Annotated in this window: 44 protein-coding genes and 1 tRNA gene (2 of these 45 cut by a window edge); 24 read left to right on the top strand and 21 right to left on the bottom strand. The window is 53.6% G+C overall.

Annotation, left to right across the window (positions count from 1 at the left end):
• The 3 genes in view from fruA to fruB are tightly spaced (at most 16 nt apart) and all read right to left on the bottom strand, a layout consistent with a single transcriptional unit that may run on beyond the window.
• On the bottom strand, positions 1-1,176 hold the 5' portion of the coding sequence (fruA, locus tag ACFX4U_RS12990) for a PTS fructose transporter subunit IIBC (protein WP_305735502.1). The gene continues 516 nt to the left of window position 1, outside the view; 1,176 of the gene's 1,692 nt are visible here — the first part of the coding sequence; its start codon is at positions 1,174-1,176; the stop codon falls past the left edge of the window.
• 16 nt (positions 1,177-1,192) lie between these two features.
• Positions 1,193-2,131 (bottom strand): 1-phosphofructokinase, encoded by a 939-nt coding sequence (gene fruK / locus ACFX4U_RS12985; protein WP_017458530.1) that lies wholly within the window; start codon positions 2,129-2,131, stop codon positions 1,193-1,195.
• On the bottom strand, positions 2,132-3,262 hold the full coding sequence (fruB, locus tag ACFX4U_RS12980; RefSeq protein WP_313506653.1) for a fused PTS fructose transporter subunit IIA/HPr protein: 1,131 nt from the start codon (positions 3,260-3,262) through the stop codon (positions 2,132-2,134).
• Positions 3,263-3,625: 363 nt separating this feature from the next.
• Here fruB and setB point away from each other — a divergent pair, with 363 nt between their 5' ends.
• On the top strand, positions 3,626-4,807 hold the full coding sequence (gene setB / locus ACFX4U_RS12975) for a sugar efflux transporter SetB (protein ID WP_313506652.1): 1,182 nt from the start codon (positions 3,626-3,628) through the stop codon (positions 4,805-4,807).
• On the opposite strand, the gene ACFX4U_RS12970 is transcribed toward setB, so the two are convergent.
• The gene (locus tag ACFX4U_RS12970) at positions 4,804-5,058 is read right to left on the bottom strand and encodes a YkgJ family cysteine cluster protein (protein ID WP_017458533.1); all 255 of its coding nucleotides are present in this window, start codon (positions 5,056-5,058) and stop codon (positions 4,804-4,806) included. The genes setB and ACFX4U_RS12970 overlap by 4 nt on opposite strands.
• Positions 5,059-5,221: 163 nt before the next feature.
• Here ACFX4U_RS12970 and yeiP point away from each other — a divergent pair, with 163 nt between their 5' ends.
• Positions 5,222-5,794, top strand: coding sequence for an elongation factor P-like protein YeiP (gene yeiP, locus ACFX4U_RS12965; RefSeq protein WP_313506651.1), 573 nt, complete (start codon positions 5,222-5,224; stop codon positions 5,792-5,794).
• A gap of 66 nt (positions 5,795-5,860) precedes the next feature.
• On the opposite strand, the gene uxuA is transcribed toward yeiP, so the two are convergent.
• Complete coding sequence (gene uxuA / locus ACFX4U_RS12960) at positions 5,861-7,051, bottom strand: mannonate dehydratase (RefSeq protein WP_313506650.1); 1,191 nt, start codon at positions 7,049-7,051, stop codon at positions 5,861-5,863.
• A gap of 206 nt (positions 7,052-7,257) precedes the next feature.
• Here uxuA and ACFX4U_RS12955 point away from each other — a divergent pair, with 206 nt between their 5' ends.
• The 9 genes from ACFX4U_RS12955 (at position 7,258) to yejF (ending at position 18,898) form a co-directional block, all read left to right on the top strand.
• Positions 7,258-8,724, top strand: a complete 1,467-nt coding sequence (locus tag ACFX4U_RS12955) for a fructuronate reductase (protein WP_313506649.1) — start codon at positions 7,258-7,260, stop codon at positions 8,722-8,724.
• A gap of 120 nt (positions 8,725-8,844) precedes the next feature.
• Positions 8,845-9,825, top strand: coding sequence for a GTP-binding protein (locus ACFX4U_RS12950; RefSeq protein ID WP_313506648.1), 981 nt, complete (start codon positions 8,845-8,847; stop codon positions 9,823-9,825).
• Positions 9,826-9,865: 40 nt separating this feature from the next.
• Positions 9,866-10,567: a phosphatase PAP2 family protein gene (locus tag ACFX4U_RS12945; RefSeq protein ID WP_313506647.1), complete on the top strand. Its 702-nt coding sequence runs from the start codon at positions 9,866-9,868 to the stop codon at positions 10,565-10,567.
• Positions 10,568-10,990: 423 nt separating this feature from the next.
• Entirely contained in the window at positions 10,991-11,554 is a 564-nt protein-coding gene (gene mepS / locus ACFX4U_RS12940; RefSeq protein ID WP_017458539.1) for a bifunctional murein DD-endopeptidase/murein LD-carboxypeptidase, read from the top strand.
• Between the two features lie 158 nt (positions 11,555-11,712).
• A complete protein-coding gene (locus tag ACFX4U_RS12935) occupies positions 11,713-13,269 on the top strand; it encodes a cyclic di-GMP phosphodiesterase (protein ID WP_313506646.1) in 1,557 nt (518 codons plus the stop codon).
• A gap of 94 nt (positions 13,270-13,363) precedes the next feature.
• Positions 13,364-15,172 carry an extracellular solute-binding protein gene (locus tag ACFX4U_RS12930; RefSeq protein WP_313506645.1) on the top strand — a complete coding sequence of 603 codons (1,809 nt, stop codon included), beginning with the start codon at positions 13,364-13,366 and terminating at the stop codon, positions 15,170-15,172.
• A 9-nt stretch (positions 15,173-15,181) separates the two neighbouring features.
• On the top strand, positions 15,182-16,282 hold the full coding sequence (locus tag ACFX4U_RS12925; protein ID WP_017458542.1) for a microcin C ABC transporter permease YejB: 1,101 nt from the start codon (positions 15,182-15,184) through the stop codon (positions 16,280-16,282).
• The gene (locus ACFX4U_RS12920; RefSeq protein ID WP_200550384.1) at positions 16,282-17,307 is read left to right on the top strand and encodes a microcin C ABC transporter permease; all 1,026 of its coding nucleotides are present in this window, start codon (positions 16,282-16,284) and stop codon (positions 17,305-17,307) included. The genes ACFX4U_RS12925 and ACFX4U_RS12920 overlap by 1 nt, the downstream gene beginning before the upstream one ends.
• A 1-nt stretch (position 17,308) precedes the next feature.
• Positions 17,309-18,898 (top strand): microcin C ABC transporter ATP-binding protein YejF, encoded by a 1,590-nt coding sequence (gene yejF, locus ACFX4U_RS12915; protein WP_313506643.1) that lies wholly within the window; start codon positions 17,309-17,311, stop codon positions 18,896-18,898.
• Position 18,899: 1 nt separating this feature from the next.
• On the opposite strand, the gene ACFX4U_RS12910 is transcribed toward yejF, so the two are convergent.
• The 3 genes from ACFX4U_RS12910 to rsuA form a co-directional block, all read right to left on the bottom strand.
• A complete protein-coding gene (locus ACFX4U_RS12910) occupies positions 18,900-19,244 on the bottom strand; it encodes a YejG family protein (RefSeq protein WP_017458545.1) in 345 nt (114 codons plus the stop codon).
• Positions 19,245-19,579: 335 nt separating this feature from the next.
• Positions 19,580-20,773: a Bcr/CflA family multidrug efflux MFS transporter gene (locus ACFX4U_RS12905; RefSeq protein WP_305735492.1), complete on the bottom strand. Its 1,194-nt coding sequence runs from the start codon at positions 20,771-20,773 to the stop codon at positions 19,580-19,582.
• A 14-nt stretch (positions 20,774-20,787) separates the two neighbouring features.
• Complete coding sequence (gene rsuA, locus ACFX4U_RS12900; RefSeq protein WP_313506642.1) at positions 20,788-21,495, bottom strand: 16S rRNA pseudouridine(516) synthase RsuA; 708 nt, start codon at positions 21,493-21,495, stop codon at positions 20,788-20,790.
• A 149-nt stretch (positions 21,496-21,644) separates the two neighbouring features.
• Here rsuA and ACFX4U_RS12895 point away from each other — a divergent pair, with 149 nt between their 5' ends.
• Both ACFX4U_RS12895 and rplY read left to right on the top strand, forming a co-directional pair.
• Positions 21,645-23,405, top strand: a complete 1,761-nt coding sequence (locus ACFX4U_RS12895) for a DEAD/DEAH box helicase (protein WP_313506641.1) — start codon at positions 21,645-21,647, stop codon at positions 23,403-23,405.
• Positions 23,406-23,528: 123 nt separating this feature from the next.
• Positions 23,529-23,813 (top strand): 50S ribosomal protein L25, encoded by a 285-nt coding sequence (gene rplY / locus ACFX4U_RS12890; RefSeq protein WP_305735489.1) that lies wholly within the window; start codon positions 23,529-23,531, stop codon positions 23,811-23,813.
• Positions 23,814-24,039: 226 nt separating this feature from the next.
• On the opposite strand, the gene yejK is transcribed toward rplY, so the two are convergent.
• The gene (gene yejK / locus ACFX4U_RS12885; protein ID WP_313506640.1) at positions 24,040-25,047 is read right to left on the bottom strand and encodes a nucleoid-associated protein YejK; all 1,008 of its coding nucleotides are present in this window, start codon (positions 25,045-25,047) and stop codon (positions 24,040-24,042) included.
• A 133-nt stretch (positions 25,048-25,180) separates the two neighbouring features.
• Between yejK and ACFX4U_RS12880 the strand changes: the two genes are divergently transcribed.
• The 3 genes from ACFX4U_RS12880 to ACFX4U_RS12870 all read left to right on the top strand — a co-directional run bounded on the left by ACFX4U_RS12880 (position 25,181) and on the right by ACFX4U_RS12870 (position 27,340).
• Positions 25,181-25,408, top strand: coding sequence for a YejL family protein (locus ACFX4U_RS12880; protein ID WP_017458551.1), 228 nt, complete (start codon positions 25,181-25,183; stop codon positions 25,406-25,408).
• 18 nt (positions 25,409-25,426) lie between these two features.
• Positions 25,427-27,187, top strand: a complete 1,761-nt coding sequence (gene yejM / locus ACFX4U_RS12875) for an LPS biosynthesis-modulating metalloenzyme YejM (protein WP_313506638.1) — start codon at positions 25,427-25,429, stop codon at positions 27,185-27,187.
• A 76-nt stretch (positions 27,188-27,263) separates the two neighbouring features.
• Positions 27,264-27,340, top strand: a tRNA-Pro gene (locus ACFX4U_RS12870).
• A 117-nt stretch (positions 27,341-27,457) separates the two neighbouring features.
• Here ACFX4U_RS12870 and ACFX4U_RS12865 read toward each other — a convergent pair.
• Positions 27,458-28,414, bottom strand: coding sequence for a hypothetical protein (locus ACFX4U_RS12865; RefSeq protein ID WP_313506637.1), 957 nt, complete (start codon positions 28,412-28,414; stop codon positions 27,458-27,460).
• A 288-nt stretch (positions 28,415-28,702) separates the two neighbouring features.
• On the bottom strand, positions 28,703-30,358 hold the full coding sequence (gene mqo, locus ACFX4U_RS12860) for a malate dehydrogenase (quinone) (protein ID WP_313506636.1): 1,656 nt from the start codon (positions 30,356-30,358) through the stop codon (positions 28,703-28,705).
• 276 nt (positions 30,359-30,634) lie between these two features.
• Here mqo and ACFX4U_RS12855 point away from each other — a divergent pair, with 276 nt between their 5' ends.
• Positions 30,635-31,870: a SulP family inorganic anion transporter gene (locus ACFX4U_RS12855; protein ID WP_313506634.1), complete on the top strand. Its 1,236-nt coding sequence runs from the start codon at positions 30,635-30,637 to the stop codon at positions 31,868-31,870.
• On the opposite strand, the gene mgtE is transcribed toward ACFX4U_RS12855, so the two are convergent.
• The 6 genes from mgtE to ACFX4U_RS12825 form a co-directional block, all read right to left on the bottom strand.
• Positions 31,833-33,269 carry a magnesium transporter gene (mgtE, locus tag ACFX4U_RS12850; protein WP_200550372.1) on the bottom strand — a complete coding sequence of 479 codons (1,437 nt, stop codon included), beginning with the start codon at positions 33,267-33,269 and terminating at the stop codon, positions 31,833-31,835. The genes ACFX4U_RS12855 and mgtE overlap by 38 nt on opposite strands.
• A 147-nt stretch (positions 33,270-33,416) precedes the next feature.
• Entirely contained in the window at positions 33,417-35,060 is a 1,644-nt protein-coding gene (locus ACFX4U_RS12845; protein WP_313506633.1) for a multidrug ABC transporter permease/ATP-binding protein, read from the bottom strand.
• Between the two features lie 73 nt (positions 35,061-35,133).
• Positions 35,134-35,784 carry a DNA oxidative demethylase AlkB gene (gene alkB / locus ACFX4U_RS12840; protein ID WP_313506632.1) on the bottom strand — a complete coding sequence of 217 codons (651 nt, stop codon included), beginning with the start codon at positions 35,782-35,784 and terminating at the stop codon, positions 35,134-35,136.
• Positions 35,784-36,845 (bottom strand): bifunctional DNA-binding transcriptional regulator/O6-methylguanine-DNA methyltransferase Ada, encoded by a 1,062-nt coding sequence (gene ada / locus ACFX4U_RS12835; RefSeq protein ID WP_313506631.1) that lies wholly within the window; start codon positions 36,843-36,845, stop codon positions 35,784-35,786. The genes alkB and ada overlap by 1 nt, the downstream gene beginning before the upstream one ends.
• A gap of 72 nt (positions 36,846-36,917) precedes the next feature.
• The gene (apbE, locus tag ACFX4U_RS12830) at positions 36,918-37,949 is read right to left on the bottom strand and encodes an FAD:protein FMN transferase ApbE (RefSeq protein ID WP_313506630.1); all 1,032 of its coding nucleotides are present in this window, start codon (positions 37,947-37,949) and stop codon (positions 36,918-36,920) included.
• Positions 37,950-38,064: 115 nt separating this feature from the next.
• On the bottom strand, positions 38,065-39,204 hold the full coding sequence (locus tag ACFX4U_RS12825; protein WP_313506629.1) for a porin OmpC: 1,140 nt from the start codon (positions 39,202-39,204) through the stop codon (positions 38,065-38,067).
• 837 nt (positions 39,205-40,041) lie between these two features.
• On the opposite strand from ACFX4U_RS12825, the gene rcsD reads away from it, so the two are divergent.
• Together rcsD and rcsB are read left to right on the top strand one after the other, a co-directional pair.
• Positions 40,042-42,711, top strand: coding sequence for a phosphotransferase RcsD (rcsD, locus tag ACFX4U_RS12820; RefSeq protein WP_200550367.1), 2,670 nt, complete (start codon positions 40,042-40,044; stop codon positions 42,709-42,711).
• A gap of 16 nt (positions 42,712-42,727) precedes the next feature.
• A complete protein-coding gene (gene rcsB, locus ACFX4U_RS12815) occupies positions 42,728-43,378 on the top strand; it encodes a response regulator transcription factor RcsB (RefSeq protein ID WP_017458563.1) in 651 nt (216 codons plus the stop codon).
• Positions 43,379-43,411: 33 nt separating this feature from the next.
• On the opposite strand, the gene rcsC is transcribed toward rcsB, so the two are convergent.
• Both rcsC and gyrA read right to left on the bottom strand, forming a co-directional pair.
• The gene (gene rcsC / locus ACFX4U_RS12810) at positions 43,412-46,258 is read right to left on the bottom strand and encodes a two-component system sensor histidine kinase RcsC (protein ID WP_305735480.1); all 2,847 of its coding nucleotides are present in this window, start codon (positions 46,256-46,258) and stop codon (positions 43,412-43,414) included.
• Positions 46,259-46,371: 113 nt separating this feature from the next.
• Entirely contained in the window at positions 46,372-49,014 is a 2,643-nt protein-coding gene (gene gyrA, locus ACFX4U_RS12805) for a DNA topoisomerase (ATP-hydrolyzing) subunit A (RefSeq protein WP_349350515.1), read from the bottom strand.
• Positions 49,015-49,172: 158 nt separating this feature from the next.
• Here gyrA and ubiG point away from each other — a divergent pair, with 158 nt between their 5' ends.
• From ubiG to yfaE, 4 genes are all read left to right on the top strand, one after another.
• Positions 49,173-49,901, top strand: coding sequence for a bifunctional 2-polyprenyl-6-hydroxyphenol methylase/3-demethylubiquinol 3-O-methyltransferase UbiG (gene ubiG, locus ACFX4U_RS12800; protein WP_200550364.1), 729 nt, complete (start codon positions 49,173-49,175; stop codon positions 49,899-49,901).
• A 345-nt stretch (positions 49,902-50,246) separates the two neighbouring features.
• Entirely contained in the window at positions 50,247-52,532 is a 2,286-nt protein-coding gene (gene nrdA, locus ACFX4U_RS12795) for a class 1a ribonucleoside-diphosphate reductase subunit alpha (RefSeq protein WP_313506627.1), read from the top strand.
• A 53-nt stretch (positions 52,533-52,585) separates the two neighbouring features.
• Positions 52,586-53,716 (top strand): class Ia ribonucleoside-diphosphate reductase subunit beta, encoded by a 1,131-nt coding sequence (nrdB, locus tag ACFX4U_RS12790; RefSeq protein ID WP_200550362.1) that lies wholly within the window; start codon positions 52,586-52,588, stop codon positions 53,714-53,716.
• The gene (gene yfaE, locus ACFX4U_RS12785; RefSeq protein WP_017458569.1) at positions 53,716-53,970 is read left to right on the top strand and encodes a class I ribonucleotide reductase maintenance protein YfaE; all 255 of its coding nucleotides are present in this window, start codon (positions 53,716-53,718) and stop codon (positions 53,968-53,970) included. The genes nrdB and yfaE overlap by 1 nt, the downstream gene beginning before the upstream one ends.
• 27 nt (positions 53,971-53,997) lie before the next feature.
• Here the strand turns inward: yfaE and glpQ are convergent, their stop codons facing one another.
• Positions 53,998-55,062: a glycerophosphodiester phosphodiesterase gene (gene glpQ, locus ACFX4U_RS12780; RefSeq protein ID WP_313506626.1), complete on the bottom strand. Its 1,065-nt coding sequence runs from the start codon at positions 55,060-55,062 to the stop codon at positions 53,998-54,000.
• Positions 55,063-55,074: 12 nt separating this feature from the next.
• Positions 55,075-56,427: a glycerol-3-phosphate transporter gene (gene glpT, locus ACFX4U_RS12775; protein WP_305735476.1), complete on the bottom strand. Its 1,353-nt coding sequence runs from the start codon at positions 56,425-56,427 to the stop codon at positions 55,075-55,077.
• A gap of 273 nt (positions 56,428-56,700) precedes the next feature.
• Between glpT and glpA the strand changes: the two genes are divergently transcribed.
• Positions 56,701-57,671, top strand: the 5' portion of a protein-coding gene (glpA, locus tag ACFX4U_RS12770; RefSeq protein WP_313506625.1) for an anaerobic glycerol-3-phosphate dehydrogenase subunit A. The gene runs 652 nt beyond the window's last position; the window shows 971 of its 1,623 coding nt (coding positions 1-971); its start codon is at positions 56,701-56,703; its stop codon lies off the right edge, out of view.

The raw sequence follows: 57,671 nt of genomic DNA, 5'->3' as shown, positions 1-57,671 counted from the left end.
GACGGCGTTAGCCGTGCCCATGGTTTGCAGCCAGGAAGTCAGGCTCGCCAGGATTTTCGCCACCGGCGTACCGATCAGGTAAATCATCGCCAGACCGACAATCAGGCTGGAAACCAGCGGAATGATCAGAATCGGTTTCAGCGCTTCCATACTCGGCGGCAGCTTCAGGCCTTTACTGATGCCTTTCGCCAGGTAGCCCGCGAGGAAACCGGCAATGATACCGCCGATAAAACCCGAACCGGTACTTACCGCCAGCATACCGCCGATAAGACCCGGAGTCAGACCCGGACGGTCGGCGATGGAGAACGCGATAAAGCCCGCCAGCACTGGCACCATCAGGGCAAAAGCTGAACCACCACCGATTTTCATCAGCGCGGCCGCCAGCGTACCTTCTTCTTTAAACGCGGTAATACCGAATGCGAAGGAGAGCGCAATTAACAGACCACCCGCCACCACCATCGGCAGCATGTAGGAAACGCCCGTCAGCAGGTGACGGTATGCGCCCGCGCTCTCTGTCTTACCTTCAGCAGCATCAGCAGAGGGTTTACCCGACGGCTGATAAGGCTTCGCTTCCGCGACGGCTTTATCCAGTTCCTGTGCCGTTTTCTTCAGCGCCAGGCCTGTTGTCGTGCGGTACATCGGCTTACCGGCAAATTTCGCCAGGTCGACTTCGATGTCAGCGGCCACCACCACCAGATCCGCCTGCGCAACCTCTTCCGCAGTGATGGCATTGCCGGCACCCACGGAGCCACGGGTTTCCACTTTCACCCACCAGCCGCGTTTTTTCGCTTCGGTTTCGATAGCTTCCGCCGCCATAAAGGTGTGCGCTACACCTGTCGGGCAGGCAGTGACCGCAACAATGCGTTTCGGGCCATTGCTGGTCACGGCTGTCGCCGTTGCAGCAGGCGCGACATACACCGATGCATGGTTTTTCGCTTCACTCAGGAACAGTTCCGGGTGGGCGACTGCGCGATTGATATCGCCCAGCCAGACCTTTTTCCCGTCCAGCGCACTGTCGCCTGGCAGCTTGCTACCCAGCACGATAGCCAGTTCCGCTTCGCCTGGGTTATCAATAAATTGCAGATTTGCTTTCTGCGCCGCCGCGCCCAGCAAGGTCTTCGCCATATAGGCGCGGGCCTGCCCGAGTTCGGAGTCGATTATCAGCAGCGTTTTCATTATGCCTCTCCTGCTGTTAGTTGAAGGGTTTTAAGTCAACTCGCGCCATCATCGCGGCTAACTGGGTACGATCGGTAATACCTACGTTACTCTGACTTACCGCCAGTGCAGCAACAGCGGTGGCCAGGCGTAATGTATGTTCACTGGATTCACGCATCAGCAGACCATAAATCAGCCCACCGACCATTGAATCCCCTGCGCCAACGGTGCTTACCACTTCCATTGACGGCGGTTTGGCGATCCATTCGCCCGAAGCGTTAACCCACAGCGCGCCTTCTGCGCCCAGTGAAATCACCACATGGGCGATCCCCTGTTCGCGAAGCGCATGAGCGGCTTCAATAACGTCCTTCAAGTCTGGTAATTTACGGCCCGCCCAGATTTCCAGCTCACGGCGGTTCGGTTTCACCAGCCACGGCGCGGCTTTCAGACCGGCTACCAGCGCGTCGCGGCTGCTGTCGAAGATAATGCACGGGCACTGGCTACGCAGGCGCGTCATCCAGTCCGTAAAGGCTTCCGGGCTGACGCCAGACGGCAGGCTACCGCTCACGCAAACCATGTCGAACTGACCAAGCCAGGTCAGCGAATCGTTAACAAAGCGTTCCCAGTCAGCCGGGGTGACTTCAAAACCGGAGAAGTTAAAGTCCGTTACTTCGCCATCTTTTTCCGTCAGCTTCACGTTGATGCGGGTACGCCCCTGCACCACCTGAAAACGGTTGGCAATGCCCAGCTCGCTGAATAGTTGCTGAAAGCCGTCCTGGTTATCTTTACCGAGGAAGCCACCCACGGTGACGTCAATACCAAGGTCTTTCAGCACTTTTGCGACGTTGATCCCTTTACCCGCAGCATGCAGGCCGGTAGTGCGCACGAGGTTAACTTCGCCGCGTTCAATTTCCGGGGTGAACCCCACCAGATCATAGGCCGGATTAAGGGTAATCGTAGCGACACGTCTGCTCATTTATGCGCCCTCCCCCAGACCCGCAGCGATGGCTTCGCCAATCGCTTTCAGCGCCTGTTCAGCATCATCACCCTGCGCGGTGAAACGCAGGCGGTGTCCTTTCTTCACGCCAAGTGCAACAACTTTCATCAGACTACGTCCATTCGCGGGTTTGCCAGTACCATCAAGGTTGGTGACGGTAATTTCACTGTTAAATTGCTTGATGGTGTTGACCAGCATGGTGCCCGGACGCGCGTGCAAACCGTGTTCGTTACGCACGACAAACTCCTCGCTCAGCAGGTCTTCCGCCACCGCATCGTCACTGCTCAGCAACGCCAGCAGCGTGGCGGCGTCGGCATTCAGCAGCAGGTTGGCTTTATTGTTAAGCAGTAGATCGCTAAGACGCTTGAGTACCGCGACGGGCTGTTCATCGGTCATGGCAACGCTGACCAGCAGCGCCGCACGCTCACCTTCCACCTCAAACGGGGTGGCTGCACGGCTCACCGCAACAGCACTCAGCACGTTGCCTTCAGCACTGTCGTTCAGCCAAATGCCCTGACCCAGATTCAGCGGTTTCTCGTTAATGGCGCGGGTAACATACGCAGCGTCAACGGCACCCACTTCTTTCAGGCGCGCGGCGTTCAGCGCTTGCAGCGTCGTCAGATCGCTGGCGGCAACATCAAGCGTTAAGGTTTCATTATCCAGCTTGAGCGATGCGCTCTGTTTTTCGCCCATCAGCAATGCACGCAACTCTTCAGCAGAGGTGACGGACTGCAATTGTGCGGCTACGGAATCATCGCTCAGCACATGCGTCAGCTGACGCAGCAGGCCGAGATGTTCATCGGAGCTGGCGGCGATACCAATGGCAACATACGCCACTTGTCCTTCGCTCCAGAGGATGCCCTGCGGGAAGTGGAAGACTTTCACACCGGTTTTTAGCACCTGATCGCGCGTGTCGGTGGTGCCGTGCGGAATGGCAATACCATTGCCAAGATACGTGGACGTTTGCCCTTCGCGCGCCAGCATACCGTCGACGTAACCGTCGGCGACGTTGCCTGCTGCTGCCAGTGCCGCCGCAATCTGGCGGATAGCGTCTTCTTTATTGCTGGCCTGCTGGCCTGGATGGATGTCCTGAACGGATAACTGGAACATGTGACCCTCTCTCGCTGACTTGAATCGTTTCAGCTAGGTTGAGAAATAGTGCGTCACCGCCGTTGTTCAGACATAACGCGATGACGCTGAAACGTTTCAAGAAGCATTCACTTTTTTTGCCCCGTAAGCAAGAATTCTCTTATTTGACGTTGCAGAATTTTGAGGTTCAGCACATTTCGGCCGCGCGGGAGGCAAATTTGCTGAAGGAGACTTTCTGTTCAGCAATCCACTTTCAGCTTTCGTCAGCCCTAATAAAAACCCCGGAAAGAGATTTGGATTTTTTGTCGCAAATTTTACTTAGCAGGCTGTGTTTTTTCATGCAACGGCGTACACTCCGCGTCTCGCTATTGGATCTCATTTAACATGCAAAATTCTCCCACCGCTGCTCGCCCCGGCGCTTTTGATTTCACCTCAACGGCATTCCTGATTGTCGCCTTTTTAACGGGAATTGCCGGTGCGCTACAAACACCGACGCTGAGCCTGTTTTTAACCAATGAAGTACACGTTCGCCCGGCGATGGTGGGCTTCTTTTTTACCGGCAGCGCGGTGATAGGCATTCTGGTGAGCCAGTTTCTTGCCGGACGCTCTGACCGCAAAGGCGATCGCAAAACGCTGATTGTGTTCTGTTGCCTGCTCGGCGTACTGGCTTGTGTGCTGTTCGCGTGGAACCGTAACTACTTTGTTTTGCTGTTTGTCGGGGTTTTCCTCAGCAGTTTCGGCTCAACAGCGAACCCGCAAATGTTTGCCCTTGCGCGCGAGCATGCGGATCGCACCGGGCGTGAAGCCGTGATGTTCAGTTCGATACTGCGCGCGCAAGTCTCCCTGGCGTGGGTGATTGGCCCGCCGCTGGCCTACGCGCTGGCGATGGGTTTTGGTTTTTCCACCATGTATTTGTGCGCGGCGGCAGCCTTTATTGTCTGCGGCGCAATGGTGTGGCTGTTCCTGCCAACCATGCGTAAAGAGCCAAAGCTGAAATCGGCGGTATTAGAAGCACCGCGTACTCACCGCCGCGATGCGCTGCTGTTGTTCGTGATTTGTACGCTGATGTGGGGCACCAACAGCCTTTATATTATTAATATGCCGCTGTTCATTATTGATGAACTGCATCTGCCGGAGAAACTGGCCGGCGTGATGATGGGTACTGCGGCCGGGCTGGAAATTCCCACTATGCTAATTGCCGGGTATTACGCAAAGCGTTTCGGCAAACGCTTTCTGATGCGCGTTAGCGCCGTGGCGGGCATCTTCTTTTATGCGGGTATGCTGACGGTGCACACGCCCGTGGTATTGCTTGCTTTGCAGCTGCTGAACGCGGTTTATATCGGTATTCTCGCCGGGATTGGCATGCTCTATTTTCAGGATTTGATGCCTGGCCAGGCGGGTTCAGCCACCACCCTTTATACTAATACCACGCGCGTCGGCTGGATCATCGCCGGTTCGCTGGCTGGCGTGGTGGCAGAGATCTGGAGTTATCACGCAGTGTTCTGGATTGCGCTGGCGATGACGCTGGTTACGCAGGTTTGCCTGAGCCGGATAAAAGATATTTAAGGCGCGGTTTGCTGCTCAAGATCGAGCAGATAAACCATCGCCTGCTCGCGGTTTGCGCCACACATGTCACGGCTCGGTTGCAGCCCGGCGCACACTTTTGGGCGCAGCGGCGAGCCGAAGATTTTGCAGCGCTTTTGCGCGTCGAGCTGAACGCAGGGCGTATTAGCGGGCTTCCCGTCAGGCATGCCGGGTATCGGGCTACTGATGGACGGGGCGGTACAGCAGGCTCCGCAGTCCGGGCGGCATTCCATAAACGTTCTCTATTCTCAGGCGCGCGGGGCTGCGCGTGCAGGGCGCAAGCTATCATCTTTTGCCCTGTGAACGCAAAACTCTCCGATTCCACTTGCCTGAAAAGTCCCTCGCGAGTAGTTTGTCGCGATATTTTTGTTATTTTCAATTTACAGGACCCTTGCAATGCCAAGAGCGAACGAAATTAAAAAAGGTATGGTGCTGAATTACAACGGCAAGCTGCTGATTGTGAAAGATATTGATATTCAGTCACCGAGCGCCCGTGGCGCGGCAACGCTATACAAAATGCGTTTTTCCGATGTCCGTACCGGGCTGAAAGTGGAAGAGCGTTTTAAAGGCGACGATATCCTTGATACCGTGACCCTGAACCGTCGTTTTGTCGACTTCTCTTATGTTGACGGCAACGAATACGTGTTTATGGATAAAGAAGATTACACGCCGTATACCTTCAATAAAGAGCAGATTGAAGAAGAGCTGCTGTTTATTCCGGAAGGCGGTATGCCGGATATGCAGGTTCTGCTGTGGGACGGCCAGTTGCTGGCCCTCGAACTGCCGCAGACGGTGGATCTGGAAATTGTGGAAACCGCACCGGGTATCAAAGGCGCTTCCGCCAGCTCGCGCACCAAACCGGCAACCCTGGCCACCGGTCTGGTTGTTCAGGTGCCGGAATACCTGACCACCGGCGAGAAAATCCGTATTCATATCGAAGAGCGCCGCTATATGGGCCGCGCCGACTGATAAGCGTGATGCATGAAAAAAGCCACTTCATTGAAGTGGCTTTTTATTTTCCGACGATAAATCTAATTACAACAGATCGCGGAACAAGGTTTTCTTCAGCGCCAGCTCAACGCCGCGCACTTCCGCCATTCCTTTCAGGCGACCAATCGCCGAATAGCCTGGGTTGGTTTTCTTACGCAGATCGTCAAGCATCTGGTGGCCGTGATCCGGGCGGAACGGGATCGGGCGCAAATCACCGGCTTTCTTGCGGCGCTGCTCTTCGGTCAGAATGGCGGCAACCACCGACACCATATCCACATCACCCTGCAAATGCGCGGCTTCATGGAACGTTTTCGGGTTATCTTCGCGGCAGGTGGAACGCAGGTGCGTAAAGTGAATGCGATCGCCAAACGTCTCGATCATCCGCACTAAGTCGTTATCTGCACGCACACCGTATGAACCTGTGCACATGGTGAAACCGTTATTGATGCTGTCTACCGCTTCTTTCAGCCACTGCATATCTTCAAGAGTAGAAACGATACGCGGCAGACCGAGGATAGGACGCGGCGGATCGTCCGGGTGAACCGCCATACGCACACCCACTTCCTGCGCAACCGGCACGATAGCGCGCAGGAAATAGGCCATGTTTTCACGCAGTTGCGCTTTGTCGATACCGTCATATTCAGCAAGGCGCGCATGGAACTGTTCCAGGGTATACCCCTCTTCAGCGCCCGGCAGACCAGCAATGATATTGCGCGTCAGCTTTTCGACTTCCGCTTCCGTCATGGCGTTGAAGTAAGCCTGCGCCTGGCGCTGCTCTTCTTCGCTGTAATCAGCTTCTGCGCCTTTGCGCTTCAGGATATGCAGCTCGAACGCGGCAAAAGCAATCTGGTCAAAACGCAGCGCTTTGGAACCATCCGGCAGTTCATATTCCAGGTCGGTACGCGTCCAGTCGAGGATCGGCATAAAGTTGTAGCACACGGTATCAATGCCGCAGGCTGCCAGATTGCGGATGCTCTGCTGATAGTTGGCAATCCAGGTGTCGTACTGCCCGGTGTGAGTTTTAATATCTTCATGCACCGGAATACTTTCGACCACCGACCAGACCAGCCCTTTTTCCGCCAGCAGCGCCTGACGTGCTTTGATCTCGTCTACCGGCCAGACCTGGCCGTTCGGGATATGGTGCAGTGCGGTCACGACGCCCGTCGCGCCTGCCTGACGCACATCATCAAGCGATACCAGATCGTTCGGTCCATACCAACGCCAGGTTTGTTCCATTGCCTTACCCTCTACAAAGTTGTTATACCAATATACACAAACATATGACGACTACCATACATGCTTAATTGCAGCGGTCAAATCTTCCCACAGCAATGATTGATCCAGCTCACATTCCCCGGATAATTACGGCATACCAATTTTTTTTGCTGTCATATAACTTTACACTGCTCATTGTTAATTATTGGTTAATCAGGTGTATATAGATGAAGACAATCGCCTCCGTAACGCTGCCCGCCAGCGTACAGCAACCCCAGTATGACCGCACACAACTGCGCTCGCGAATTGTGCATTTTGGTTTTGGCGCATTTCATCGCGCGCATCAGGCGCTGCTGACCAACCGGGTGCTGAACGCGCAGGGTGGCGACTGGGGGATCTGTGAAATCAGCTTGTTCAGCGGCGATGTGCTCATGTCCCAGTTGCGTGAGCAGGAGCATTTATACACCGTGCTGGAAAAAGGGGCGGACGGAAACCAGCCGATAATTATTGGCGCGGTGAAAGAATGTCTGAACGCGAAACTTGATTCGCTGCCCGCCATTATTGAAAAGTTTTGCGAACCGCAGGTGGCGATTGTTTCTCTGACCATTACCGAAAAAGGCTATTGCATCGATCCTGCCAGCGGCAAACTGGATCTGCAGCAGCCGCGCATTGCACACGATCTCCAGTATCCGGGCGAACCGCACTCAGCGCCGGGGATTCTGGTTGAATCGCTCTCCCGCCGACGTGAACGCGGGCTGCCGCCCTTTACCGTGCTCTCCTGCGATAATATTCCCAACAATGGCCATATTGTAAAAAATGCCGTACTCGGAATGGCGCAAACCCGCTCACCGGAACTGGCGCAGTGGATAGAGGAGAATGTGAGCTTTCCGGCCACCATGGTAGACCGCATTGTTCCGGCGGCAACAGATGAATCACTGGCGGAAATTGGCGAAGCGCTGGGCGTATTTGATCCGTGCGCCATCAGTTGTGAGCCGTTCATTCAGTGGGTAATCGAGGATAATTTCGTCGCCGGACGTCCCGAATGGGAAGTGGCCGGCGTACAACTGGTGCAGGATGTGCAGCCGTGGGAGCAGATGAAGTTACGCATGCTCAATGGCAGCCACTCTTTTCTGGCGTATCTCGGCTACCTGGCAGGCTTCGCGCATATTAGTGATTGCATGCAGGATGCCGTCTTCCGCACGGCGGTGCGCCGCCTGATGCTCCAGGAACAAGCTCCGACGCTGCGCATTACCGGCGTTGATCTCATCGCCTATGCCGATAGTTTGATCGATCGTTTTTCTAACCCGGCGCTGAAGCACCGCACCTGGCAAATCGCCATGGATGGCAGCCAGAAGCTGCCGCAGCGTATGCTGGACGGCGTTCGGGTACATTTGCAACGCGAAACGCCGTGGCCGCTGTTAGCGCTGGGTATTGCGGGCTGGATGCGCTATGTCAGCGGTGTGGATGACGCCGGTAACAGCATTGATATTCGCGATCCGCTGGCGGATAAAATTCACGCGATTGTGGAAACAAGCAGTGTCGATGAACGCGTAACGGCACTATTGGCGCTAAAAGAGATTTTCGGTAGCGATCTGCCGCAAGACCCGACATTCGTTAATGCCATTAATCACGCCTGGGAGACGCTCAGCACCGAAGGTGCGCATGCGGCGGTGAAGCGCGCACTCGATAATTAACGATTTCTGCTACTTAAGCGGACGGTTAGTGCTTTTACGCCGTCCGCGCCCTTCTCTTTTCGCACTTTTTTCGCCAGGATCGTCAGTCACCCTTAGATTTCGTTGACGCCTGGAGAACTTGTGACCAAAACCAACCTTATCACCGGCTTTCTCGGAAGCGGCAAAACCACATCGATTTTGCATTTGCTGGCCAATAAAGACCCGCAGGAAAAATGGGCCGTGCTGGTGAATGAATTTGGTGAAGTCGGCATTGATGGCGCGCTGCTGGCTGACAGCGGTGCGCTGCTTAAAGAGATCCCGGGCGGCTGTATGTGCTGCGTGAATGGCCTGCCGATGCAGGTGGGTCTCAATACGCTGCTGCGCCAGGGGAAACCTGACCGCTTGCTGATTGAACCGACCGGGTTGGGTCATCCAAAACAGATCCTCGATATGCTCACCGCGCCGGTGTATGAGCCGTGGATAGACCTGCGCGCAACGCTCTGCTTGCTCGATCCCCGCCAGTTACTGGATGAAAAAGCACTTACCAACGAAAACTTTCGTGACCAGTTAGCGGCGGCGGATATCGTTGTCGCTAATAAACAGGATCGCGCCACGCCGCAGAGCCAGCAAGCACTGGAGACGTGGTGGGCCGAGTTTGGTGGCGATCGCTTACAGGTTAGCGCGACCCAGGGCGTAATTGACGGTGCACTGCTTGATCTTCCTCGCCGTAACCTGCGTGAGCTGCCTTCAAGTGCCGCGCATAACCATGCTCATGACGAGAAGAAAGGTCTCGCGGCATTAAGCTTGCCGGCACACCAGCGCTGGCGCCGCAACCTTAACAGCGGTCAGGGCCATCATGCCTGCGGCTGGATTTTTGATGAAGAGACGGTGTTTGACACTATCGGTTTGCTGGAGTGGGCGCGGCTTGCGCCGGTTGAACGGGTTAAAGGGGTGATGCGCATTCCGGAAGGATTGTTGCGCGTTAACCGCCAGGGGCAGGATCTGCATATCGAAACGCAAAACGTCGCGCCGCCGGACAGCCGCATTGAGCTTATCACCGCCTCGGAGGCAGACTGGAACACACTTCAGTCCGCTTTGTTGAAGCTTCGTTTAAGTCAGTAACACTAACGTTGCCGCCGTGTTAATTGAAAATAGACTCGTAATGAAAACTCGTTTACCGCTCATTTTACAGTTGAACGCCGCAGGACTGGCGCTATTTATTTCCTGGTACTTACCCGCTAACCACGGTTTTTGGTTTCCGCTGGACGCCGCAATGTTCCATTTTTTCAACCAGGGTCTGGTGGAAAACCGCGCTTATTTGTGGCTGGTGGCGCTAACCAATAACCGCGCCTTTGACGCCTGCTCGCTGGTGGCGATGGGCTGTTTAATGCTCTCTTTCTGGTTAAAAGAGGATGCGACCGGCCGACGCCGTATTCTGATGACTGGCCTGACAATGCTGCTGATAGCCGTGGTGATTAATCAACTGGCGCAGCATCTGATGCCCGTCAAACGCGCCAGCCCGTCGCTGTTTTTTAGCGATATTCACCGGGTTAGCGATTTGCTCGACTTCCCCACCAAAGACGCCTCGAAAGACAGCTTCCCTGGCGATCACGGCATGATGCTGCTTATTTTTGCTGGTGTAATGTGGCGATATTTTGGCCGAAAAGCGTTTGGGGTTGCCCTTATTATTTTTGTGGTTTTCGCCTTCCCGCGCGTGATGATTGGCGCACACTGGTTTACTGATATTGCTATCGGTTCTCTTTCAGCTGTTTTGATCGGCCTGCCGTGGTGTTTGCTAACACCACTTAGCGACAAAATTATTTCTGCCTTTGATCATTTCCTGCCCGGAAATAACAAAATTTAAACAACTTTCGATTATCAATAACACGCATTCATCAGGAATCGTTTTCGATTCCTGATGCGTAATCCCGGCTTTTCCCTAATTTTGTCATTTTCTCGTCACGCCAATCTGCCTATAAAAGAGCAATTTGCACGCTATTTAAGCTAAATTGATTATTTTTTATTCAATCCTGAAAATTCACTTTCTGTATCATAATTTCTTATAAAAAATTAAAGAAAACCGCTCGCCATGCCGAAGATGTTCAGGTAACCTCGGTTCGTCTTGTCGCAAAGAGTGCTCTTTTTCTCATTGCGCGTAAATTTGTGCGTTCTTCCACAAAATTACGTCAGAGCATTTGTCTCGATGCATTCAGATAATTAATCTCGCTGCGTTGGCATTTTTTATAACGATATTTATCGTTAAGGACTTCAAGGGAAAATAAGCAACATGGTCAAATCTCAGCCGATTTTGAGATATATCGTGCGGGCGATACCCGCGATTGCAGTAGCGGTTCTGCTTTCAGCTTGTTCTACAAATACCGCAAAGAACGTGCATTCTGAGACGCTTGCTGTGGGCGAAGACAACTCTTCACTGCAAGCCTCTCAGGATGAATTTGAAAATATGGTTCGTAATCTGGACGTAAAAGGCCGAATTATGGATCAATATGCTGACTGGAAAGGCGTTCGCTACCGTTTGGGCGGCGACACCAAAAAAGGCATTGATTGTTCCGGCTTTGTGCAGCGCACCTTCCGTGAACAGTTTGGTTTAGAACTTCCGCGTTCCACCTGGGAACAGCAGGAAACAGGTAAGTCCATCTCGCGTACCAGTTTGCGCACCGGCGACTTAGTTCTGTTCCGCGCGGGTTCGACCGGCCGACACGTTGGCATTTATATTGGTAATAACCAATTTGTTCATGCTTCCACCAGTAACGGTGTCATGATTTCAAGCATGGATGAGCCGTACTGGAAGAAGCGCTACAACGAAGCGCGACGCATCCTGACACGCAGCTAATTGCTTAATGCCGGTTTTCCCTTGGCTGGCGTTAAGTATAAAAAAACACTGCTCCGGCAGTGTTTTTTTATGTCTGCGTTATGCTATACGAATCTTTTCAGGTTATAGTCCGACTCTATTACCACGCCGCCCCGAGCACCTACAATGGGCCCAACGCCATGTTCACCCGCCATTTTTCCGTTAATCGAAAAATTTTGCTGACCAGTCTGCTTATCGGTCTGTTTTCAGCATTAATCGCGAGTGGCTGTCAGTTTTGGTTCGAACAACAACGGCGGGAAGCCCGATACGATACGCTGCTGACTAATATGCAGTCCTGGCTTTCGGACTATCTCAACGATATCCGCGCCACTGCCGAGTCGCTCCAACCACTCACGCTGAATAATTGCCACGCCGTCACCAGCGAGCTTACTTCCCGCGCCGCCTTCAGCATGAACGTGCGCGCTTTTTTACTGGTGAAAGATCGCTACGCCTTTTGCTCCTCGGCCACCGGCGAGATGAGCCTTGCGATGAAAGATCTGGTACCGGAAATCGATCTCGATAAAACCAGCGATATGGTGTTTTTACCCGGAACACCGATGATGCCGGATAAACCCGCCATTGCGCTCTGGTTTCGCAGCCCATTACTCGATCATCGGGGCGTATTCGCTACGCTGAATATCAATCTGACACCCTACAGGCTTTACACCTCGCAGTTGCCGGATTTAACCGGCATCGCGCTGGGTATTGGCGATCAGGCTGTCTCCACGTTTTCCAGCGGGCTTATTAATCTGAGCAATATGCCTCAGTCCCCTTTTCTGACCACCCGGATTGAAGGTTCGCCAATCACACTTTATCTCTACGCAGAAAAGTGGCGTCCGGAAGATATACAATTCGCCGCACTGCTGGGAGCCACCTTTGGCATGCTGGCAGCATTGCTGAGCGCTTTCATTCTTAATACGCAATTGCGCCCCGGCAGAGAGATCCTCACCGCGATTAAGCGCGACCAGTTTTATGTCGTTTATCAGCCCGTTATCGGCGCGAAAGATTTAAAAGTGACGGGTATCGAAGTGCTGATGCGCTGGCGGCATCCCACCGCAGGAGAAATATCGCCTGACGCTTTTATTCACTTTGCCGAAGCGCAGCAGCTTATTGTGCCGCTGACATTGCATCTGTTTGATCTCATTGCTCGTGATGCGCCGGTATTACAAACACTGCTCCCGCCGGGCGCAAAAATGGGCGTTAATATCGCGCCTGGCCATTTGCATGCCGCCAATTTCCTTGACGACATCCGCGGCTTCGCTCACTCCCTGCCCCCGCACCATTTCAGCATCGTACTGGAAATTACCGAGCGGGATATGCTGCGCTATACGGAAGTGACCAAACTGTTTGATTCGCTGCGCAACGAAGGTTATGAAATCGCTATCGACGATTTTGGTACCGGACACAGTGCATTGATCTATCTGGAACGTTTTACGCTTGATTATCTGAAAATCGACCGTGGTTTCGTTAACGCCATCGGCACAGAAACCGTGACATCGCCGGTGCTCGACGCTGTCCTCACGCTGGCCAAGCGGTTAAATATGCTTACGGTTGCCGAAGGTGTCGAAACGCCAGAACAAGCCAGGTGGCTACGCGAACACGGCATTCATTATATGCAAGGCTATTTCTTCAGCCGACCGCTGACGCTGGAGCAATTTGTCGCATGGCATCCGCCAGAGTTCACCACAATGCTTTAGCGTGAATAATTTCACATCAGACCAGGCCTCCCTTATTATTCAGTGATAAGTAGTTAGCGAGCCTGTCGCGTTGCAGGTCAAAGGAACACACCGGATGAAGTTTGTGCGCATTTCAGCTTTATTGCTGGCTTTAGTCGGCCTGACATGTCAGGCGCAAACCATAAAAGAAAGCTACTCATTTGCCGTTATTGGCGAGCCCAAATACGCGATCAATTTTTCCCATTTCGACTACGTGAATCCTGCCGCGCCTAAAGGCGGCAACGTCACGCTGTCCGTGATTGGTACGTTTGATAACTTCAACCGTTTCGCACTACGCGGTAATGCAGCGGTGCGCACCGAATCGCTCTACGACGCCCTGTTTACCACCTCGGACGATGAACCGGGGAGCTATTACCCGCTGGTCGCTGAAATGGCGCGCTACGCCGATGATTATTCATGGATGGAGATCAGCATCAATCCGCGGGCAATATTTCATGACGGTTCCCCCATCCGCGCCAGCGACGTCGCGTTTACCTTTCAGAAGTTTATGACCGAAGGCGTGCCGCAGTTCCGCCTGATCTACAAAGGCACGACCGTCAAAGCCATTTCGCCGCTGACCGTGCGCATTGTGCTGGCGAAACCGGGTAAAGAGGACATGCTCAGCCTGTTAACGCTGCCCGTTATGCCGGAGAAATTCTGGAAAGATCATAAGCTGAGCGATCCGCTCGCCCGCCCGCCGCTAGGCAGTGGCCCCTATCGCATCAGTACCTGGCGCATGGGGCAATATATTGCCTATACCCGCGTTCGCGATTACTGGGCAGCCAATTTGCCGGTGAATCGGGGGCGCTGGAATTTCGATAATATTCGTTACGACTACTACCTTGATGACAACGTGGCGTTTGAAGCTTTCAAAGCGGGCGCTTACGACCTGCGCAGCGAAGGCGATGCGAAAAACTGGGCGACGCGCTATATCGGCAGCAATTTCAGCCGGGGCTATATCGTTAAAGATGAGCAGCCAAACACCTCCGCACAGGACACGCGCTGGCTGGCGTTTAACACCACGCGTCCGGTATTTAGCGATCGCCGCGTGCGCGAAGCCGTATCGCTGGCCTTTGATTTTGAATGGATGAACAAAGCGCTGTTCTACGGAGCATACAGCCGCGCCAACAGCTATTTCCAGAACACCGAATATGCGGCGCGCAACTACCCTGATGCCGATGAACTGACGCTTCTGGCGCCGCTAAAAGCGCAAGTGCCGCCGGAAGTGTTTACCTCTATTTATTCGCCCGCGAAATCAAACGCGGACGGCTATGACCGCGAAAACCTGCTGAAAGCCGATAAACTGCTCACGGAATCCGGCTGGATACTGAAAAATCAGCAGCGCGTTAACGCGAAAACCGGCAAGCCTTTCACCTTTGAACTGCTGCTGCCCTCCGGCGGCAATACGCAGTGGGTTTTGCCGTTTCAGCACAACCTTGCGCGGCTTGGCATCAATATGGATGTGCGCCAGGTCGATAACTCGCAGGCCACCAATCGTCTGCGCAGCCGCGACTATGACATGATGCCGAGTCTGTGGCGCGCGCAACCGTGGCCGAGCGGCGATTTGCAAATCTCCTGGAGCTCGCAATACATCGACTCTTCGTATAATGCTGCCGGCGTCAAAAACCCGGCGGTCGATAATCTTATCGCGCAGATCAACCGCTGGCAGGGAAATAAAGAGAAGTTACTTCCGCTCGGACGCGCGCTGGATCGCGTGCTGACCTGGAACTTTTACATGCTGCCAATGTGGTACATGGCAGCCGATCGCGTCGCCTATTGGGATAAGTTTTCCATGCCCGGCATTCGCCCCGTCTACTCGCTCGGATTCGACACCTGGTGGTATGACGTAAACAAGGCGGCGAAACTGCCCGCTGCCAGACGTTAAGGAGAAGAGATGGGCGCGTATCTCATTCGCCGGTTATTGCTGATCATCCCTACGATTTGGGCAATTATCACTATCAACTTTTTTATCGTGCAGATTGCGCCCGGCGGCCCGGTCGATCAGGCTATTGCGGCTATTGAGTATGGCGATCAAAGCAACCTCCCCGGTAGCGGCGGTGGCGGAATGGGCGCCACACATGCACGCACAGGCGTCGGCGATGCGTTGAGCAATAACAGCCACTATCGCGGTGGTCGCGGCCTTGATCCGCAAGTCATTGAAGAGATCAAAAAGCGCTACGGCTTTGATAAACCGATGTACCAGCGCTATTTCAAAATGCTGTGGGATTATGCGCGTTTCGACTTTGGCGACAGCCTGTTTCGTAGCGCGTCGGTGTTGCAGCTGATTAAAGACAGCCTACCGGTTTCGGTGACTATTGGCCTGTGGGGCACGCTAATTATCTACCTGGTGTCGATTCCCCTTGGTATTCGCAAAGCAGTCTATAACGGTAGCCGCTTTGATAGCTGGAGCAGCGCGCTGATTATTGTCGGCTACGCCATTCCGCCTTTTCTGTTTGCCATCTTGTTGATTATTTTCTTCGCGGGCGGCAGCTATTACGACTTCTTCCCGCTACGCGGGCTGGTGTCGACTAACTTCGACACGTTGCCGTGGTATAAGCAAATTACTGACTACTTATGGCACATCGCTCTACCGGTGCTGGCAACAGTGATTGGTGGTTTCGCCGCGCTGACCATGCTGACCAAAAACTCCTTCCTTGACGAGATCCGCAAGCAGTATGTGGTGACCGCGCGCGCCAAAGGTGTCAGCGAACGCAATATTATGCGCAAACATGTATTTCGTAACGCCATGCTGCTGGTGATTGCCGGTTTCCCGGCGACATTTATCAGCATGTTTTTTACCAGTTCGTTGCTGATTGAGGTGATTTTTTCCCTAAACGGGCTGGGGCTGTTGGGTTATGAAGCCACCGTCTCGCGGGACTATCCGGTGATGTTTGGCACACTCTATATTTTCTCTTTGATCGGCCTGCTGCTGAATATCCTCAGTGATATCACCTATACGCTGGTGGATCCGCGAATCGATTTCGAGGGGCGCTGATGATTCAATTAAGCTACATCAACCGGGCGCGCTGGGCGCGTTTTCGCCATAACCGCCGTGGCTACTGGTCGCTGTGGATTTTCCTGGTGATTTTTATTCTGAGTTTGTGTGCCGAGCTGGTGGCTAACGATAAGCCTCTGCTGGTGCGCTATCAGGGGCACTGGTTCGCGCCCGTGGTGAGAGATTACAGCGAAAGCGACTTTGGCGGTCCCTTCGCCACACCTGCTGATTACCAGGATCCGTGGCTGCAAAAACAGCTTGAAGAGCACGGATGGGTGCTGTGGGCACCGGTGCGTTTTGGTGCGCGTAGCATCAACTACGCCACCACACAGCCCTTCCCTTCCCCGCCTTCGGCGCAAAACTGGCTCGGTACCGATGCGAACGGCGGAGATGTGCTGGCGCGACTCCTTTACGGCACGCGCATCTCGCTACTGTTCGGTTTAATGCTGACTCTCTTTTCCAGCGTTATCGGTATTCTGGCCGGTGCGGTACAGGGTTATTACGGCGGTAAAATCGATCTACTCGGTCAGCGCTTTATTGAAGTCTGGTCAGGATTACCGACGCTGTTTTTAATCATCTTACTTTCGAGTGTGATCCAACCTGGCTTCTGGTGGCTTCTCGGCATCACGGTGGTGTTCGGCTGGATGACGCTGGTGAGCGTCGTGCGGGCCGAATTTCTGCGTACGCGTAATTTCGACTATATCCGCGCCGCGCAGGCCATGGGCGTGGGCGATCGCGGCATTATCCTGCGTCATATGCTGCCCAATGCGATGGTCGCGACGCTGACATTCCTGCCGTTTATCCTTTGTGGCTCGATCGGCACGCTCACGTCGCTCGATTTCCTCGGCTTTGGTCTGCCGCTCGGCTCACCGTCGCTCGGCGAATTACTGCTGCAGGGGAAAAACAATTTACAGGCACCGTGGCTGGGTATCGCCGCTTTTGTCTCCACCGCGCTGCTGCTTTCGCTGCTGATTTTTATTGGCGAAGCCGTGCGCGACGCGTTTGACCCCAATAAGGCGGTGTAATATGGCGACTCCTCTGCTCTCTGTCGATGCGCTGAGTATTGCCTTTCGCCAGCGTGAAACGCTGCATCCTGTCGTCAATGACCTCTCCTTACGGATTGAGGCGGGCGAAACGCTGGCACTGGTGGGCGAATCCGGTTCCGGTAAAAGCGTTAGCGCGTTATCGATCCTGCGCCTGCTCCCTTCTCCGCCGGTGGTCTACCCTTCCGGCGATATTCTGTTTCATGGCGATTCGTTATTGCATGCCAGCGAAAGAACCTTGCGCGGCGTGCGTGGTAATAAAATCGCCATGATTTTCCAGGAGCCGATGGTCTCCCTGAACCCGCTGCATACGCTGGAAAAACAGCTCTATGAAGTGCTCTCGTTGCATCGCGGCATACGGCGTGAAGCGGCGCGGGCAGAAATTCTTGATTGTCTGGATCGCGTGGGCATCCGCAACGCCCGCGCGCGCCTGGGCGATTTCCCGCATCAGCTTTCCGGCGGCGAGCGCCAGCGCGTGATGATCGCCATGGCGCTGCTCACGCGTCCTGAACTGCTGATTGCCGATGAGCCGACGACCGCACTTGATGTCTCTGTACAGGCGCAAATTCTGACGTTATTGCGCGAACTGCGCGATGAGCTGAACATGGGGCTGCTGTTTATCACCCACGATTTAAGCATTGTGCGTAAGCTGGCGGACAATGTGGCGGTGATGCAAAACGGCCGCTGTGTCGAGCAAAACAGTGCACATAGCTTGTTCAGCGCACCGACGCATCCGTATACGCAAAAGCTGCTCAATAGCGAGCCCAGCGGCGAGCCCGTCGCCCTTCATCCCGATGCACAGCCCTTGTTGCGGGTCGAAAATCTCGCCGTTAGCTTCCCTGTTCGCAAAGGGATCTTTAAGCGCGTGGTGGATAACAACACGGTGGTGAAGGACATCAGCTTTACGTTGCGCCCCGGTGAAACGCTCGGCCTGGTGGGAGAATCCGGTTCGGGGAAAAGCACCACTGGCTTAGCGCTGCTGCGTCTGGTAGCCTCGCGCGGGACGATCCTGTTTGATAACAAACCGCTGCATCAATGGAACCGCAAGCAGATGCTGCCGGTGCGCCATCGCATTCAGGTGGTCTTTCAGGATCCGAACTCAGCCCTGAACCCAAGGCTGAACGTGCAGCAAATTATCGAAGAGGGGCTGCGAGTGCATCACCCGGAATTATCGCGTGAACAGCGCGAACAGCGTGTGATCGATGTGATGCGTGAAGTCGGACTGAATGCCGAAACGCGGCACCGCTTCCCCGGTGAGTTTTCCGGCGGCCAGCGTCAGCGTATCGCTATCGCCCGTGCGCTGATCCTCAAGCCTGAGCTGATTATTCTCGATGAACCGACATCGTCGCTGGACCGCACTGTGCAGGCGCAAATTCTCGCGCTGCTGAAATCATTGCAGGAAACCTACCGGCTGGCGTACATCTTCATCAGCCACGACCTGCAGGTTGTGCGCACATTGTGCCATCAAGTGATTGTGCTGAAAGAGGGTGAAGTAGTGGAACAAGGAGAGTGCCGACATGTATTTGATGCGCCTGCCCAGGCGTATACACGCCAGCTTCTGGCATTAAGCTAAATCAGAAAGGATTTTGTCCGGAGAAGGGTTCCGCGATGGCAACGCCGAAGTTTTTCAGGCGGCATGTCGCCGCGAACTCGTCCTCGCAGTTGACGAACAGACACGGTTCCCCTTCGCACTCAAGCACGGAGCAATTCACTTCGATATCGCTCAGCGCCTGGCTGAGTTTGTGCATGACAGGCCATGCGTTGTCGCCATCCGGGCTCAACAGTTTTAAGGCGACAAGCGTGTCGTCCGCTGACTGACCATTTTGCGGAATCGGTTCAACTTTGGCACCTGCAAAACCCTCTAACCAGCGATAGCACTGGGGCAGACGGTGGATGATGGAGAGCTGTAATGTATTCACGTTCTTTCCCCAGAAGTACTTTTACTTCACAAATATTTCACACTTATATTAACACATTATTGACAATTCATCCTGTCAACCACACAGAAATGAACGCATCCCGCGTGACGTGTTGGGTAGACGCTCATTTATCAGGATTTTATGGGTAAGCGACAGACCCGGTTTCGGGGTATATGTACCCGTTTCTGAGATCTAACTCAACCTTTTTCACTACAATGATGTGACTTTTTACACGAACGGATTTTACATAAAATAAACAAATGCGTGGAATGGTAAGTTGTTTCTGGTTGACATGTATCAAAAAAGGGAGCGTTTTTGCTCCCTGTTCAGGTAGGTTACGCCGGTTTTTTCGCCCGACTGGCGTAGAGATAGAAGAGAATCGAGCAGGTAGCGCAGAAGGTAATTGACCAAATCATCGGCCAGGCGGTGTTAAAGGTCGCCATCGATAGCAGCGCACCCACAATGGCGCCAATGCCAAAACGGAACGTCCCCGCCAGCGATGAGGCCGTGCCCGCCATATGCGGAAACTCATCCAGGATCACCGCCATCGCGTTTGAAGCCACCAGCGCAACGCAGCCGACAAACGCCGCAACGCCCAGCACCAGCGACCAGAAACCGACATCCATCAGTGCAGTCACCACCATCCACAACGCCATGGCAAATTGCACCCACAGCCCACTGCGGAACATGTTCAGTGCACCAACGCGGCGAACGATGCGACCATTAATCATTGTCGTCACAAACAGGAACACGATGTTCAGCGCAAAGTAGTAACCAAAGTCCTGCGGCGAGATATGGTTAATTTCGATATAGACAAACGGCCCGGCGCTGAGAAAAGAGAACATACCAGCAAAGCTGAAACCGCTCGCCAGCATATAGCTCAGCACGCGTTTATGGCGAAACAGCGACGCGAAGTTGCCAAGCGTGGTGCGAAAATGAAATTTTTGCCGTTTTTCAACCGGCAGCGTTTCGCGGATAAAAAAGACAATCATTGCCGAGACCAGCAATGCGGCAATCGCCAGGATCCAGAAAATAGCGTGCCAGTTGAACCACACCAAAACTGCACCACCAATCATCGGTGCCAGCAGCGGCGCAATAGTTGTCACCAGCATGACAAACGACATCATGCGGGAGAACTCCTCACGCGGATAGATATCGCGCATCAGCGCGTTAATCACCACGCTTGCCGCAGCCGCCGCAAGACCATGGAAAAAACGCATGGTAATCAACTGTTCGATGCTCTGCGCCAGCGCACAAGCAACCGCTGCGGCGGCAAAAACCAGCGTGCCGCCGAGAATAACCGGCTTACGTCCGATGCTGTCGGCCATCGGCCCGTATAACAACTGGCCGACCGCAAAACCCAGAATATAGGTGCTCAGCGTCATCTGAGCGCTGCCCGCCGGAACGCCAAACTGTTCGGCAATCACCGGCAACGCAGGCAGATACATATCGATGGATAACGGCATCAGCATGGCCAACAGGCCAAGAATAAACACAATGCTCAGTGATGAGTGTGGCCTGCGGGTCACGTAAATCTCCTGAATTAGCGGGGTGGCATGCCAACGCTGGCAATTTCGTCTTCGGTTAATGGCCGGTATTCGCCCGGTCCGAGATCCTCATCAAGCTCAATCGCACCAATGCGCTCGCGGTGCAGCCCCACGACATGATTGCCGACGGCGGCGAACATCCGTTTTACCTGGTGATAACGCCCTTCGCTGATGGTCAGACGTACCTGTGTCGGCGTGATAACTTCCAGCACCGCAGGCCTGGTGAGATCTTTTTCATTATGCAACTGTACGCCACGGGCAAACTGCTCAGCGGTGTCATCTGCCACCGGTGATTCAAGCGTTACCAGATAGGTTTTTTCGCAGTGATGGCGCGGCGAAGTGATGCGGTGCGACCATTGACCGTCGTCGGTCATCAATACCAGACCGGTGGTATCAATATCCAGGCGCCCTGCCGCATGCAGCTTATGCGCCACCGGCTCATCAAGGAAATAGAGTACCGTCGGGTGATCCGGATCGTCCGTCGAGCAGACGTAGCCTTCTGGTTTGTGCAGCATAAAGTAGCGCGGGCCATTTTGCTGAACGAGGGAATTGCCGTCGTATTCAACCTCGTGTTCGGGTTGCAGTTTAAAGGCGGTATCTCTGACGATCTCACCATTAACCGTAACGCGCTGGCCGCGGATTTCACGCCCGGCAATAGCGCGGCTGACGCCGAGTTGCTGAGCGATAAACTTATCAAGTCGCATGAAATTTTTTTGCCTGTATGGTGCTGGGTGCGGGCAATGCGCCCGAAAACAGAAATGAGTACCTGAACAGTATAACGAGCATCACAGACCGCTCAAAGGAAAGATTCGTGGCATACTGTGCAGCGTGAATGTGCAACCTCTGCGAGATAATGACTTTTACTTTACGCCCCTATCAACGCGAAGCGGTGGACGCCACCCTCGCCCACTTCCGTCAACATGCCGAACCTGCAGTCATTGTGCTGCCCACCGGTGCAGGAAAAAGCCTGGTTATCGCCGAACTGGCGCGGCTTGCGCGCGGGCGCGTATTGGTGCTGGCGCATGTTAAAGAGCTGGTGGCGCAAAACCACGCGAAGTATGTCGCGCTTGGGCTGGAGGCCGATATTTTCGCCGCCGGTCTTAAAAGCAAACAGAGCCACGGCAAAGTGGTGTTTGGCAGCGTCCAGTCCGTCGCGCGTAATCTGGCGCAGTTTCAGGGTGAGTTTTCCCTGCTGGTGGTCGATGAGTGCCACCGCATCAGCGACGACGATGACAGCCAATATCAGCAAATCCTCAGCCACTTGCGCGAAGTGAACCCTCACCTGCGTTTGCTAGGCCTGACGGCGACACCTTTTCGCCTCGGTAAAGGCTGGATTTACCGTTTTCACTATCATGGAATGGTGCGCGGTGATGAAAAAGCGCTGTTTCGCGACTGCATTTATGAACTGCCGCTGCGCTACATGATTAAACACGGTTACCTCACACCACCAGAACGGCTGGATATGCCGGTCGTGCAGTATGATTTCAGCCGTTTGCAGGCACAAAGTAATGGCCTTTTTAGCGAAGCGGATTTGAACCGCGAACTGAAAAAGCAGCAGCGCGTTACGCCGCACATTGTTAGCCAGATTGTCGAATTTGCGCAGACGCGCAAAGGGGCGATGATTTTTGCCGCCACCGTTGAACATGCACGCGAGATAACGGGCTTGTTACCTGCCAATGACGCAGCGCTAATTACTGGTGAAACCCCCGGTCCGCAGCGTGATGCCTTAATCGAAGCCTTCAAAAAGCAACAATTTCGCTTTCTGGTCAACGTAGCGGTGCTGACAACGGGCTTTGATGCGCCGCATGTGGATTTGATAGCCATTCTGCGCCCGACAGAATCCGTCAGCCTGTATCAGCAAATTGTCGGTCGCGGCCTGCGCCTCGCACCGGGAAAAACTGACTGTTTAATCCTTGACTACACGGGCAACCCGCACGATCTCTACGCCCCGGAAATCGGCGCGCCAAAAGGAAAAAGCGATAATGTGCCGGTGCAAGTGTTCTGCCCGGCATGCGGTTTTGCCAATACATTTTGGGGAAAAACCACCGCCGACGGTACGCTGATTGAACATTTCGGTCGCCGCTGCCAGGGCTGGCTGGAAGATGTTGACGGCCACCGCGAGCAATGCGATTTCCGTTTTCGCTTTAAAAACTGCCCGCAGTGCAATGCAGAAAATGATATTGCCGCCCGGCGCTGTCGCACCTGCGATACGGTGCTGGTCGACCCGGACGATATGCTAAAAGCGGCGCTGAAACTGAAGGATGCGCTGGTGCTGCGCTGCAGTGGCATGACGTTGCAACAGGGTACGGATGAAAAAGGCGAATGGCTGAAAATCACCTATTACGATGAAGATGGCGCGGATGTCAGTGAGCGCTTCCGTCTGCAAACCGCCGCGCAACGTACCGCCTTTGAGCAACTCTTTATTCGCCCACACACTCGCACGCCAGGCGTGCCGCTGCGCTGGATTGTCGCAGCAGATATCGTGGCGCAGCAGGCGTTATTACGCCCCCCTGATTTCGTCGTCGCGCGCATGAAAGGCCAGTACTGGCAAGTGCGGGAAAAAGTGTTCGATTATGAAGGCCGTTTCCGGCGGGCACATGAATTACGGGGATAAACGCGCTTTTGATTGATGTATCGAACATTCAGGGATAGAATACCGCCCGCTTTTGCATCCGCAAAGCCGATCATCTGCCTGTTGCTGGGTCGCCTGTAACAGGATTATTTAAGAGAGATTCAAATGTTTACTATTAACGCAGAAGTACGTAAAGAGCAGGGTAAGGGTGCGAGCCGCCGCCTGCGTATTGCTAACAAGTTCCCGGCTATCGTTTACGGTGGAACTGAAGCGCCAATCGCTATCGAACTGGATCACGACAAACTGTGGAACATGCAGGCGAAAGCTGAGTTCTACAGCGAAGTTCTGACCATCGCTGTTGATGGCAAAGAAGTAAAAGTGAAAGTTCAGGCTGTACAACGTCACCCGTACAAAGCCAAACTGAACCACATCGACTTCGTTCGCGCTTAATCGCCGACAAGTTGAAGAAACCCCGCTCCGGCGGGGTTTTTTTATGCCCGCTCGCTATCGATAAGCGGCTGGCCCGCCCATACGTGAATAATCCTCTTTCACTGCCAGCTCGCATTTAAGCTGGTTGAGCAATGTTCGCGCGCAGTAATGTGAAATCGATACCCGGGCTAACGGCTGCCGTGGGGCGTAAAGCAGACAACCTGCCCGCACGGGCAGGTTCAGAGGATCACTTCCCGCCGGACAAGCGGCGTTGCAGCTGGTCGCGCAGATTCGGCGGCGTACCTTTAATGGTCAGCGTATCGGTCGCCGGATCCCAGAAAATGCGCTCACCGAGTAGTAAAGCATCAAAATTGATGGTCAGGCCGCCACCGCTACCGGCATATTTGGTCAGTTGACGCAGCGTGCTGCGATCCGCCGGGAAGCTCTCTTCCAGCTCGTAGCCCTGACCTACGGTGAACTCCTCGAAACTGACTTCGCTCACGCCTGCCAGTTCTTTGGAGAGCGAGGCCAGTTCAATCTCTTCGCCCGCCTGCAACTGCTCGTTACAGTAGGTGTAAACCTGCTGGCGCACCGTCTGGCGTTCTGATTTGTCCAGCTCCGCCTGGGCGGTAAAATCGTCCACCGCTTGCAACAACCCGCGGTTCTGCGCTTTGGCGTTCAGCCCTTCGCTAGCCCCGAGGAAATCCATAAAGAAATCGGCGACTTTTCGCCCTACCCGGCCTTTAAGAAATGTCAGGTAGCGCGTCGACTCCGGATTGGTTTCCCACTCCGTGAGATCGATACGCGCGACGATATCCGCATGATTAATATCCAGATAGTGTGTAGAGCTGATATCCAGATGTTCATTAACACGCATGCTGCTTAAGTTGTTCAGCACCGCGATCAGCAGATATTCCACCGCCAGGTAGCGGTAGTGGCAGAAAAGCACAATACCGCCATCAGCGAACGGATATTTTGCCAGTTCATCACGTAAGCGCCCGGTTGCCGCACGGCTGAAGGCCAGAAACTCTTCTTCACCCTGGCGCTGAAGACGCAGCGCTTGTGCCAGCTCGCTCTCATCGTTAAACAGGCCATAGGCTTTATTTTTCGCACTGTAAACCCGGTGTAATTCAGCGACCATCTCTTCAACAGGCGCGGTGGGTTCCAGCAAAGAATCGCGCAGCACCAGTTCGAGGGTTTGCTCATCACGTTTGATAAGCTGGTGCAGGGCAATCTGGTTGATGTCCAGACTCATGATAAACTCTCCTTTTAGACCGGCGGTATTCAACCACCACCAACGCGACTGTGCAACTGCTGATAAAAAAGCAGAAAAAAAGCTGTTGCTACGGTAATATGTTGCCCTTTCATGAACAGACTGATTTCGATTTATGCCACAAATCTCCCGCTACAGTGATGAACACGTTGAAAAGCTTCTGAGTGAGCTGGCTAACGTACTGGAAAAACACAAAGCACCGACCGATCTATCCCTGATGGTGTTGGGCAATATGGTGACGAACCTGATTAACACCAGCGTCGCCCCCGCACAGCGTCAGGCTATCGCGAAGTCTTTCGCGCAGGCGTTACAATCGTCCATCGGCGACGACCAGGCGCATTAAGGGAAATATCGACAGTTTATGGTGACCAATCGTCAGCGCTACCGTGAAAAAGTCTCCCAGATGGTAAGCTGGGGGCACTGGTTCGCGTTGTTCAACATTCTGTTGTCCATCGTGCTCGGTAGCCGTTATCTGTTTGTTGCCGACTGGCCGACCACCCTCTCCGGGCGTATTTACTCCTATCTGAGCGTGGTCGGGCATTTTAGTTTTTTGGTGTTCGCCACCTATCTGCTGGTGCTGTTTCCACTGACATTTATTGTGATGTCCCAGCGGCTGATGCGCGTGCTGTCCGCACTGCTGGCAACCGCCGGCATGACGCTGTTGCTGATCGACAGCGAAGTCTTTACCCGGTTTCACCTGCATCTCAACCCGATCGTCTGGGAACTGGTCATAAACCCGGACCAGAACGAAACCGCGCGCGACTGGCAATTAATGTTTATCAGCGTACCGGTGATCCTGCTGATTGAGATGTTGTTTGCGACCTGGAGCTGGCAGAAACTGCGCAGCCTTACCCGGCGTCGCCATTTCGCCAAACCGTTGGCCGCTTTTTTCTTCGTCGCCTTTGTTGCCACCCATGTGATGTACATTTGGGCCGACGCCAATTTCTATCGCCCAATTACCATGCAGCGGGCGAATCTGCCGCTCTCCTACCCGATGACCGCGCGTCGTTTTCTGGAAAAACATGGGCTACTGGATGCGCAGGATTACCAGCGTCGCCTTGTTGAGCAAGGCAACCCGGAAGCGGTATCGGTACAGTATCCGCTAAGTGATTTGCGTTACCAGGATATGGGTTCCGGCCAAAACGTATTGCTGATTACCGTCGACGGTCTCAACTATTCACGTTATGAGAAACAGATGCCGCAGCTGGCGAGTTTCGCCCAGCAAAACGTCACGTTTACGCAACATATGAGTTCTGGCAATAGCGCTGACGGCGGCTATTTCGGCCTGTTTTATGGCATATCGCCAAGTTATATGGATGGCGTGCTGTCGGCGCGTATTCCGGCGGCGCTTATTACCGCCTTTAACCAGCAGGGTTATCAACTGGGGCTGTTCTCTTCAGACGGTTTCAGCAGCCCGCTCTATCGCCAGGCGCTGCTGTCTGATTTTTCTCTGCCCGCGGCAAAAGTGCAGAGCGATGAGCAAACCGCCGACCAGTGGATTAGCTGGCTCGGGCATTATGCACAGGAAGATAACCGCTGGTTCTCGTGGATTTCGCTAAACGGCACAGCGTCTGTTGATATGACGCAGCCAGGCTTTGCCCGTAAATATGGCCGGGCGGCGGCCAATGTCGACGATCAAATTGCCCGCGTGCTGGATGCCCTGCGCGCCTCCGGTAAGCTTGATGATACGGTGGTGATTATTACCGCCGGACACGGCGTTCCGGAAAGCAAAGAAGATAACCATTTTGACTGGTCACGCAGCCGGTTGCATGTACCGTTGGTTGTGCATTGGCCGGGGACGCCGGCGCAACGCGTTGGCAAATTAACTGATCATAAAGACATTATGGCCACGCTGATGCAACGACTGTTGCATGTCAGCACGCCAGCAAGCGAGTATTCGCAAGGTCAGGATCTGTTTACCGCCACGCGCCGTCATAACTGGGTAACCGCTGCCGATAGCGACGTGCTGGCGATTACCACGCCGGAATTGACGCTGGTGCTGAATCAGAATGGGAATTACCAGACCTGGAATGTGCAGGGTGAGAAAATTCGCGATCAGAAACCACAACTCAGTTTGCTGCTGCAGGTTCTGACGGATGAAAAACGTTTTATCGCTAACTGATTGATTAATTATGAATCACTCAGCCTGCCCTTAGCTTGCAATCAGCCATGAAAAGGGTACTATTAGCGCCACATGTCGGCACGTAGCGCAGCCTGGTAGCGCACTGTCATGGGGTGTCAGGGGTCGGAGGTTCAAATCCTCTCGTGCCGACCAAAAAACCTCAAGAAAACCAACCCATTGTGGTTGGTTTTTTTATGCCTGCGATTTGCCTAAGGTAAAACAAAGGTAAAATGAAGGTAAAACATGTGGCTTGTTACTAAAAGCAGGCTATTACGAAGCGTCAACCACCGTGCAATTGACAACACTCCCGCCCTGATAGGTCAGTTTGAATTTTTGTCCGACTCCTGGAATGGATTTATCCGGCAAGGAGAGCGAATAGCCATCAGGTAGAATGCGCGTTGACTCTTCAACCAAAAAATTATTGATATCCACTTTCCATTGCGGGCTAAATATATTACCGCGAGCATTCACGCAATCCGCTTTTAAATTATATATTCCTTTGCGCCCATATGAGCCTTGCGCGGTAAGTTTGCTATCCGCGGAATTGTCATCGAATTGATCAAATATATTCGCTTTCTTATTCTGGTTACTATCTTGCGGCTGCTCTGTTTTACGTTTAGCCGTGGGTTTAGCCGCCGAGATTTGGATCTGTTTTTGAAGCGCAGCTATCTTTTCATCTTTATTGTCTAGTTGTAAGCGCAACGCATCGATACTCTCATTCATTGAATTATTCGCAGCAGCACCGCCAAAAACATAACCACCAACAGAGGCTACTCCTGTTAATAAAATCAGGGTCTTTACCCAATCGCGCAAGTCGCTCAGCTTTTCGCCTTGCCGTTTTATGGTTTCCTGCGCCGCAGTCGCAGCCGGGCCCAATACGTTTAAATGTGCCTCGTGTTCTTGCGAGATACGGTGCCATTTTATAGCAAGTTCCTTGGCTTCACGCAGATCAGCATAATTGCCTCCGCCTTTTCTGGCAGCTTCTAACTCACGCTCCAGGCGCGAGGTGGCATGGCGCATACTTTCACATGTTTGTTGCAAATCAGCATATTCAGATCTCAGTAATTCCAGCTCGGCATTCCGTTCATCTTTCGAGGCCAAAAAGTCTTTCGGATTCAGTCCCTCTTTCTGCATGCTATTGGCAGCCATTTTAAGTGCCTGTGCCGCTTCATTTGCGCTGGAGTTATTCAGTGCTGAACTGATCAGCTTATTTATTTTAGAGGCCATTATGTTTACCTATAGAACAATCCTGTTCATATTTATCGCACCATCTTGAAAGACTGGCGATTCTAACAGGAAAACGCCACGACTTAAGCCATATATCAGGAATATCTGAACCGTTAATTTTTATTTCTCGTTGAAATTATTTAGGATCAATATTAATTATACTGAAAAGTAATTGCAGACTTAAAACGATTAACTACTTCCTTCACGTGAAATACAAACAAAATTAATCTGCCTTGTGCATAAAAAAATCCCGGCAATGTAGCCGGGATTTTCATTTTACAAAAGCAATTACAGCGCAATATCCGCAACCTGCTCGCCGTCGTTGTGCGGCTGTGTTGTCGGTTTTTGCACTGGCGGCGTGATATCTGCCACCAGCGACTCGTCGCATTTCAGGCCGAGGATCTCGCTGGTGTAGCGCAGTTCCTGGTCAGCGGCTTCAATGTTGCCATTCAGCTCGGTGCCGAAAGAAGGAATGATCTCTTTCAGTTTTGCCTGCCAGGCATCAGAAGCGAAACGCTCAGCAAACACTTTTTCCATCAACTCCAGCATGATTGGCGCTGCGGTCGAGGCGCCTGGTGACGCGCCAAGCAGCGCGGCAATGGTGCCTTCTTTATCGCTCACAACTTCGGTTCCGAGACGTAAAACACCGCCCTTGCCCGTTTCGCGTTTGATGATCTGCACACGCTGACCCGCCTGCCACAAACGCCAGTCCTCTTTCTGCGCCAGCGGATAGTACTCACGCAGCGCGTCGAAGCGGTCGTCCTCATTTTGCAGCACCTGGTTAACCAGATATTTCACCAGGCTGAAGTTGGTCATCCCCACGGTCAGCATTGGCAGAATATTCGACGAGTTAGTCGAACGCAGCAGATCCCACAGAGAACCATTTTTCAGAAAACGCGTCGAAAACGTAGCGAATGGCCCAAACAACAGCACGCGTTTACCATCGATAATGCGCGTATCAATATGCGGTACCGACATAGGAGGCGCACCCACGGTCGCCTGGCCGTAGACTTTTGCCAGATGGTGGTTGACCACCGCTGGGTTTTCCGCAACCAGGAATTGCCCGCCAACCGGGAATCCCGCATAGTCTGCCGCTTCCGGAATACCAGATGCCTGCAACAACTTCAGCGCTGCGCCACCGGCACCAATAAAAATAAACTTCGCCTTGATGACCTGTTCCGCGCCGCTTTGCAGGTTATGCAGCGTCACATTCCAGCTGTTGTCGGCATTGCGTTTGAGGCCGCGCACTTCCGTGCCCAGTTGCAAAGCGAAGTTCTCTTTTTTCTGCAATGAACCAATCATCTGACGCGTCAGTTCGCCAAAGTTCACATCGGTGCCGATTTCGGTACGCGTGGCGGCAATTTTTTGCCCGGCATCACGCCCTTCCATCACCAGCGGCGCCCACTGTTTGATCTGTTCGGCATCTTCGGAATAGCGCATACCGCGGAACAGGGAACACTGCTGCAACGCTTTGTAGCGCGCACGCAGGAAGTTCACGTTATCATCGCCCCAGACGAGGCTCATATGCGGCACGGTATTGATAAATGAACGCGGTTCGCGCAAAACACCGGTTTTCACTTGATGCGCCCAGAACTGGCGAGAAATGCGAAATGCTTCGTTGATTTCAATCGCTTTTTTAATACTGACAGAGCCGTCCGCGCTGCGTGGGGTGTAATTCAGTTCCATTAAGGCGGCATGCCCGGTTCCGGCATTATTCCAGCCGTTCGAGCTCTCTTCCGCCAGGGCATCCAGCCGTTCCACCATGGTAATCGACCAGGTGGGTTCGAGATCCTGCAACCAGGTTCCCAACGTGGCGCTCATGATCCCACCACCGATTAAAAGCACATCTGTTTCCTGCTCTTTCGATGCGGACGTTTTTGCTGCTTTTGAGACAGCATTAAGCCCGACAGCCATCGAAAACAGCCTGGCAGTCATTTTTTTCATGATGATATTGCCTTACTTTTAGTGCTGCTTTATTCGCATTTATTGAGGGTAAAGTAGTTAGCATCCCTACCGTAGCACTTAAAAAGTGAGATTTAAATAATGTTTAAACATTAAATATTCATTGTATTAATGTTACTAATAAGTTGATTTTTTGCATTAAATTTAACACTTATTGCTGGTCACATTGGCTGGAAATCTGCTATCATCCCCCGCTTTGCTGAACGCAGGGATACTGTTTGTCGCTGTTTTTCTGGCAACCCTCACCTGCGAACCTTTATGACTGAAAAATCAACCCATTCTGCACTGCGCGTAAGCCACCTCCTGCGCTCACCACAGCTTTTTACCCGTGAAGTTCTGGCAGGCGTTATCACCGCGCTGGCGCTGATCCCGGAAGTTATCTCATTTTCTGTTATCGCAGGTGTAGACCCGAAAGTAAGCCTGATTGCATCAGTAGTGCTTTGTTTTAGCATGTCTTTGCTCGGCGGGCGCCCGGCAATGGTCACGGCGGCGGCGGGATCAGTCGCATTGGTTATCGGTCCGATGGTTCATCAAAACGGTGTGGAATACATCTTGCCGGCGGTTTTACTCGCCGGTGTGATCCAGATTATTTTCGGTCTGAGCGGAATGTCGCGGCTGATGAGCTTTATCCCACACGCAGTGATGACCGGCTTTGTTAATGCGCTGGGGATATTGATTTTCTTCGCTCAGGTACCGCATTTCTGGCATAAAGATCCCCTTATTCTGGCGCTGTTCGCCCTGACCATTCTGATTGTGCTGTGGCTCCCGCGCTGGGTTAAAAGTATTCCTGCACCGCTGGTGGCGATTGTGCTGCTCACGGCGTTCACCGTTTTTACCGGTCAGTTGCTGCCCACCGTGGGGGATGAAGGTTCTATGCAGGGCGGTTTGCCAGGCCTGACGCAATGGCTGGTGCCATTGAATCTGCATACGCTGAGCATTGTCTGGCCGTGCGCGTTGAGTATCGCGTTTGTCGGCCTGATGGAGTCGCTGCTGACTGCCAAATTGGTCGATGATCTGACCCATACGCCATCGAATAAAAGCCGGGAAAGCACCGGGCTTGGGATCGCGAATATTCTGGCGGGTTTCTACGGCGGAATTGCAGGCTGCGCCATGATCGGTCAGACCATTGTCAACGTGGAGATGGGCAAAGGCCGCTCGCGTATATCAACCCTTGCGGCTGCGCTGGTGCTGTTGCTGCTGGTAACGGTATTAAGCGACGTGATGGCGAAAATCCCGATGGTGGTATTGGCCGGGATTATGGCGATTGTCGCGTTTAAGACCTTTAACTGGAACAGTTTGCAACCTGCGACGCTAATGCGGGCACCGGTTGTTGAAACGCTGGTGATGCTGGTCACCGTTGTTGCTACCGTCAGCACCGGTAATCTGGCTATCGGCGTTGTTGCCGGGCTGGTTACACTGGCGATTACGCCAGCAGCGCTGCGGGAAAAAAGCCTGTTTACAGCAAAAAAATCGTCGCTAGTCCAAGAAAAATAAAGAAGCCGCCGGTATCGGTAATGGCGGTGATCATCACGCTGGAGCCGACCGCCGGGTCGCGCCCCAGCCGGGTCATCACCATCGGGATTAATACCCCCATTAGCGCCGCCATCAGCAGGTTCAGCACCATTGCCAGCGTCATCACGCCGCCCAGCGCCGCATCGTCGTACAGCCACCAGGTGACACCGCCCATAATCCCGCCCCACACCAGGCCGTTAATCAGCGCCACGCCCATTTCACGCAGAATAAGAAAGGTAAAGTTTCCCGGCTGAATGTTCTGCAAAGCCAATGCGCGAACAATCATGGTTATGGTTTGATTCCCCGTATTGCCGCCGATGCCAGCGACAATCGGCATCAACGACGCCAGCGCCACCAGTTGCGAGATGGTATGTTCGAAACCATCAATGACACGTGATGCGATAAACGCAGTACACAAGTTGGTTGCCAGCCATACCCAGCGAGTTTTCACCGCTTTACTTACCGGGGCGAAAACATCTTCCTCGGTACTTAAGCCCCCCATCTGGCGCATGTCGTTGTCGGTCTCTTCGTACACCACATCAACGATTTCATCGATGGTCAAACGCCCCATCAGCATGCCGTTTTCATCCACCACTGCCGCGCTGAGTAAATTGTCACGTTCGAAGGTGCGCGCCACTTTTTCCGCTTCGTCTTCGGGTGAGAAGGTGACCGGATCGGCATCCATAACCTCGCTCACCCGCCGTCCGGCGGCGTTAAGCAGGATAGTTTGCAGCCCAAGCTCACCCATTAGCCGGTTATCACGTCCGATAACAAACAGTTTATCGGTGTTCTCCGGCATTTTACCGAGACGGCGCAGATAGCGCTGGACAGCCGCCAGCGTGACTTCCGAGCGGACAGTGATGACTTCAAACGCCATAATTGCGCCGACGCAATTTTTGCCATAGCGCATGACCTGCCGCATGCGGGCGCGCTCTGACGGCGGCAATGTGGCCATTAGCCGCCCGGTGAGGTTACGCGGCAGATGCTGCACCAGCCAGATTTGCTCATCGATATCCAGCGTATCGAGCGCATCCAGCAGCGCACGGTCGCTCATCTCATCGATCAGGTCATCCCAGACGTTTTCGGACGCTTCCAGCAGCACTTTACCGCGCTTATCATCATCGATTAATCGCCATAACGCGTGGCGCTCAACCACCGGTAGCGCTTCAAGGGTGTCAGCCAAATCCGGGGGCGGCAGATGCGAAACCAGCACTTTCACTTCGGCGAGATCGTGCTCAAGCTCGGCACTATCGACCTGCTCAACCAGCGTGATTTCGCCAAGCAACGCGGCGGTAAGCGGTTTATGGGTGGTGAGCAGCCAAATCAACCGCGCACGCTCTTCGTCGCGCAGTTTGACGCTGTTTTTTTTGATAACTGGCATTGGCCGGTCCCTGAGTGTGGCAAAGCGCTCCGAAGCCAGAGCGACGTAGCCTTAAGCATAGCGGGAGGTTTTGTAAAAAATAATAAACAGCGCAGGCGTTTGGATAAAAAACCAGCGAACGCCCCCTCGGCAGAAGGGGCGTTTCTGTCAGGCGGTACGTGCTACTGCGTCGCGGGAAGCGTGCGCACGCTCTTCACCCACCAACTCGGTGAGCTGGCCGTTGCGCATCTCCAGCAGGCGATCGGCATGCTCGAAGTAGTGATCGTCATGGCTGATGGCAAAAATGGTTTTGCCCATCTGCTGCATTAACGGAAGTAGTACCTGGTAGAAATCGCGGCGAAAATGCGGGTCCTGATCCGCCGCCCATTCATCCAGCAGCAAAATATCGCGCTCTTCCGCCAGTGCCAGCAGCAGCGCGACGCGTTTTTTCTGCCCTTTCGACAGCTTCAGATTGAGGATCTTGCCGTTGTGTAGCTCCAGCTTGTGCAACATTTTCAGTTGCTCAAGCCACTTTTCCACCAGCGCCGGATCCGCCTGCTTGCCTTCCGGCCCCAGCAGGTCGTCAAACAACCAGACGTCGGTAAAGACCGCCGAAAATAATTTGCGGTAATCTTCCGGTTTATCCTGCGCCATCGGTTTGCCATCAAGCAGGATCTCGCCGGAAACCGGCTGATACAGCCCGGTTAACAGCATCGCCAGCGTCGACTTGCCGCTGCCGTTGCCACCAATCAAAAACACCAGCTCGCCGCGATTCAGCGTCATGTTGACGGGGCCAATCGCGAAGTCGTTGTCCTGATATTTAAAGGTAACATCGCGCAGCTCCAGCGTTTGCCAGTTCGGGAAAGCTTGCGGGCGAGGAAACTCGGCTTTATAGGGTGCCAGCGCAAACTGTTTGAGTTTTTTGAAAGCCACCTGCGCACTAAGTAGCGTGGGCAAGGCACCCACTGCTGACAGCAGCGGCGTGCGCAAAAACAGCAGCGTCAGGGAATACGTTGCGGCGACATTGGTATCCGCCCAGCCGAGGCTGTTTGCCATCCAGAACACCAGGCCGATTGCGCCCAGCATCATAATATTCGACCAGTTTACCGCGCTTAAATGGAACGTATCGGCGCGAATAATATGATGGCGATACTCACGCGCATCCGGCAGGTACATCTGGTCGAAAATGTGTTCCGCACGTTCGCGGTTGAGATTCAGCTCTTTGCGCCCTTCAAGCACGGTCTGGAAATCGTTGTACAACTTGTCTTCTGTTTCGCGCAGCCTCGCCATATGTTTGTACACACGGGAAACCAGCACGAACCCGCCCCAGATGGTCAGCGCCATCCACAGCACAGTGATCAGCAGCATCTTGCCAGAGAGCATCGCCAGGTAGATACAGGAACCGACGGTCAGAATAATGCCCTGCACCAGTTCCGGCAGGCGCACAAAGGCGATGGTGATATTACGCACATCGCTGGTCAGACCGGCCAGCAGCGCGGCGCTACCCAGTTGTTCAATGCGCTCGACCGGGGTGTCGAGAATACGTTTGATAAATTCACTGCGCAGACGGAAGACAAAATGGTGACCGAGGGTAGTCAGCGCCAGTTGCGATCCCAGCGTCACCGCCATCAGTAACAGCAACAGACCGAGAAACTCCGGTAATACGGTCAGCGATATATCCACTGTTTCAATCAGCCGCTGGTTAATAAAAGCAATCAGGCCGATACCAAACGCGGCGCTCAAGAGGGTAAGCGCCAGCACACCGACAAAAGGCCAGCGATACTGACGCCAGACAAGAAGGAGAAGTTCCATAACAACACCCGGTCAACAAAATCAGCCAGCAGTTTAAACGGCTATCGGGTTACATCAAGAATAATTCTTATTTTTATTCGCCATTGCCTGCCTGGCGAAATGTCAGGTTATAGCGGCACTCACCGGTAGCCGGATGATAGCCGCCTTTTAGCGGCGCAATGCCGTGGTAAAAGAGCCGCGACTCGCCGCCCCATACGACAACATCGCCGTGTTCAAGCATCAGCCGTTGCAGCGGATCGCTACGTTTCAGGCCGCCAAACTGGAAAACGGCCGGTAAACCGAGCGACACCGACACAATCGGCGCACGCAGGTCGGGTTCGTCCTTATCCTGATGCAGCGACAATTTCGCCCCCGGCACATAACGGTTGATAAGACAGGCATCCGGATGAAAATCCGGGTAACCCGCCGCCTCGCTCGCCTGCTGGCACAACGCAGAAAAAGCCGCAGGCATCGGCGGCCACGGCTGTTGAGTTAGCGGATCGACTGGCGCGTAGAGGTAACCACGATGATCGGTGGTCCAGCCGAGTTTGCCACAGTTGGTCATCGCCACTGACATGGTATAACCGCCAGGCGTGACCATATGGCGCAGCGGCGACTGGCTAACCACCTGCGCAATACCGCGTAACAGTTGGTCGGCGGGCGCTAATGCAAGGCGCCGCAACACAACAGCGCCCGATGCCAGCGGCTCCTGCCAGGGTTGTTCTCCGGAAAACAGATCGAGCATCACGTCTCCTCTTTGTTACGTTCTCGCTGGAGCAACTGAGCTTTGCGCGCCATCCCCCAGCGATAACCGGAAAGCGCACCGTCGCTGCGCACCACGCGATGACAAGGGATCACAATTGCCAGTTTGTTTGCGCCGCAGGCGCTGGCAACCGCCCGCACCGCTTGCGGTTTACCCAGCTTTTGCGCCAGTGCCTGGTAACTTACCGTCTCACCAGCGGGTATTTCGCGCAGTGCTTGCCATACCTGTAACTGGAAAGCGGTGCCGCGCAAATCCAGCGGCAGCGTAAAGGGGGCATCGGCATTGTCGAGCCGACCGATAACGTGCGCCACACGTTCGCTGAACGCATCATTTGCCTGCGCACGCTGAGCGCGCGGGAAGATCGCCTGCAACTGGGCAAGAAGCTGCTCGTCACTGTCGGCCAGTAAAATGGCGCAAATTCCACGTTCGCTCTCAGCCACCAGGCAGCGTCCCAGCTCGCAGTCGCTGAAGGTATACCAGACATCAGTTGCATCGCCGCCGCGACGAAACTGCTGTGCCGTCATCCCCAGCGATGCATCGGCCTGGCGGTAATAACTGCTGCTATCCGGGAAGCCGGCAGCCAGCACAGCGTCGGTGACGGTTTCACTCATAATCAGGGCGTTGCGTAAGCGGCGAGCGCGTAAAGCCAGTTGCCAGGCTTTTGGCGTCATCCCGGTAACGGATTTAAATAAACGGTGAAAATGATAAGGACTAAGCGCCACTTCGGCGGCCAGTTGCTCCAGCGTGATGGGCGTATCCTGTTCCAGTAAACGGCAGGCTTTAGCCACTTTATCCAGCCGCTGTTGCTGCGGGTGGGTTTTATCCGGCTGGCAGCGCTTACAGGGGCGAAAACCAGCGACCAGGGCGCTCTGCACATCAGGATAAAAACGCACATTCTGGCGCAGAGCATGGCGTGCCGTGCAGGAGGGACGGCAAAAAATGCCGGTGGTCAGCACGGCAAAGACAAACTGACCATCGGCCTGCGCGTTACGGGCCAGCACCGCTTGCCAGCGCTGTTCATCTAATAATGTGGTGTCGTTCATGTCAGGCTCCTCATGTAAGCTTAGCCTCACTGTGCCCGTATGCGCGGATCCAGACACCCGCAATCTTGCGGTTTAATTTTTTTCACTTAGCAGGAACGCGGAAAACTGCGGCGACATCCAGGTACGGAAACCGTCGCCGTCTTTGATAATCATAAATACCGCCAGCCCTTCCCGCTTCACTACCTCTTTTGCCTGCTCGGTGCCAAGCACCATTAAACCGGTGTCCCAGGCATCCGCTTCCAGCGCCGTGGGCGCGATAACCGTGACCGACACCAGCGCATGCTGGATTGGCCGCCCGCTACGTGGATCGATGATGTGTGAAATGCGTTTGCCGTCCAGCTCGTAATAGTTACGGTAGCTGCCAGAGGTGCTAATACCATGGCCGTTGATATCGACAACCGCCTGGGCAACGTTCTCACGATCGGTCGGTTTCTGTATCGCCACGCGCCACGGCTGGTCTTGCGCGTTCATGCCCCGGCTGGCTAACGCGCCGCCGACAGAAACCAGATAACGCGCGATCCCTTCCTGCTCCATTAACTTTGCCAGGTGATCCGCCGCGTACCCCTCGCCTACCGTCGAAAGGTCAACAAACAGTTCCGGCAGATCTTTTTGCAGGAATTGCTCCCCGGCGCGGTTGATCACGGTTAAATGCGCTAAACCGGTACGCGCTTTCGCCGCATCAATTTGTGTCTGACTCGGCGTTTTTACCGGCTGTTTATCCGGGCCAAAACCCCATAAATTAACCAGCGGTCCGACAGTGATATCCATCGCGCCTGCGGTTTTTTCGCCGACACGCAGCGAGGTGGTGACAATATCCGCCATCGCAGCGCTGACCGGCCACGGCGCGGTGCTGGTCGAGTGGTTAAAGCGCATTAGCGCGGAGTCGTCCTTCCAGGTCGACATCAGATGATCGTCAGCATCCAGCTGCGTTTGAATTTTCTGCTGCAGGGTTTGCGCCTGTTGCGGGCTGATATCGACTACACTAACGCGCCAGAAAGTGCCCATGGTTTTGCCTTCCAGCACGGTGGGCTGTGCCTTGCTACCGGCGTCGCAACCGGTCAGTAACAACAACGCCGCGACTACCCCGGCACGAAGAAAAATCATCTCTGTCTCTCGTTATTTGTTAACTCGCGGCAAGCCTACACTAAAACGCAAGCTTTGGCCGACGCGGAACATAAAAAAGGGGCCTTTCGGCCCCTTAATAATCACGGTTGTTAACTTAGAACTGGTAAACCAGGCCCAGAGCAACAACGTTGTCGGTGGCAATGCCAGCGGCTTTGGTGAAGTCGTTGTCGTCCAGCAGGTTGATTTTGTAATCAACATAGGTGGACATGTTTTTGTTGAAGTAGTAGGTCGCGCCAACATCAATGTATTTCAGGATATCCTGGTCACCGAAGTTAACAGTGCCGGTATTGTTGCTGACATCCTTACCTTTAGATTGCAGGTAAGCGATAGACGGGCGCAGACCGAAGTCGAACTGGTACTGGGCAACCACTTCGAAGTTCTGCGCTTTGTTGGCAAAACCGTATACATCTGATGGGGAAGAACCATTGGAAGTACCAAAACGGGTTGCGTTATAGGTCTGAGAGTACTGTGCTGCCAGGTAAATATTGTTGGCGTCGTATTTCAGGCCGCCGCTGTACACTTCAGCGTGATCGCCTTCGCCGTAGAGATTTGCGTTTGACGCGTTCTGATCAGCAGTACGTTTGGAAGAGGACATCGCGCCGCCCACGCTGAAACCCGCGCCCAGATCGTAAGTCAGAGATGCGCCATAGCCGTCACCATTCTGGTTCAGCAGGCTGCGGCCGTTGGTGTTCTCACCGCTTACGCTACCGTTTTTACCCTGGTATTGCAGAGCAAAGTTCAGACCATCAACCAGACCGAAGAAGTCAGTGTTACGGTAAGTTGCAACGCCGTTAGCACGGGACTGCATGAAGTTATCTGCACCGTAGGTATCGCCGCCGAACTCCGGCAGAACGTCGGTCCAGGAAGTGACGTCGTAGATAACGCCGTAGTTACGACCGTAGTCGAAAGAACCTGCATCAGCAACGCGGATACCGGCGAAAGCCAGACGAGTCCATGCCTGGTCGCTTGCACCTTCTTCGCTGTTCGCCTGAATGTTGTATTCCCACTGACCGTAGCCGGTTACCTGATCGTTAACCTGCGTTTCGCCTTTGAAGCCGAAACGGACATAGCTCTTATCGCCGTCGGAACCGTTGTCGTCAGAGAAATAGTGCAGACCGTCTACTTTGCCGTACAGATCTAATTTGTTGCCATCTTTGTTGTAAACTTCAGCCGCATTTGCTGCGCCTGCTACCAGCAGAGCCGGTACCAGGAGGGACAGAACTTTAACTTTCATTTTATTAACCCTCTGTTATATGCATTTTTATTGCCACTGCTTGCCGATTAACCCTCTAATCAGCTGGCAAAATCATTGTGCTTAAAATAGAAAAATAATCCAACGAGAATATGATACGAAAACTTTGAAGATGTTTCATACATAATGATAGATGTTTCATTTTGTAAATTTGAGGGAACTTTTTTTCGCACAAATAGCTAAACAAATACGCACAAATAATCAAAAAACAATAAAAAATCATTTAAAAACAATATAATAAGACAAATAAAAATCATAGCACTGAATGCAAAACCATAATCTTCAATCGCAACTAAAATATCTAACGCTATCATCATTAACTTTATTTATTACCGTCATTCGAATCTGAATGTCTGTTTACCCCTCTTATAACCGGATGCTTCGCATTCGGTTTTTTTTTACTTTTATTTACGTAAGTTGAATAATTATTTAGATATAATAACGATTTGTAACGACTATTAATTAATCAATTACTATGCCAGATATTTCTCATTGACACATTCACCAAATTAATCGCTTGTTATTTATCGCGTTCTTTTTGCAACCAACCGGTAAATATATGTACAGTTTTTCCAGGCTGTACATATTTGCCGCTGCATTTGGTCGATATGTCTATCCCCATGTTTTCGAGATTGAAACGGGAAAGAGAGTCTGGAAATTCATTCATTAACCGATATACTGCCTGCTGTACACTGCTCTGCAACACAACATCTATACGTTCGCGCATGTTTCAGGCGGCTATTACGGCATGGCAGCAACATTGTCTCAGCGAGCGCTGAGTGTTAACAGCAGTGTTGTCATAACGGGTTCCACACAAGAATGAGTCGATCGGACACAATGATCCCTGGCAAATTTTCCCTGATACCGGGCAACATCACCCGTTACTTTCTTTTGTTGATTATCGTCCTGTTGGTGACAATGGGGGTGATGATCCAAAGTGCGGTCAACGCCTGGTTAAAAGATAAAAGCTATCAGATTGTCGATATCACCCACGCTATTCATAAGCGTATCGACACCTGGCGCTACGCAACCTGGCAAATCTACGACAATATTGCAGCGGCTCCTGCCGCTACGTCTGGTGAAGGTCTGCAAGAAACGCGCTTAAAACAAGATGTTTACTACCTGGAAAAACCACGGCGTAAAACAGAAGCGTTGATTTTTGGTTCCCATGACAGTTCGACGCTGGAGATGACGCAGCGGATCTCCACTTACCTCGATACGCTCTGGGGCGCGGAAACCGTGCCCTGGTCGATGTATTACCTCAACGGCCAGGATAACAGCATGATCCTGGTGTCGACGTTGCCGCTAAAGGATCTTTCGTCCGGTTTCAAAGACAACACGATCAGTAATATTGTCGATTCCCGCCGTGCGGAAATGCTGCAGCAGGCTAATGCCCTCGATGAACGTGAAAGCTTTTCATCTCTGCGCCATCTGGCCTGGCAAAACGGCCATTATTTCACGTTGCGTACGACCTTCAACCAGCCGGGTCACCTGGCCACGGTGGTCGCATTCGATTTGCCGATTAATGATCTGATCCCACCCGGTATGACGCTGGATAGCTTCCGTCTCGATCCGGATACCACGCAAGCCAACACGCGCGGGCAGGATAAGGAAACGACCGACAGCGTTGCCGTCAATTTTAATAGTTCGCGCATTGAGATCTCCTCGGCATTGAACGGTACCGGGCTGCGTCTGGTCTGGCAGGTGCCATTCGGAACACTGCTGCTGGATACGCTGCAAAATATTCTGCTGCCATTACTGCTGAATATCGGTCTGCTGGCGCTGGCACTGTTCGGTTACACCACTTTTCGCCAGATGCCAGGGCGTAAAACCGATGGTCTGGCAACGCCTGGTGCGAGTAACGAACTGCGCGTGCTGCGCGCCTTTAATGAAGAGATCGTGTCGCTGCTGCCACTGGGACTGCTGGTGCATGATCAGGAAGCGAACCGCACCGTTCTGAGCAATAAAATCGCCGATCACTTATTACCTCACCTGAATCTGCAGAATATTACGGCCATGGCCGATCAACATCAGGGCGTGATTCAGGCCACCATCAATAACGAGCTGTACGAAATTCGTCAGTTCCGCAGCCAGGTCGCCTCACGTACGCAGATCTTTATTATTCGCGACCAGGACAGAGAAGTGCTGGTTAATAAAAAGCTCAAGCAGGCGCAACGGCTTTATGAGAAAAACCAGCAAGGCCGCGCAAGCTTTATGAGTAACCTAGCCGAGTCGCTGAAACAGCCGGTTAAATCGCTGGCCAGCGAAGCCGCAGCGTTGCAAAGCCAGGAAGGCAACCTTGTCGCGGATCACGCCGACAGGCTGGTTCAGTTGGTCGATGAAATCCAGCTGGCGCATATGCTGGAAAGCGACAGCTGGAAAGGTTCGTCTACACTGTTCTCGATTCAGGATTTGATTGACGAAGTAGTGCCGGAAGTCCTGCCGGTTATCAAACGTAAGGGTCTGCAACTCTTAATTAATAACCCGCTTCCGGCCAATGAAGAGCGTCACGGCGACCGCGATGCACTACGTCGGATTCTGTTGCTACTGATCCAGTACGCAGTCACAACTACGCAGATGGGCAAAATCACGCTTGAAGTGAATGTGGACGAATCGGCAGAAGACCGCCTGACCTTCCGGATTCTCGATACCGGCGTGGGTGTGAACGCCAGTGAAATCGATAACCTGCATTTCCCTTTCCTAAACGATACGCAGGGTGACCAGTACGGGAAAGCGAACGCCCTCACCTTCTGGCTGTGCGATCAGCTGGCACGTAAGCTTGGCGGGCATCTGAATATTAAAGCGCGTGAGGATCTGGGCACCCGTTATTCACTGCATGTGAAAATGGCGGCACGTCCACAACAGGCAGAGAGCGAAGAAAAATTACTCGATGACGTGGTGGCGATGATTGATATTACCTCTAACGAAATCCGTAATATTGTGGTTCGCCAGTTGGAAAACTGGGGAGCGAGTTGTATTTCCCCGGATGAGCGGTTATCAAGTCAAGAATATGATCTCTTTTTGACAGATAATCCGTCTAATCTTACTGCCTCAGGCTTGCTTTTAAGCGATGATGAGGCAGGCGTGCGGAAAATTGGTCCAGGCCAATTGCGCGTGAACTTTAATATGAGCAATGCAATGCAGGGAGCAATATTGCAACTCATTGAAGAGCAACTGGCGCAGGAGGATGTACCGGAGTCGCCTTTGGGGGGTGACGAAAACGCCGAGCTCCACGCCAGCGGCTATTACGCGCTGTTTGTTGACACAGTACCCGATGATGTTAAGAGGTTGTATACTGAGTCGGCGCTGCGCGATTTCGCGGCGCTGGCGCAGACGGCACACCGCCTGAAAGGCGTGTTTGCCATGCTTAATCTGGTACCTGGTAAGCAGTTGTGTGAAACGCTGGAGCAATTAATTCGCGAGAGCGATGTTCCAGGCATAGAAAATTACATCAGCGACATTGACGCTTACGTCAAGAGCTTGCTGTAGCAAGGTAGCCTAATACATGAACAATATGAACGTAATTATTGCCGATGACCATCCGATTGTACTGTTCGGTATTCGCAAGTCACTCGAACAAATCGAATGGGTAAACGTTGTCGGTGAATTTGAAGACTCTACAGCGCTGATTAACAACCTGCCGAAACTTGAGGCAAACGTATTGATAACCGATCTGTCAATGCCGGGCGATAAATACGGCGATGGCATCACGCTTATCAAATACATTAAACGTCACTTCCCGACGCTGTCGATTATTGTGCTTACCATGAACAATAACCCGGCAATCCTGAGCGCAGTGCTGGATCTGGATATTGAAGGTATCGTGCTAAAACAAGGCGCGCCGACAGACCTGCCAAAAGCGCTGGCAGCACTGCAAAAAGGGAAGAAATTCACACCGGAAAGCGTCTCCCGTCTGCTGGAAAAAATCAGCGCTGGCGGTTATGGCGACAAGCGTCTGTCACCGAAAGAGAGCGAAGTACTGCGCCTGTTTGCCGAAGGTTTCCTGGTAACGGAGATCGCCAAGAAGCTGAACCGCAGTATCAAAACCATCAGTAGCCAGAAGAAATCAGCAATGATGAAACTGGGTGTCGATAACGATATCGCGCTGCTGAACTATCTCTCCTCCGTCACCCTGACGCAGACAGAAAAAGAGTAATCCCGCAACCCCGGCACCCGCCGGGGTTCTTTTTTATACCCGGCTGTTTCGTACCCGCGCGGCATATGCCGCCAGCGTTTGCTTGAGAATATCCAGCGTTACCGGCTTCGACAGGCAGCTGTCCATACCCGATTCCAGACAGCGTTGTTTCTCTTCCGCCAGCGCGTTAGCCGTCACACCAATCACCGGCAGCGTTAGCCCTAACTGGCGAATACGTTGTGTCAGGCGGTAACCGTCCATATTCGGCATGTTGACGTCACTGAGCACAATATCGATAGGGTTTTTACTCAGAACATTCAGCGCATCCACGCCATCATTGGCCGTTTTACACTGATATCCCAGCGATCCCAGCTGATCGGCCAGCAGGCGGCGGTTAATCGGATGATCGTCCACCACCAGAATCATCATGTCATCGTTACGCGCCGCTTCGCGGGTCTCGGCCGGAAGCGCGTTGCTCGCCTGCGGCTCGATAACCTGAACGCGGTAAATGCGCCCCAGCAGCGCAAGCAGATCGTGGGGCGACGCGACGCTGTGCAGCCATTCACCCGGCGCACGCTCAACGGGAATACCGATGTGGCGACGGCAGAAAATAATGGCCGCGCGCCCGGTCCACGACGCGGAGAGTTCATCATCGGTGATCAATGTATCCTGGTTGCCCAGCGCGCGTCCGTCGTACTGCTTCACCTGAATACCGTTCCATTGCAGTAATGTCTGCAGATAACCCGACAGCCAGGCATTACGCACCGCCAGCCAGCAGCACGTATCCGCCAGGCCATCGACATCGGCGCGAACCGGCGCCACTGCGCTGTAAAGCGGAATACGAATTGTGAACTGGCTACCCATGCCCGGCTCGGTATCAACGGAAATATCGCCATCCATCATGCTGATTAATTTTTCACAAATCGCCAGCCCCAGCCCGGTTCCCTGGAAATTACGCTGTACGCCGGTTCCCACCTGGAAGAAGGGATCGAACAAACGCACCACCTCTTTACCCGGAATTCCCACGCCGGTATCACGTACGCGAATGCTGAGATAATCCGCGTCGCGATGCACATGCAACACGATACAACCCATATCAGTGAACTTAATTGCGTTGCTGAGCAGGTTGGAAATCACCTGCTGTAAACGCATCGGATCGCCATTCAGCGCCATCGGCACATCCGGTTCAATAAAGCAGTACAACCCCAGTTGTTTACGTACCACCAGCGGTAAATAGTTGGCGGTGATATGGCTCATCACTTCGCGCGGAGAAAACTCACGCGGCTCGATTTTCAGCTGTTCCGATTCAATTTTCGAGAAATCGAGAATATCGCTGATAATTTTCAGCAACAGACTCGACGAGTTGTTCATCGCGGTGACTAACCTGTCGACCCCTTTCGGCAGCTCTTTCGTTTGCAGCAGATCGAGGTTACCGATAATACCGTACAGCGGTGTGCGCAACTCATGGCTGACTGTCGCAAGGAACATCGATTTCGACTGGCTCGCCTGCTCCGCCGCTTGCGCCATCTCCTGCAACGACTCTTCCATCTTCACGCGGGCAGAAACATCCACCAGCACGCAAATCGCCACGTTTTCATTGCGATAACGTGAATGAACAAAGCTAATTTGCAGATTGGTATTATTGCTGGTCAGCACATCAACGAAATTGACCTGCTGACCACAGATAATTTGCGTAAGCCGCTGCCTGTCTTCATGCGTCAGCATGTTCAAATAGTTGTGTGCCAGCTCGTTACTGAGGATGTTCGTGCCGTCCTGAGTGCGCAAAATGCAGATCCCCACCGGCGCGGAGGCGACAATTTTACGGTTGAACTGCTCATGCTCTTCCAGCCGCTGGGCATCATTTTCCGCCGGAATAAAAATCCGCCGCTCATACATGCGCGCAAGCGTAAAGAGCGCCACACCGACCAGCACATTCAGCAACACCGCGTTAAGGATCAGCATGCGAATGCGCTCCAGCACCATATCAACCGGTACGGAGTAAACCACGCTCAGCGATGACGGTGGCAGGCTCTTTTTCAGGATCAGTTCGCGGAAACCCGAGGTATAACCAAACCACGAACGTTCCTGCATCCAGCGCGGATCGACAACAATGCCGCTATCCTGGCCGGTAAGGGAAATTAGCGCATGTCCATTGTCATCCAGGATGGTCACGCCCATTGGCAAGCTACCCGGCGTGAAGAAGTTTTCCATGCGAATGGACTGTTCCGTACCCAGCAGCGCTTGCAGGCGGTTGCCGAGGTAAACCGGCGTCAGCGCATAGAAATAACCGATCCCCGGACGTGGCCCCTGGCTCATCCAGTAGACGTTGTTACTGCGCTCATCCTGCGGAGCGTTACGGTATTTAACGATACGCTCATGCAGGCTTTTCAGCGTATCGTCGCGTTCAACGGGGAGATCGCGCAGGCCGAAGTCAGCCATGCAAAGATTGTCGCTGCCGATCAAAAACACGCGGTTGAGATCGTAAGCGGCGGAGAAATTGTCGCGCCAGTAGCGCATAAACCACGCCAGCGACTCCAGCGAGCCGCGCCAGGAGCTGCCCATGGCGGAGCAGTCAGAATCCGGGAACAGCGGTAAAAATGTCGGGACTTCGGTTTTGTCGTCGCGGTTGCGCGAGGTCAGAATACCGTTTTCCGCCGTCAGGCGGTTTTCAGCGATGTACTTCAGCTCTTTCATCACGTCAGATGTGCGCTGGATGTAACGCTGCGCCTGATCGGAGCTGAGGTTAAATTCCTGGCGAATTTCCGACTCTTTGTCATGCAAGGCGTTAACGATATAAAAGACAGAAAAAAAGGCAATCAACAGCCAAAGCAATAGCGCCAGCGCCCTGAACAGATAGCGGGAGACTTTCAGGGTACTGCGAAAAGAGACGAGGTATTTCAACCTGGGGAAACTCCGCCACAAGGAAGTTAAAAAAGAGTGTGATTAAGGTAGCGATAAATCGCAAAGGCCGCAACGGCAATGAAAAAGGGCCGGAAACCGGCCCTCATAACGCATTACTCGGCGTCGTCCTCCGCCGCGTCGTCGTCGGTATCGGTATCAACTTCCGGCGCGATATCATCATCGCCTTCCGCCACGCTACCGTCGATGGAGTCTAACTCTTCATCATCTACCGGCTCAGCAACACGCTGCAGACCCACTACGTTTTCATCTTCCGCGGTGCGGATCAGAATCACGCCCTGGGTATTACGCCCTACCACGCTGATTTCCGAGACGCGTGTACGCACCAGCGTACCGGCATCAGTGATCATCATGATCTGGTCGCAATCATCAACCTGCACCGCGCCGACCACTGCGCCGTTACGCTCGGTGACTTTGATGGAGATTACGCCCTGGGTACCGCGGGATTTGGTCGGGTACTCGGTTTCCGCCGTACGTTTACCGTAACCGTTCTGCGTTACCGTCAGGATTGCGCCTTCGCCACGCGGCACGATCAGCGAGACAACGCTGTCTTTTTCCGCAAGCTTGATACCGCGAACACCCGTCGCAGTACGCCCCATTGCACGCACAGCACCTTCTTTAAAGCGCACCACTTTGCCCGCCGCAGAGAAGAGCATCACTTCGTCGCTGCCTGAAGTCAGATCGACGCCAATCAGCTCATCGCCTTCGTTCAGGTTGACGGCAATGATACCGGCAGAACGCGGACGGCTGAATTCGGTAAGCGCGGTTTTCTTCACGGTACCGCTGGCGGTCGCCATAAAGACGTTGACGCCCTCTTCGTATTCACGCACCGGCAGAATGGCGGTGATACGCTCGTTCGGCTCCAGCGGCAGCAGGTTGACGATCGGGCGACCACGTGCGCCACGGCTCGCTTCCGGCAACTGATAAACCTTCATCCAGTACAAACGTCCACGGCTGGAGAAGCAGAGGATGGTGTCATGGGTGTTGGCCACCAGCAGGCGGTCAATAAAGTCTTCTTCTTTAATACGCGCAGCCGATTTGCCTTTACCACCACGGCGCTGGGCTTCGTAGTCGGTCAGCGGCTGATACTTCACATAGCCCTGGTGCGACAACGTAACCACCACATCTTCCTGATTGATCAGGTCTTCGATGTTGATATCGGCAGTGTTAGCGGTAATTTCGGTACGACGTTCGTCGCCAAACTGTTCGCGAACCAGCTCAAGCTCTTCGCGGATCACTTCCATCAGGCGTTCAGCACTGCCAAGGATGTGCAGCAGCTCAGCAATCTGCTCCAGCAGCTCTTTGTACTCCTCGAGCAGTTTTTCATGCTCAAGGCCGGTCAGTTTCTGCAAACGCAGATCCAGAATCGCCTGTGCCTGCTGTTCGGTCAGATAGTATTTACCATCGCGAATACCGAACTCCGGCTCCAGCCATTCCGGACGCGCCGCGTCATCGCCCGCACGTTCCAGCATGGAAGAGACATTGCCCAGATCCCACGGTTGCGCGATCAGGCCCGCTTTTGCTTCAGCCGGTGTCGGCGCGCGGCGGATCAGTTCAATGATCGGATCGATGTTCGCCAGCGCTACGGCCAGCGCTTCGAGGATATGCGCGCGGTCACGGGCTTTACGCAGTTCGAAAATCGTACGACGCGTTACCACTTCACGGCGGTGGCGCACAAACGCTGCCAGAATTTCTTTCAGCGCCATGATCTTCGGCTGACCATGGTGCAGAGCAACCATGTTGATACCGAAAGAAACCTGCAATTGCGTCTGGGAGTAGAGGTTATTCAGAACCACTTCACCCACGGCGTCGCGTTTGATTTCGATAACGATGCGCATACCGTCTTTATCGGACTCGTCGCGCAGCGCGCTGATGCCTTCAACGCGTTTATCTTTCACCAGCTCGGCAATCTTCTCGATCAGGCGCGCTTTGTTCACCTGATACGGAATTTCGTGCACGATGATCGTTTCGCGGCCGTTCTTCGCGTCGGTTTCCACTTCCGCGCGCGCGCGAATGTAAATCTTGCCGCGACCGGTGCGATAGGCTTCTTCGATGCCACGACGACCGTTGATGATCGCCGCCGTCGGGAAATCCGGCCCCGGAATATGCACCATCAGCTCTTCAATGCTGATGTCTTCGTTATCAATGTAAGCCAGGCAACCGTTGATCACTTCCGTCAGGTTATGTGGCGGAATGTTGGTTGCCATACCGACGGCGATCCCCGAAGAACCGTTCACCAGCAGGTTCGGGATCTTGGTGGGCATCACATCAGGAATTTTTTCGGTGCCGTCGTAGTTATCGACGTAATCAACCGTCTCTTTTTCCAGATCGGCCATCAATTCATGGGCAATCTTCGCCAGGCGGATTTCCGTATAACGCATCGCCGCCGCGGAGTCGCCATCGATGGAACCGAAGTTCCCCTGACCATCGACCAGCATGTAACGCAGCGAGAACGGCTGCGCCATACGGACAATGGTGTCGTACACTGCGGAATCACCATGGGGATGGTACTTACCGATTACGTCACCAACGACACGGGCAGATTTTTTGTAGGCTTTATTCCAGTCATTGCCCAATACGTTCATGGCGTAAAGTACGCGACGGTGAACCGGTTTCAGGCCATCTCGGACATCCGGAAGCGCACGGCCAACAATGACCGACATCGCATAGTCCAGATAGGAGCTCTTCAGCTCTTCCTCGATGTTAACCGGTGTAATTTCTCTCGCAAGGTCGCTCATCTAACCGCTATCCCTCTACTGTATCCCGGATTCAAAGGTCGCAAATTATAACACAACCGCTTTGATACAGGTAAACCTATAACACCCGTGCAAAGGTTTATTCATCCCGTTGGCCTGATATACTCACGGGTCTTATTGATAGAGGAGTTATTGCGCCCATGAATGCCGAAAAAACGCCGGTCGCTCAAAACGTTGATCATGCTGAAATCGCCAAATTTGAGGCTGTCGCCTCGCGCTGGTGGGATAAAGAAGGTGAGTTTAAACCCCTGCACCGCATCAACCCGCTGCGTCTGGGTTATATTGGCGAACACGCTGCCGGCCTGTTCGGTAAGAAAGTGCTCGATGTCGGCTGCGGCGGCGGGATTCTGGCAGAAAGCATGGCGCAAGAAGGCGCGGATGTCACCGGGCTGGATATGGGCTTTGAACCGCTGCAGGTGGCGCGCTTGCACGCGCTGGAATCAGGCGTTCAGGTCAATTATGTGCAGGAAACCGTAGAAGAACATGCGGCAAAACACGCGCAGCAGTACGATGTCGTCACCTGCATGGAAATGCTGGAGCATGTTCCGGATCCGCAATCTGTGGTGAAGGCCTGTGCGCAACTGGTCAAACCCGGCGGTCATGTCTTCTTCTCTACCATTAACCGCAACGGCAAAGCCTGGTTGATGGCGGTAGTCGGCGCGGAATATGTGCTGCGCATGGTGCCGAAAGGCACGCACGACGTGAAGAAATTTATTAAGCCAGCGGAACTCTTAAACTGGGTTGACGGCACCGTGTTACAGGAGCGTCACATTACCGGGTTACATTACAACCCGTTGTTAAACCAGTTTACGTTAGGGCCGGGCGTTGATGTGAACTATATGTTACATACAACAGCAAAAAATGACTAAGGTCATCAGATAAAGTGATAGAAGATTGCGCAGCATCAAGTTGCGCAATTGCCTTTCCCGATGAAGAAATCAGCACTCGATCAAAAATTCATTTTTTTTTGCGAAATATTGACATCGCCGCCAGGCCTTACGATACGAGGACTTAGCGATTACCACCCTTTCGCAACCTCAATTTAACCTCAAAATCAACTCTTGTACTGAAAAGAATCCTTACTAGAATACTCACCATATAGCGTTTCTCTTATCGCAAACCCCCTATATGTAGTATTTATCCACAGAGTTAATCACAGCAACGAATTGTGGATAAAAGGGGGGATATTTTCTATTTCACGGACAGGTAATCACATGAATCAGAGTCTGCTGGTGACAAAGCGTGATGGTGGCACTGAGCGCATCAATCTCGACAAAATTCATCGAGTACTGGATTGGGCGGCAGAGGGGCTAAGTAACGTATCCATCTCTCAGGTTGAACTGCGCTCACACATTCAGTTCTACGACGGTATCAAAACGTCCGATATCCACGAGACCATCATTAAGGCCGCTGCGGATCTGATTTCCCGCGACGCGCCGGACTACCAGTACCTGGCCGCACGCCTGGCCATTTTCCACCTGCGTAAAAAAGCCTACGGCCAGTTCGAGCCGCCTGCGCTGTTTGACCACGTGAAGAAAATGATTGAGCTTGGCAAATACGATCATCATCTGCTGGAAGACTACACGGAAGAAGAGTTCAAGCAGATGGACGGTTTTATCGACCACTGGCGCGATATGAACTTCTCTTACGCGGCGGTGAAGCAGCTGGAAGGCAAATACCTGGTACAGAACCGCGTGACCGGCGAGATCTACGAGAGCGCGCAGTTCCTCTACATCCTGGTTGCCGCGTGCCTGTTCTCCAACTATCCGCGTGAAACCCGTCTGGACTACGTGAAGCGCTTCTACGACGCCGTATCCACGTTCAAAATTTCGCTGCCGACGCCGATCATGTCCGGCGTGCGTACGCCGACCCGTCAGTTCAGCTCCTGTGTACTGATCGAGTGCGGCGACAGCCTGGACTCCATCAACGCCACTTCCAGCGCGATTGTGAAATACGTTTCCCAGCGCGCCGGTATCGGTATCAACGCCGGTCGCATTCGTGCGCTGGGTAGCCCGATCCGCGGTGGCGAAGCGTTTCACACCGGTTGTATCCCGTTCTACAAACACTTCCAGACGGCAGTGAAATCCTGCTCGCAGGGCGGTGTACGCGGCGGTGCGGCAACCCTGTTCTACCCGATGTGGCACCTGGAAGTCGAAAGCCTGCTGGTACTGAAAAACAACCGTGGCGTGGAAGGCAACCGCGTGCGTCACATGGACTACGGCGTACAGATCAACAAACTGATGTACACCCGTCTGCTGAAAGGTGAAGAGATCACCCTGTTCAGCCCGTCCGACGTGCCGGGTCTGTACGATGCGTTCTTCGCCGATCAGGACGAGTTCGAACGCCTGTACACCCAATATGAAAAAGACGACAGCATCCGCAAACAGCGCATCAAAGCGGTGGAGCTGTTCTCTTTGATGATGCAGGAACGTGCGTCCACTGGCCGTATCTACATTCAGAACGTCGATCACTGCAACACCCACAGCCCGTTTGACCCGCTGGTTGCGCCGGTACGTCAGTCCAACCTGTGCCTGGAAATCGCCCTGCCGACCAAGCCGCTGGATGATGTGAACGACGAAAACGGTGAAATCGCGCTCTGTACGCTCTCTGCATTTAACCTCGGGGCGATTAAAAACCTCGACGAGCTGGAAGAGCTGGCAACGCTTGCGGTGCGTGCGCTTGATGCCCTGCTGGACTACCAGGATTACCCAATTCTGGCCGCTAAACGTGGCGCGATGGGCCGCCGTACGCTGGGTATTGGCGTCATCAACTTTGCTTACTGGCTGGCGAAGAACGGCAAACGTTACTCGGACGGCAGCGCGAACAACCTGACGCATCAGACTTTCGAAGCGATTCAGTACTGGTTGCTGAAAGCCTCTAACGAGCTGGCGAAAGAGCAAGGCGCGTGCCCGTGGTTCAACGAAACCACCTACTCGCAGGGTATTTTGCCGATCGATACCTACAAGAAAGATCTCGACGCTATTACCAACGAGCCGCTGCATTACGACTGGGAAGCGTTGCGTGAATCGATCAAAACGCACGGTCTGCGTAACTCCACGCTCTCCGCGCTGATGCCGTCTGAAACCTCATCGCAGATCTCCAACGCCACCAACGGTATTGAACCGCCGCGCGGCCATGTGAGCATCAAAGCGTCGAAAGATGGCATCCTGCGTCAGGTGGTGCCGGATTACGAAAAACTGAGTACTGCCTACGAGCTGCTGTGGGAAATGCCGAATAACGACGGCTACCTGCAACTGGTCGGCATCATGCAGAAATTTATCGATCAGTCGATTTCGGCAAACACCAACTATGACCCGTCACGCTTCCCGTCGGGCAAAGTGCCGATGCAACAATTGTTGAAAGACTTGCTGACCGCCTACAAATTTGGTGTGAAAACGCTGTACTATCAAAACACCCGCGATGGCGCGGAAGATGCGCAGGATGACCTGGCACCTTCCATCCAGGACGATGGCTGCGAAAGCGGCGCATGTAAGATCTAACTAAGGGGCGGGGAAACCCGCCCTTTTTTTTCGCAAGACAGGACTCACATTCCATGGCATACACCACTTTTTCACAGACGAAAAACGATCAGTTGCTGGAGCCGATGTTCTTCGGCCAGCCGGTTAACGTGGCGCGCTACGATCAGCAAAAATATGACATTTTCGAAAAGCTGATTGAGAAACAACTCTCCTTCTTCTGGCGTCCGGAAGAAGTTGATGTTTCCCGCGACCGTATCGATTTCCAGGCGCTACCGGAACACGAAAAGCATATTTTTATCAGCAACCTGAAATACCAGACGCTGCTGGATTCCATTCAGGGTCGTAGCCCGAACGTCGCGTTGCTGCCGCTGATCTCCATTCCGGAACTGGAAACCTGGGTTGAAACCTGGGCGTTTTCAGAAACGATCCACTCACGCTCTTACACCCACATCATCCGCAACATCGTTAACGATCCGGCGGTGGTGTTTGACGATATCGTCACCAACGAGCAGATCCTCAAGCGCGCGGAAGGCATCTCGCACTTCTACGACGAGCTGATTGAAATGACCAGCTACTGGCACCTGCTGGGGGAAGGCACGCACAACGTCAATGGCAAAACGGTGACCGTTAGCCTGCGCGAGTTGAAGAAGAAACTTTACCTGTGCCTGATGAGCGTGAACGCGCTGGAAGCGATTCGTTTTTACGTCAGCTTCGCTTGCTCCTTCGCTTTCGCCGAGCGTGAGCTGATGGAAGGCAACGCCAAAATCATCCGTCTGATTGCCCGTGACGAAGCTCTGCACCTGACCGGCACCCAGCATATGCTGAATCTGCTGCGTTCCGGCGTTGATGACCCGGAAATGGCCGAGATTGCCGAAGAGTGCAAACAGGAGTGCTATGACCTGTTCGTCCAGGCGGCATTGCAGGAAAAAGAGTGGGCGGAATACCTGTTCCAGGGCGGCTCGATGATTGGCCTGAACAAAGACATTCTCTGCCAGTACGTTGAGTACATAACCAACATCCGCATGCAGGCAGTCGGTCTCGATTTACCGTTCCAGACCCGTTCGAACCCAATTCCGTGGATCAACACCTGGCTGGTTTCCGATAATGTCCAGGTAGCGCCGCAGGAAGTGGAAGTGAGTTCTTATCTGGTCGGTCAGATCGACTCTGAAGTCGACACCGACGATCTGAGTAGCTTCCAGCTCTGATGAGCCGCGTGACGCTTAGCCTTTCCGGCACGCACGTACAGTGCCAGGATGAGCACCCTTCCCTGCTGGTGGCGCTGGAATCGCACCAGGTGGAAGTTGAGTACCAGTGCCGCGAAGGCTACTGCGGCTCCTGCCGCTGTCGTCTGGTGGCAGGCCAGGTTGACTGGATTGCCGAACCGCTGGCCTTTATCAACGAAGGGGAAATTTTGCCCTGCTGCTGCCGGGCGAAAGGCGATATCGAAATCGAGATGTAAAAAAGGGCCTTCACAGGCCCTTTTGTTTTACTTGTGCTGTAAAAACTGTACCGCTTTATCCGGGAAATCGGTGAACAAACCATCGACACCCGCCTGCTGATACAACACCTTATAGAGCTGATTCACATCGCTGGCATACGGCGGAAGCTGATCCGCGCGTACGGTAAACGGATGGACCTGCAAATGGCTGGCATGCGCCTCTTTAACCATTGCCGTTAGCTTCACGTTACCCGGTTTTGAACCGTCCGCCACCAGCATGTGGTAGTCCGGGCCGATGCCGTCGGCATACTGCGCGATTTGCTTCATCGCGCCGGGTTTGAACATCCAGTCGTAACTGTAATTCACCCATTTGCCATCCGGCTGCTGCTCCTGCGTTTCATTCCAGTTGGTATATGCAATCAGCTGCACCAGTTTGAGATCCATCCCCATCTTCGGTTCCAGCTCATTCTTAATGCGCTTGAGCTCATTGACATCAAAACATTGCAGGTACACGTTGTCCTGCTTGCTGGTGTAGCCGTACTTTTTCAGCACTTCCAGCGTTTTTGCGGCAATGTCTTTGCCTTCCTGATGGTGGAACCAGGGCGCTTTGATCTCCGGATAAATACCGATGTTCTTGCCAGTGGAGTGGTTTAACCCCTGCACAAACTCGATCTCCTCTTCAAACGTATGAATGCGGAAATCGGATTTACCCATCGGGAAACGCCCCGGATAGACCTGCACTTTCTTGCCCTTTTCCAGTTCGAACCCTTCGGTAAACTTCAGCGAGCGGATCTCGTCGAGCGTAAAGTCGATGGCGTAGTAACGCCCGTCTTTACGCGCGCGCTGCGGGAAGCGCTCCGCGACATCCGTTACGCGGTCGAGATAGTGATCGTGCAAGACGACCAACTGGTCGTCTTTGGTCATCACCAGATCTTGTTCAAGGAAATCCGCGCCCTGTGCATAGGCCATCGCCTTCGCCGGTAAAGTATGTTCCGGCAAATAACCGCTGGCACCACGATGGGCGATAACGATTTTATCGGCGGCCAGCGCCTGGCTGGTTAACGCGCCTGCCAGCAGCAGGCTTGAGGTCATACGGGTGAAAGTGGTTTTCATCAGTGCTCCCTGTTAGCTGCGACGCGCCAGCACGTCGGCATGGTGACGTTTCTCGCCAATCATCACGATAACCAGCAGTAAAACCGCCAGAATGCTGCCGCCAATCATCACCATAAAGCCACCATCCCAGCCGAAGAAATCAACGGTATAACCGACAATGGCGCTGGCGGCGACAGAACCACCAAGATAGCCAAACAAGCCGGTAAAGCCCGCCGCCGTACCCGCCGCTTTTTTCGGTGCCAGCTCCAGCGCATGCAGACCAATCAACATCACCGGGCCGTAAATCAGGAAGCCGATGACAATCATGCAGGCCATATCCACGCTCGGGTTACCCGGTGGGTTCAACCAGTAAACGATTGTCGCAATGGTCACCAGTGTCATAAAGAACACGCCCGTTGCGCCGCGGTTTCCGCGGAAGACTTTGTCCGACATCCAGCCGCACAGCAGCGTGCCGGGAATGCCCGCATATTCATAGAAGAAATAGGCCCACGAGGATTTATCCAGCGCGAAGTGTTTCACCTCTTTCAGGTAGGTCGGCGACCAGTCGAGAATGCCGTAGCGCAGCAGATAAACAAAAACGTTCGCTACCGCGATATACCACAGCAGTTTGTTCGGCAGGATGTACTGCATGAAAATCTGCTTTGCGGACAACTCTTCTTCGTGTTTGTCGCTGTAATCATCCGGGTAATCGTTTTTGTACTCTTCAATCGGCGGTAAACCGCAGGATTGCGGGGTGTCGCGCATCAGAGCGAAGGCCAAAATCGCCACCAGAATTGCGCCAAACGCGGGCATATACAGCGCCGCATGCCAGTCGTTAAACCACGCCATCCCCAACAGGAACAGCAGCGGAGGAATGCCGCCGCCGACGTTATGCGCGCAGTTCCATACCGACACAATGCCGCCGCGCTCTTTTTGCGACCACCAGTGCACCATGGTGCGCCCACACGGCGGCCAGCCCATCCCCTGGAACCAGCCACAGAGGAACAGCAGCACAAACATGACCATGATGCTGGAGGTTGCCCACGGCACGAAGCCCATAAACAGCATCACCGCCGCCGCCAGAATTAACCCGGCGGGCAGGAAAACGCGCGGATTCGAGCGATCAGACACCGAACCCATAATAAATTTAGAAAAGCCGTAGGCAATGGAGATACCGGACAGCGCAAACCCCAGATCGCCACGGGAAAAGCCCTGTTCGACCAGATACGGCATTGCGAGCGCAAAGTTCTTACGCACCAGATAGTAGGCGGCATAGCCGAAGAAGATCCCGAGGAAAATCTGCCAGCGCAACCGCCGGTACAGCGGATCGATTTGCGCATCGGGCAGACGCGATTGATGGGGGGCAGGTCTAAAAATACTCAACATAGCGGCCTCCGTGGCGCGGTAAGACTCATATCTTTCATTAATGAGTGAAAACGAACATAACCAGAGTTATTCGCGGCGGATTGTAGTGAAAGTTTTAACCAGAGTGAATGAGTTGTCGCAGGTATTGTTACAGAAATATGACAAACATCTAACTTCACGCATGAAAGCGCGTTTCACTTTCGTTTTTTGCTCGAATATGCGCGATATCAAACAAACCACAATCATAGTATGGCTAAATGATTGCTAAGGAACGTCGACCAGAAGGACGCGAACATGCGCAACTCCAGTGACTACGATGTGATTATTATCGGCGGCGGCGCGACCGGCGCAGGCATTGCCCGCGACTGCGCCCTGCGCGGCTTGCGTGTGGTGCTGCTTGAACGCCACGATATCGCCACCGGCGCGACCGGTCGCAACCACGGCCTGCTGCACAGCGGTGCGCGTTACGCGGTGACCGATAACGAATCAGCGCGTGAATGTATTGCCGAAAACCAGATCCTTAAACGCATCGCCCGCCACTGTATCGAACCGACAGATGGCCTGTTTATTACCCTGCCGGAAGATGACCTGGTGTATCAAAGCCAGTTTATTGACGCCTGTCTGCAAGCGGGGATACCGGCGCAGGCCATGTCACCGCAGGAGGCGCTACGCATGGAGCCAAGCGTCAACCCGGCACTGATCGGCGCGGTGCGCGTACCGGACGGTACGGTGGATCCTTTTCGCCTCACCGCCAGCAATATGCTGGACGCGCGCGAGCACGGTGCCAAAATCCTCACCGGGCACGAAGTGTGTGGTCTGATCCGCCATGGCGACACGGTGAGCGGCGTGCGGCTATATCACCCTGCCAGTGGTGAAACCCAGGAACTCCACGCGCCAGTGGTGGTGAATGCCGCCGGGATCTGGGGGCAGCGCATTGCCGAATATGCCGACCTGTCGATCCGCATGTTCCCGGCGAAAGGCGCGCTGCTGATCCTCGATCACCGTATTAACCAGCACGTCATCAACCGCTGCCGCAAACCCGCCGACGCCGATATTCTGGTACCTGGCGACACGATTTCCCTGATTGGTACCACCTCAACACATATTGATTACGCCGACATCGATAACCTGCGCGTCACGCCTGACGAAGTGGATATTCTGCTGCGTGAAGGGGAAAAACTGGCACCGGTAATGGCAAAAACGCGCATCCTGCGTGCTTACGCCGGTGTGAGACCGCTGGTCGCCAGCGATGATGACCCGAGCGG

The sequence above is a fragment of the Kosakonia sp. YIM B13588 genome, from assembly GCF_042788165.1.
GTDB lineage: Bacteria > Pseudomonadota > Gammaproteobacteria > Enterobacterales > Enterobacteriaceae > Kosakonia > Kosakonia sacchari.
This window is presented reverse-complemented; position numbering and strand designations above follow the sequence as displayed.

What these genes read in the sequence shown, in the direction of transcription:
- ACFX4U_RS12825 (WP_313506629.1), bottom strand. Translation starts at nt 39,204, where the DNA reads ATGAAAGTTAAAGTTCTGTCCCTCCTGGTACCGGCTCTGCTGGTAGCA.
- setB (WP_313506652.1), top strand. Translation starts at nt 3,626, where the DNA reads ATGCAAAATTCTCCCACCGCTGCTCGCCCCGGCGCTTTTGATTTCACC.
- mqo (WP_313506636.1), bottom strand. Translation starts at nt 30,358, where the DNA reads ATGAAAAAAATGACTGCCAGGCTGTTTTCGATGGCTGTCGGGCTTAAT.
- fruK (WP_017458530.1), bottom strand. Translation starts at nt 2,131, where the DNA reads ATGAGCAGACGTGTCGCTACGATTACCCTTAATCCGGCCTATGATCTG.
- rcsB (WP_017458563.1), top strand. Translation starts at nt 42,728, where the DNA reads ATGAACAATATGAACGTAATTATTGCCGATGACCATCCGATTGTACTG.
- ACFX4U_RS12880 (WP_017458551.1), top strand. Translation starts at nt 25,181, where the DNA reads ATGCCACAAATCTCCCGCTACAGTGATGAACACGTTGAAAAGCTTCTG.
- ACFX4U_RS12930 (WP_313506645.1), top strand. Translation starts at nt 13,364, where the DNA reads ATGAAGTTTGTGCGCATTTCAGCTTTATTGCTGGCTTTAGTCGGCCTG.
- yfaE (WP_017458569.1), top strand. Translation starts at nt 53,716, where the DNA reads ATGAGCCGCGTGACGCTTAGCCTTTCCGGCACGCACGTACAGTGCCAG.
- glpQ (WP_313506626.1), bottom strand. Translation starts at nt 55,062, where the DNA reads ATGAAAACCACTTTCACCCGTATGACCTCAAGCCTGCTGCTGGCAGGC.
- ACFX4U_RS12945 (WP_313506647.1), top strand. Translation starts at nt 9,866, where the DNA reads ATGAAAACTCGTTTACCGCTCATTTTACAGTTGAACGCCGCAGGACTG.
- yejM (WP_313506638.1), top strand. Translation starts at nt 25,427, where the DNA reads ATGGTGACCAATCGTCAGCGCTACCGTGAAAAAGTCTCCCAGATGGTA.
- uxuA (WP_313506650.1), bottom strand. Translation starts at nt 7,051, where the DNA reads ATGGAACAAACCTGGCGTTGGTATGGACCGAACGATCTGGTATCGCTT.
- gyrA (WP_349350515.1), bottom strand. Translation starts at nt 49,014, where the DNA reads ATGAGCGACCTTGCGAGAGAAATTACACCGGTTAACATCGAGGAAGAG.
- ACFX4U_RS12970 (WP_017458533.1), bottom strand. Translation starts at nt 5,058, where the DNA reads ATGGAATGCCGCCCGGACTGCGGAGCCTGCTGTACCGCCCCGTCCATC.
- yejF (WP_313506643.1), top strand. Translation starts at nt 17,309, where the DNA reads ATGGCGACTCCTCTGCTCTCTGTCGATGCGCTGAGTATTGCCTTTCGC.
- ubiG (WP_200550364.1), top strand. Translation starts at nt 49,173, where the DNA reads ATGAATGCCGAAAAAACGCCGGTCGCTCAAAACGTTGATCATGCTGAA.
- rsuA (WP_313506642.1), bottom strand. Translation starts at nt 21,495, where the DNA reads ATGCGACTTGATAAGTTTATCGCTCAGCAACTCGGCGTCAGCCGCGCT.
- yejK (WP_313506640.1), bottom strand. Translation starts at nt 25,047, where the DNA reads ATGAGTCTGGACATCAACCAGATTGCCCTGCACCAGCTTATCAAACGT.
- yeiP (WP_313506651.1), top strand. Translation starts at nt 5,222, where the DNA reads ATGCCAAGAGCGAACGAAATTAAAAAAGGTATGGTGCTGAATTACAAC.
- ACFX4U_RS12865 (WP_313506637.1), bottom strand. Translation starts at nt 28,414, where the DNA reads ATGGCCTCTAAAATAAATAAGCTGATCAGTTCAGCACTGAATAACTCC.
- nrdB (WP_200550362.1), top strand. Translation starts at nt 52,586, where the DNA reads ATGGCATACACCACTTTTTCACAGACGAAAAACGATCAGTTGCTGGAG.
- ada (WP_313506631.1), bottom strand. Translation starts at nt 36,845, where the DNA reads ATGAACGACACCACATTATTAGATGAACAGCGCTGGCAAGCGGTGCTG.
- glpT (WP_305735476.1), bottom strand. Translation starts at nt 56,427, where the DNA reads ATGTTGAGTATTTTTAGACCTGCCCCCCATCAATCGCGTCTGCCCGAT.
- fruB (WP_313506653.1), bottom strand. Translation starts at nt 3,262, where the DNA reads ATGTTCCAGTTATCCGTTCAGGACATCCATCCAGGCCAGCAGGCCAGC.
- ACFX4U_RS12920 (WP_200550384.1), top strand. Translation starts at nt 16,282, where the DNA reads ATGATTCAATTAAGCTACATCAACCGGGCGCGCTGGGCGCGTTTTCGC.
- apbE (WP_313506630.1), bottom strand. Translation starts at nt 37,949, where the DNA reads ATGATTTTTCTTCGTGCCGGGGTAGTCGCGGCGTTGTTGTTACTGACC.
- ACFX4U_RS12855 (WP_313506634.1), top strand. Translation starts at nt 30,635, where the DNA reads ATGACTGAAAAATCAACCCATTCTGCACTGCGCGTAAGCCACCTCCTG.
- ACFX4U_RS12935 (WP_313506646.1), top strand. Translation starts at nt 11,713, where the DNA reads ATGTTCACCCGCCATTTTTCCGTTAATCGAAAAATTTTGCTGACCAGT.
- nrdA (WP_313506627.1), top strand. Translation starts at nt 50,247, where the DNA reads ATGAATCAGAGTCTGCTGGTGACAAAGCGTGATGGTGGCACTGAGCGC.
- alkB (WP_313506632.1), bottom strand. Translation starts at nt 35,784, where the DNA reads ATGCTCGATCTGTTTTCCGGAGAACAACCCTGGCAGGAGCCGCTGGCA.
- rplY (WP_305735489.1), top strand. Translation starts at nt 23,529, where the DNA reads ATGTTTACTATTAACGCAGAAGTACGTAAAGAGCAGGGTAAGGGTGCG.
- mgtE (WP_200550372.1), bottom strand. Translation starts at nt 33,269, where the DNA reads ATGCCAGTTATCAAAAAAAACAGCGTCAAACTGCGCGACGAAGAGCGT.
- ACFX4U_RS12925 (WP_017458542.1), top strand. Translation starts at nt 15,182, where the DNA reads ATGGGCGCGTATCTCATTCGCCGGTTATTGCTGATCATCCCTACGATT.
- rcsD (WP_200550367.1), top strand. Translation starts at nt 40,042, where the DNA reads ATGAGTCGATCGGACACAATGATCCCTGGCAAATTTTCCCTGATACCG.
- ACFX4U_RS12955 (WP_313506649.1), top strand. Translation starts at nt 7,258, where the DNA reads ATGAAGACAATCGCCTCCGTAACGCTGCCCGCCAGCGTACAGCAACCC.
- ACFX4U_RS12895 (WP_313506641.1), top strand. Translation starts at nt 21,645, where the DNA reads ATGACTTTTACTTTACGCCCCTATCAACGCGAAGCGGTGGACGCCACC.
- mepS (WP_017458539.1), top strand. Translation starts at nt 10,991, where the DNA reads ATGGTCAAATCTCAGCCGATTTTGAGATATATCGTGCGGGCGATACCC.
- ACFX4U_RS12845 (WP_313506633.1), bottom strand. Translation starts at nt 35,060, where the DNA reads ATGGAACTTCTCCTTCTTGTCTGGCGTCAGTATCGCTGGCCTTTTGTC.